The following is a 57671-nucleotide window of genomic DNA, read 5'->3' on the forward strand; positions in this document are numbered from 1 at the left end:
GATCGAGTACCGCGACGCCGCCGTGCTCATCCTGTTCGGCGTGCTCGACGAACTGCCGAGCGAGCATACCGCGCACGATCGCGCGGTCTCGCGCGACCTCGACGTCCTGCTGCTCGCCCGGGCCGAGACCCTGCGCTCGCACGCCGGCCAGGTCGCGTTCCCCGGCGGGCGCGTCGATCCGGGCGACCGCGACGTGGTCGACGCGGCGCTGCGCGAGGCTCGGGAAGAGACGGGGCTCGACACCGCGGGCGTCGACGTGCTCGGCACGCTGACGCCGTTGTCGGTTCCCTACTCGGGCCACATGGTGACCCCGGTGCTCGGCTGGTGGCGGTCGCCGTCGCCGGTCGGCGTCGTCGACGTCGCCGAGTCGTCGGCGGTCTTCCGAACCCCGGTCGCCGACCTCGTCGACCCGGCGAACCGCTACACCACGGTGCTGCGCCGCGACGGGCAGGAGTGGCGCGGGCCCGCCTTCCTGCCGACGGTCGCCGGGCGGCAGCACCTCGTCTGGGGATTCACCGCGCTCGTGCTCGACAAGATGCTCGACCGGCTCGGCTGGGCCGAGCCGTGGGACGAGGGGCACGAGCTCGACCTCGAGCCCTGATGCCGTGCGGCGACCATCGGTCGTGGGGTCGCCGCTCGCGGCGTAGGCCGTGCGGCCGGGCCCACTCGATCGCCGAGTGTGGCCGTTCGCACCGGATGTTGCCGCTGAACGGGCAACGACGGGTGGCAACGGTCACGCTCGGCGACGCGACGCGACGCGACGCGACGAGACGCGACGCGACGAGACGAGACGAGACGAGACGCGACGCGTCGGCGAGCGTGCGGCGGCTCAGGCGAACGAACGGATGACTCGCGCGAGGCGCGCGACCGCCTCGTCGACGACCGCGTCGGAGAGGTTGCCGTAGCCGACGACGAGCGCCTCCGGCATCGAGTGCGCGCTCGACGCACGGTAGCGGGTGAGGTCGGCGACCGCGAGCTCGGCGCGTGCCGCCGCCGCCGAGACGTCGCTCGCACGAACGCCCGCCGGCAGTGCGAGCACGGCGTGCATGCCCGCGGCGATGCCCGACACCGCGAGTTCGGGGAGCTCGCGCCCGAGGGCGGTGAGCAGGGCGGCGCGCCGCCGCCGGAACCGCCCGCGCGCGGCGCGCAGGTGCCGCTCGAGGTCGCCCCCTTCGATGAACTGGGCGAGCGCCGCCTGTTCGAGCGTCGACGGGCGGGGGCGCTCGGCCAGCCGCACCCGCTCGCGGAGCGCGGGCGGCATGAGCGCCCAGCCGAGCCCGAACACCTGCGCCATCGACTTCGAGAGCGATCCGACGAGCACGACCCGGTCGGGGGCGAGCCCCTGGAGCGCGGCGATCGGTCGGCGGTCGTAGCGGAACTCGGCGTCGTAGTCGTCCTCGATGAGCACGCCGTCGACGCTCCGCGCCCAGCGCACGATCGCGTCGCGCCGTGAGGGCGAGAGGGCGGCACCCATCGGGAACTGGTGCGCGGGCGTGATGAGCGCGGCACGGGCGCCCGTGCGCCGGGCCGCCCGCTCGAGCGCCTCGACGTCGATGCCGTCGCCGTCGACCGGCACGGGCACCGGGGTGAGGCCGGCGGCCGCGGCGACCTCGCGCAGCTTCGACCAGCTCGGGTCCTCGACGACGATCGCCGAGTGCCCGGCGGCCTTGAGGCTCGCGACGACCGCCGTCATGCCGTCGGTCGCGCTGTGCGTGATGACGACGTCGTCGGGCGCGGCGACCGCGTGGCGCGACCGTTCGAGGTACGCGGCGACGGCGGTGCGTGCCGAGGGATGGCCGAGCCGGTCGACGACCGTGAGCTCGGCGTCGGGCAGCACCTCGAGCGCGCGCCGCACGGCAGCCGCCCACCGCGTGCGCGGCACGTGCCTGAGGTCGGGCACGCCGGGCCCCAGGTCGAACCGCGGGCGCCGGTACTCGCCGCGCAACCCCGACGGTCGTCTCGTCGCCCCGGCTGCGGCCGGTGGTCGAGTCGTGACGAAGGCCGGTGTCGAGGCCTCGTCATCAGGTCTCGAGACGCGTGCTCCTTCGTCGCTCGCCACGACCCGAGCACGGATGGCCGCAGCGGGTTCGACCAGTGGGGATGTCGCGGCGCGCGCCGGGACGCGCGTGCCCGAGCCGACCGTCGCCTCGAGGAACCCCTCGGCGACGAGCTGCCCGTAGGCCTCGGTCACCACCCAGCGCGAGACGCCGAGCGTCTCGGCGAGGGCGCGGCTCGGCGGCAGCGCGGCGCCCGCGGGGGCCCGCCCGCTCGCGACCGCCTCGCGGATCGCGCGTTCGAGCCGGTCGCGCAGGGGAGCGGGGCCCGGGCCGAGGTCGAGCATGGTCTCCCACGCGAGGGCCGGTGTGCGGGCGGCAGTGGGGCGAGGCATCCGGTCTCTCGATTGGTCTGGTCGAACGAGTACTGATTGGAGTGTATGCCCGAGCCGATCGGTTCGTACGCTCGAAACCGTCAACCCCACCGATGGAGGAGAACCCCATGCGATACCGCACGATCGGCAACGGCCGCACGAGCTTCGACGTCTCGACGATCTGCCTCGGCACCATGCAGATGGGCACGAAGATCGACGAGGCCACCTCGTTCGCGATCCTCGACCGCTTCGTCGAGGCCGGCGGCACGTTCATCGACACGGCGAACAACTACAGCTTCTGGGACGGCGGGTACGGCCGCGACAGCGAAGACCTGATCGGCCGCTGGCTCGAGAGCCGCGGCGTGCGCGACCGGGTGCGCATCGCGACGAAGGTCGGCGCGGCGAAGAAGGACCCGGCGCTGCCGCTCTCGAACGTGCCGCCGACGAACTTCCAGGGGCTCGGCGCCGACATCGTCGACTGGGAGGTGCGCGAGAGCGCCAAGCACCTCGGCGTCGACCGCATCGACGCCGTCTACGGCCACGTCGACGACCTCGAGACGCCGCTCGCCGAGACCGTCGGCGCCTTCGGCGCACTGCAGGACGAGGGGCTCGTGGGCGTCTCGGGCATCTCGAACGTGGCGCTGTGGCGCATCGTCGAGGCGCGCGAGGAGGCGATCCGCCAGGGCGTCTCGCCGTACGGCCTCGTGCAGCAGCAGTACAGCTACATCTACCCCGTCCCGAAGCTCGGCCGGCAGAACTTCGTGACGCCCGAGCTGCTCTCGTATGCGGCATCCACCGGGGTCGACGGCCGCGCGCCGCTCGCCGTCACCGCCTACTCGCCGCTGCACCAGGGCGCGTACACGCGTCGCGACAAGCCGCTCTGGGGCGGCGTGAACCACCCGACGACGTACGCGCGCATCGAGTTGCTGCACGAGGTCGCGCGCGAGGTCGGTGCGACGCCGAACCAGGTCGCGCTCGCGTGGCTGCTCGGTCGCGAGGTGCCGGTCATCCCCGTCGCGGGGCCGTCGAGCGTCGCCCAGCTCGAGGAGGTGCTCGGCGCCGCCGAGCTCGACCTCGACCCCGAGGTGCGCGCGCGGCTCGACGCCGACCCCGAGGAGGCGCCGCTCGCGGCGTGAGCCGTGCGGCGGGGCTCACTCGATCGCCGAGTGCGGCCGTTCGCACCGAGTGTTGCCGCAGACCGGGCAACGACGGGTGGGAACGGCCACACTGGGCGGCCTCGGGTGCGCCGGGTCGGCGTCAGTCGCCCTGCTCGACCTCTTCGTCGGTGTCGGCGCCGTCGTCGGCGTCGGGCTCGTCGTCTTCATCGTCGAGGTCGGGCTCGGCCACGCTCAGCACCTCGATGAGGAGCGACTCGTCGAGCTCGGCGTAGATGACGAGGCCCGCGTACTGCGTCGGCGCCTCGTAGACGAGCACGAGCGTGGCGTCGCTCGACACGATGGCACCCTGCAGGTCGAGCTCCTCGTCGAGCGCGGCGTAGTCGGCCGCCTCGGGCGAGCGTTCAGCGCCCTCGAAGTCCGAGTCGACGAGTTCGTGCACGATCTCGTCGTCGAGGCGGTCGAGCTCCTCAGCCGTGAGCGGGGCGAGCGCGCGCTGGGCGATGGCGAGCATCTCAGGGGCCTCGAGCTGCTCGTCGTCGTCGAGTGCGAAGAGCACGGCGACCTGCCGGTCACCCGGCAGCGAGACGACGGCGCTGAGCTCGCCGTCCTCGTCGAGGTCGATGTCGGTGAGTTCGATCATGGTGCCAACCCTTTCAGAGATGCGGCTCGCGTGCGGCGCCTGCGGGATCAGAGTTCGGTCTCGGCCGGGTCGCCGACGAGCTCGAAGACGCCCTTCAGCACCTCGTCGGGGCGGAACGGGTACTTCTCGATCTCGGCCCGGTCGCTGATGCCCGTGAGCACGAGCACCGTGTGCAGGCCGGCCTCGATGCCCGCGACGATGTCGGTGTCCATGCGGTCGCCGATCATCGCCGTGTTCTCGGAGTGGGCGCCGATCTTGTTGAGCGCCGAGCGGAACATCATCGGGTTCGGCTTGCCGACGACGTAGGGCTCCTTGCCGGTCGCCTTCGTGATGAGCGCGGCGATCGCCCCGGTCGCGGGCAGCGGGCCGTCGGCGCTCGGGCCGGTCGCGTCGGGGTTGGTGACGATGAACCGGGCGCCGTCGTTGATGAGCCGGATCGCCTTCGTGATCGCCTCGAACGAGTAGTTGCGGGTCTCGCCGACGACGACGAAGTCGGGGGCCGTCTCGGTCATGATGTAGCCGGCTTCGTGCAGCGCCGTGAGGATGCCCGCCTCGCCGATGACGAACGCCGAGCCGCCGGGCAGCTGCTGCTTGAGGAAGTCGGCGGTCGCGAGCGCCGAGGTCCAGATGCGCTGCTCGGGCACGTTGAGGCCCGACGCCCGCAGCCGCGCCGACAGGTCGCGGGCCGTGAAGATCGAATTGTTCGTGAGCACGAGGTACGGGGTGCCGGCGTCCTCCCACTGCTGCAGCAGCTCGGCGGCGCCCGGCAGGGCGTGGTTCTCGTGCACGAGCACGCCGTCCATGTCGGTCAGCCAGCACTCGACTTCGTCGCGTCGTCCCATGCGCCCAAGCCTAGGCCGCGCGGGTCACGGGCCGATGACGAGCGTGTGACGGGCGGGATGCCTCGTGGCCGTCGCTACTCGCCCCCGGGCGAGGCGAGCGCCGCGACCACGTCTTCGACGAGCTGCACCTCGCTCGGCTCGTCATCGGCCGCCGGCGTGAAGCCCATGCGCACGACGACGAGGTCCTCCGAGGGCACCACGATGACCTTCTGCCCGTCGTGGCCCGACGCGTAGTACGTGTCGGCCGGCAGGCCGGGCCAGCGCAGGCTGCCGTCGGCGAGGGTGTTCACGCGCCACCCCATGCCGTAGCCGGGGTCGTCGGTCTCGTCGACCGGCGTCACCTCGAGCGAGCGTGCCATCCAGTCGGTGGGCAGCAGCTGCTCGCCGTTCCACTCGCCGTTCTGCAGGGCGAACTGGCCGATCGCGGCCCAGTCGCGCGGGGTCGCCCAGAGGTACGACGAGCAGACCGGCGTGCCGGCTGCGTCGGGTTCGAAGGTCGCCGACTCGAGGCCGAGCGCGCCGAGCAGGGTCTGTCGGGGCAGGTCGGCGCCGAGGCCGGTGCGCTCGGCGAGCACCGAGCAGAGCAGCGTCGTCGAGCCGCTCGAGTACTCCTGGAACGTGCCGGGCTCGTGCTCGAGGGGGAGGCTCGCGACATAGCCGCCCATGTCCTCCTCGTTGTAGAGCATCTGCGTGATCGGGGTGCCGAGGTCGTACGTCTCGTCCCACTCGAGGCCGCTCGTCATGCGCAGCAGCTGCTCGATCGTGATGTCGGCGCGCCCGTCGGTCCATTCGGGGCGCAGGCCGTCGTCGTCGAGTGCGACCTCGCCCTGCTGCACGAGCATGCCGGTCATGAGGTCGGTCGCGCTCTTCGACATCGACCAGCCGAGCTGCGGGGTCTCAGCGTCGAACCCGTCGGCGTAGCGCTCGGCGACGAGTTCGCCGCCCTTGGCGACGACGAGCGCGCGGGTGCCGAGCGCCTCGGCGTCTGCGGCGGGCAGGTCGTCGCCGAACGCCGCGGCGAGGGCGGCGTCGAGCTCCGGCGACGGCGACGGCGCCGAGGCATCCGCGAAGGGGTTGCCGTCGCTCGTCACGGCGGTCGCCTCGCCGAAGTCGGGGGCGTCGCCCGCGAGGGTGCAGCCGAAGCCGGGCGCGAACCACGCCTTCTGGGCGGCGAGCAGGCCGAGGAGCGAGCCCGTCGTGACGGCCTCGTCACGGTCGACGTCGACCGAGAGGTACGGCACGAGCGGGTTCGGCGGCAGGTCGCTCGCCGGGTCGTCGCGCCCGGCCACCTCGGTCACGGCACAGGCGTTGTGCGCGGCGTAGCCGGTGCCGGTGCGCAGCATCGGGCGCTGCCACCAGTAGACGGCGACGGCCCCCGCCACGAGTACGAGCACGATGACGAGGAGGACGACCAGTGTCCGGCGGAGAATGCGCACCGCCGGATGCTAACAGCCGGGCGGTCATTCCCATACGCGTTTGTGGGAAGCCCACGGACGGGAGGGGCCGTCGGTCGGGGCCGGGTCAGCCGGTGACCCAGATCTCAGCGGCCGCGCCGGCCGTCAGTTCGACGGGGGATGCCGCGGCCGCCGCACCGTCGTCGTCATCGGCGTCGATCGCCACGAGCTCGACGAGCACGCGCTCGCCGGAGGCATCGGCGTTTCCGACCTCGATGGCCACGCCGGGCGCGATGCCCGCGGCGGCGAGGGCGCGCAGCACCTCGGGGTCGCGGTCGCTGATGCGCAGCACGCGACCGGTGTGGCCGGCGGGCGCTCCGTCGAGCCGCAGGAAGGGCTCGGTCGCGATCGCACCGTCGGCGGCGGGGATCGCATCGCCGTGCGGGTCGCGCGATGGGCGGCCGAGCCGCAGGTCGATCTGCTCGAGCAGCCGGTCGCTCAGCGCGTGCTCGAGCACCTCGGCCTCGTCGTGCACCTCGTCCCACGCGTAGCCCATCTCGCGCACGAGCCAGGTCTCAATGAGCCGGTGCCGCCGCACCACCGAGAGGGCGCGCTCGCGGCCCGCGTCGGTGAGCCGCAGCGGCCCGTACGGCACGTGGGCGACGAGGCCCTGCGCCGCCATCTTCTTCACCATCTCGGTGACGCTCGACGGGGCGACGCCGAGCTTCGCCGCGAGCTGCGAGGGCGTGATGGGGTCGGGCTGCCACTCGGTGTGGGCGTACACCGTCTTGAGGTAGTCCTCGATCGCGGGGTTCTTGCTGGCGGGCATCGCGCCCAGCCTAGCCGCGAGGCCCGTCAGACCCGCGCGAGCCGTTCGATGTCCTCGAGGAACGCGCCGGCGGTCTCGGCCGACACCGTGGTGCGGGTGCCGGCGATCGCGTCGAGGTAGTCGGCGGTGCTCGGACCGGCGGGGCGCGGTGCGGCGCCGTGCGCCGAGGCATCCCGGTCGTCACCCGTCGCGCCGTTGCGCACCGCGGCCTCGAACGCCCGCTGCGACGCGCTGCGGGCGGCGAACTCGATGTCGGCGGGCGAGAACCCGGCGGAGCGTTCGACGAGCAGGGCGACGTCGACGGCGGCGGCCACCTGCTCGGGCACGTACCGCTGCCAGATCGCCTGCCTCGCCGCCTCGTCGGGCAGGCCGATCGGGATCACGTAGTCGAATCGTCCGTGCCGGAGGAACGCGCTGTCGAGCGCGCGGATGAAGTTCGTCGCGCACACGAGGAGCCGCCCGGGCTGCTCGCGGAACGCCGGGATGATCTTGAGCAGCTCGTTCGTGACGCCCTGCAGCGGCGACGGCGGCTCGCCCGATCGCTGTGCGGCGATCTCCTCGACCTCGTCGATGAACACGACCGCGTGCTCGAGCTCGGCGATCTTCGTGAACGTGTCGCGCAGCGCCCCGGCGAGGCCGCCGGGCTCGGCGGCGAGCCGCGACGGGAACACCTCGACGAACGACCACTCGAGCCGTGAGGCGATCGCCTTCGCGAACGTCGTCTTGCCAGTGCCTGGCGGGCCGAACAGCACGACCGCGCGCGGCGGCACCACGCCGTAGCGGTCGGCGAGGTCGGGCTCGGCGAGCGGCAGCACGAGGCGCTGCTCGAGGATCTCCTTCTCACGGCGCATGCCCGCCACCGACTCCCAGAGCGTGCGTGGCAGCAGTCGGCCGCCGAGCTCGGCGAGCGAGCTCAGCTCCTGCCGCTGCACGGGGATGCGGCGCTCGAAGTAGCGCAGCTGGTGCTTGAGCTCGAAGCCCTGGTTGGCGAAGGCGTCGACCCGGCTCTCGTTCTCGGGGATGAGCGCCGAGAGCTTCGTGAGGCCGTGCGGCGCCATGCGCTTCTCGAGGGCCGCGAGCATCGCCGAGCCGATGCCCTGGTGCCGCCAGTCGTCGGCGATCGCGAAGAACACGACCCAGCCCTGGTCGTGCGCGGCACGGCCGACGGCGGCGCCGATCACCTGGTCGGCGTGCACCGCGACGATCGCGTGGTCCATCTGGCACGAGGCGATCACCTCGCTGAGGTCGTAGACCGGCTCGTGCGACGACTGCCGCTGCGCCTCCCAGAGGTGCAGGATGCCGTCGAGATCGTCGTTGTGGAACTCGCGCAGACGCCAGCTTGACATGTGGTCCTCCATCGGTGAGTTCCAGCAGCGTAGGCGACGGCCCGGCGCGGGCGTCCCGTGTGACGTCGCGTGCGACGGAAAGATCCTCGAGTGTTGCGCCGGCGGAAAGTTCTGCGGCAGTTCTGCGGCTGCCACAGGCAATTCCGGCGACGCGCCGCAGGCGGGGCCGCCCCGGACGGCGAGTCGCGCGGAAGTGCCTGTAATCGGCGGGCTCGGGGTGGCTCGGGCGTCATGCCCCCGTGAAGACGAGCCAGAGCAGGACCCCGTTGAGCGCGATGAGGAACACCGACGCCGCGATGCCCGCGGCGGTCGTCGCCCAGTGGTTGCGCCACTGCCCGAGCACCGTGTCCTTCGCCGTCAGCGCGACGAGCGGCACGAGCGCGAACGGGATGCCGAACGACAGCACCACCTGGCTGAGCACGAGCGAGAGGGTCGGGTCGAAGCCGAGCCAGAGGATCACGAGTGCGGGGATGAGCGTCACGAGTCGCCGCGCGAGCAACGGCACGCGCACGTGCAGCAGGCCGTACATGATCTCGGCGCCCGCGTAGGCGCCGACCGAGGTCGAGGCGAGGCCCGAGGCGAGCAGGCCGACCGCGAAGAGCGTCGCGATCGCTGGGCCGAGCGCCGCGCCGAGTGCGGCGTACGCACCCTCGAGGCTGTCGGTGCCCTCGACGCCCGACAGGTTCACCGCCGCGAGCAGCAGGATGCAGAGGTTCACCGTGCCGGCGATCGCCATCGCGATCGAGACGTCCCAGCGGGTGGCGCGAACGAGGATGCCGGTGGGCAGTGCCGTCGCGGTGCCCGGAAGCAGCTCGGGGGAGGCATCCGTGCCCCGGCGGAGGCCGAAGCCGTGCCAGCCCGTGCGCGCGCCGGGCTCGCGGCCGCGCTCGCCGACCTGCTCGCCGACGTGCCGTGCGAAGCGGTCGCGCGAGAGCGCGGAGTGCGCGTAGATCGCGTGCGGCATGATCGTCGCGCCGAGGATCGATGCGGCGAGCAGCACCGAGTTCGCGTCGGCGAAGCGCGGGACGAGCCCGGAGAGAAGCCCCGCGGGGTCGGGCGGGGCGATGAACACGCCCACCGTGAACCCGATCGTGATGATCGCGAGCAGCCCCATGATGACGAACTCGAACGTGCGCGGGCCACGCCGCGACTGCAGCACGAGCAGCACGATCGAGACGGCGCCCGTGATGAGCCCGCCCCAGATCAGCGGCACGCCGAACAGCAGGTTGAGTGCGACGGCGCCGCCGATGACCTCGGCGAGGTCGGTCGCCATGGCGACGAGCTCGGCCTGCAGCCAGTACGCCCGGCGGCCCCAGCGGTTGCGGATGCGCCCGCCGAGCACCTCGGGGAGGCTGCGGCCCGTGACGATGCCGAGCTTCGCCGAGAGGTACTGGATGAGCCACGCCATCACGTTGCCGAGCACGACGACCCAGACGAGCAGGTAGCCGTACTGGGCGCCGGCGGTCATGTTGCTCGCGACGTTGCCGGGGTCGAGGTAGGCGACGCCCGCGACGAGAGCGGGCCCGATGAGCCAGGCGACGCGCGGCAGGGATGCCTCGGCCCGGCGCCGCCCGCCCCGATAGGGGCGCTCGGGGCGGACGGTGGTCGTGGGCTCGGTCTCGTCGTCGAGCGTTTTCGGCATGCCTAAAACATAGCAATATTTCGGCGTACCGAAAACCCCGCGGTCACGAGCCGTGCGCGCCGCGTGCGCGCGCCGCGCGCACCCGGCGCGGGTAGCGTTGGCGTGTGGACGACGACCGGCACGAGGCATCCGAACCCGAGGCGACGATGCCGCAGCACGGCGTCGGCCCGTGGCCCGGCGGTGAGGCCGAGTGGCCCGACGACCCGCGCTACGACCGCGAACTGCTCGCGGCGGGCGACACCCGCAACGTCATCGACCGTTACCGCTACTGGCGCATGGACGCGATCGTCGCCGACCTCGACGAGCACCGGCACCCGTTCCACGTCGCGATCGAGAACTGGCAGCACGACATGAACATCGGCTCGATCGTGCGCAGCGCCAACGCCTTCGCCGCCGACACCGTGCACATCATCGGCCGCCGACGCTGGAACAAGCGCGGCGCCATGGTCACCGACCGCTACCAGCACGTCGACTACCACCCGGATGTCGCGGCATTCGCCGACTGGGCGCGCGGCGAATCGCTGCCCGTCATCGCGGTCGACAACGTCGAGGGCGCCGTGCCGATCGAGGCGTTCGCGTGGCCCGAGCGGTGCGTGCTGCTCTTCGGTCAGGAGGGCCCGGGGCTCTCGCCGGAGGCGACGGCCGCCGCCGACGCGATCGTCGAGATCACCCAGTTCGGGTCGACCCGCTCGCTCAACGCGAGCGCCGCCGCCGCGATCGCGATGCACTCGTGGGTGCTGACGCACGCGTTCGGGCCGGCCGCGCCCTCGGAGTAGCGTGGCGGGCATGACCGATCGTTCCCGCGGCATACCCGTGACCACCGTCGACGAGCTCGAGGAGATCGTCGGCGCGCCGCTGCCGGCGGTCGTGCGCAAGGAGCGCACGCACCTGCACGCGATCGACCGCGCGTGGCTCGCGGCCGCCCCGCTCGCGTTCGTCGCGACGAGCGACGACGAGGGGCGGCTCGACGTCTCGCCGAAGGGCGACCCGGCGGGGTTCGCGCTCGTGCTCGACGACCGCACGATCGCGATCCCCGAGCGTCCCGGCAACCGCCGCGCAGACGGGTTCCACAACCTGCTGCGGAACCCGCGCGTCGGGCTGCTCTTCGCGATCCCCGGTCGCGGCGACACCCTGCGCATCAACGGGCGGGCGACGATCGTGCGCGACGCGCCGTTCCTCGACGACATGATCGTGCGCGGCAACCGACCGGTGCTCGCGACCGTGGTCGACATCGAGCAGGTCTTCTTCCACTGCTCCAAGGCGTTCCTGCGTTCGAAGGCCTGGCAGCCCGACGCGTGGCGGCCCGAGGCCGCGCCGCGGCGGGCGGTCATCGCGCAGGCGCTCGAACGACCCGACGAATCGCTCGAGACGCTCGACGAGTACTACGGCCCGAGTTACGCCGATCGCATCTACGGGTGACCTACGGTTGACCCGTGACGGTCATCGACAACGCGGTCTATGTCGACGGTCGGCGCGCCGTCTCGCCGGCGGTGCTCGCCGACACGTTCGACGAGCTCGAGCGGCATCCGGGCGGCTTCGCGTGGATCGGCCTCTACCGGCCCGATGCCGCCGAGCTCGGCGTCGTCGCCGAGGAGTTCGGCCTGCACGAGCTCGCGGTCGAAGACGCGCTCGCCGGCCACCAGCGCGCGAAGCTCGAGCGCTACGGCGACACCCGGTTCGTCGTGCTGCGGCCCGCGCGCTACCTCGACGCCGATGAGCGGGTCGAGTTCGGCGAGGTGCACGTCTTCGTCGGCGGGGACTTCGTCGTCGCGATCCGCCACGCCGAGAAGCCCGACCTGGGGCGGGTGCGCGCACGCCTCGAGGCCGCGCCCGAACTGCTCGCCCGCGGCCCGCTCGGCGTGCTCTACGCGATCGTCGACCAGATCGTCGACGAGTACGCCCCCGTCGTCGCGGGCCTCGAGAACGACATCGACGAGATCGAGGAGCAGCTCTTCAGCGGCGATGCGGCGGTTGCGAAGCGCATCTACGACCTGTCGGGCGAGGTCATGGAGTTCCAGCGCGCGGTGAAGCCGCTGCGGGAGATGATCGAGGCGATCCGCGAGGAGCTGAGCGACGACGCGGCGGCCGATCCCGAGGGCGACGAGCTCGAGCTTCGGCGCGCGTTCCGCGACGTGCTCGACCACGTCATCCGCATCACCGAGCGCGTCGACGAGTACCGCGAGACGCTGCGCAACGCGTTGAGCGTGCACGCCACGCTCGTCGCGCAGCGGCAGAACGAGGCGAGCATCGCGCAGAGCGAGCAGACGAAGAAGATCTCGAGCTGGGCGGCCATCTTCTTCGCACCCTCGCTCGTCGCCGGCATCTACGGCATGAACTTCGACCACATTCCCGAGCTGCACTGGGTCTTCGGCTACCCGTTCGCCCTGCTGCTCATGTTCGTGTCGGGCTACGTGCTGTACTTGATCTTCAAGTCCCGGCACTGGTTGTGAGACGTGGATGCCTCGGGGCCGACGCCCGCCCCGAGGCATCCGTGCTCGACCGAACTCAGCCGATGAGGCTCGGCTGCAGGTCGCGCAGCGTGCGGAAGTGCGTCATGCGGGTGACGCCGATCGCCGAGACGACGAGCGCGCCGACGAGCCAGATCGCGAGCACCCCGAAGTCGCCCGCCGCTCGCGACAGGTCGCCGCCGTACATGAACTGGCGCATCGCGTCGACGACGTAGCCCATGGGCAGTACGTGGTGCAGGGCCGCGAGGGGTGCGGGCAGCGTCTGCCACGGGAACGTGCCGCCCGCCGTCACGAGCTGCAGCACCATGAGCACGAGGCCGAGGAACTGGCCGACCGAGCCGAGCCAGACGTTGAGCGCGAGGATGATCGCCGCGTACGTCACCGATGCGAAGACCATCGTGCCGACGACGCCGAGCGGATGGTGCATCTGGAACCCGAGGGTGAACGCGAGCACGAGGTAGAGCGCCGCCATCTGCACCGCGCCGAGCAGGCCCGGCGTGAGCCAGCCGGCGAGCGTGATGCGGATCGGCGAGTGGAGCGCGGTGACGGCCCGGCGCGAGATCGGCTTCACGATGAGGAAGAGCGCGTAGATGCCGATCCAGCCGGCGAGCGCCGCGAAGAACGGGGCGAGCCCGGCGCCGTAGTTGCCCGCCTGGGCCATCGAGCTCGTCTCGAGCGTGATCGGGTCGGCGATCGTCGCGGCCTGCGCGTCGCGGGTCGACTGGCTCGAGTCGGGGATCTGGTCGACCCCGGCGTCGAGCCCGTCGCGCAGCTGCCCCGCGCCGTCGGCGAGCTCGCCGAGGCCCGACTGCAGCGTGCCGACGCCGTCGCGCAGCTGCGCCGATCCGGTGGCGGCCCGAGCCGCGCCGTCGGCGAGCTGCGATGCGCCGCTCGCCGCCCTGGCGGCGCCGTCGGCGGCGGTGCTCGCACCCGCCGCGAGGTCGGCGGAGCCCGCGGCGACCTGCGCGCTGCCGTCGGCGAGCCGGTCGATGTCGCCGACGACGGACTGCACCTTCTCGTTGCCCGTCGTGATGCGATCGCCGACCGCGTCGAGCTTCGCGAGCACGGTGTCGATCGTCGCCTGGTCGAGGCCCTGGGCCTCGAGCGCGGCCTCGATGTCGGCGCGGGCCTGCGGCACGGCCGCCGCGGCATCGGCGACCGCGGTGCCGACCCGATCGGCCGAGGCCGCGAGCTGCGCGTTGCCGTCGGCCACCTGGGCGGCGCCATCGGCGAGCGTCGCCGAACCGTCGGCGAGCCGGGCGGTGCCGTCGGCCAGTTGCTGCGTTCCCGTCTCGAGCTGGGCCGAACCGGTCGCGAGCTGCGCGTTGCCGTCGGCGAGCTGCGTCGCGCCGGTCGCGAGCTGCGCCGCCCCGTCGACCGCGCGCCCCGCGCCGTCGGTGAGCTGCGACGCGCCGTCGGCGGCGTCGACGAGCTTGCCGCGGATGGTCGAGATGGAGTCGAGCAGCGTCGAGGCCGCCTCGTCGCCGACCTTCTCGGCGATGGTCGTGCGGATCTTCTCGACCGCCTGCTTGCCGATCGTGCCGGCGAGGTAGCTGTTCGCGTCGTTCGTCGACAGCACGATCTCGGCCTGCCGGGGCGCGTCGGTCTGCACCGAGGCGAGCGCGTCGGAGAAGTCGGCGGGGAAGGTGATCGCGAAGTCGTAGCGCGACTCGTCGAGCCCGGTCGCGGCCTCCTCGGCCGAGACCCGCTGCCAGTCGAACGCACCGTCGGCGATGAGCTCGTCGGCGATCTCCTCGCCGACGTTGCGCGCCTCGGTGGCCTCGCCGGTGGCGCTCGTCGATGCGGCCACGCCCTCGTCCTCGACGACGAGGGCGACGGGCACCTCGGCGAACTTCGCGTACGGGTCCTGGTTCGCCCAGAGGTAGAGGCCCCCGTAGAGCACGGGCACGGCGATGAGGGCGAGGAGCGCGAGCACCGACATCTTGGTGGAGGTGAGCCGGCGGAACTCGGCGGCGATCATCTGGGGGATCTTCACGCGATGCCTCCCTCGGCGAGCGGCAGGGTGTCGGAGTCGTCGAACTCGTCGGGCGAGTCGGGCCCGTGCATGCGGGCGATCATCGCGGCGGCCCCGATCGCGGCGGCCGAGGCGTGGCCGGCGATGACGAGCACGGCGAAGCCGCGGTCGGCGAGCTGCTTCGCGAGGCCCCACCACTCGATCGGGTCGCCGCCGTGGCGGTCGGGCGACACGATGACGAGACCCTCGACGCCGTCGCGCAGCAGCGCGAGCTCGGTCAGGAGGCGCAGTCGCGCGTGCGGGTCGACGTTCGCGATCGGCGTGCGGGCGACGTCGTCGAGGCCGAGCTGGGTGAGCCAGCGGGCGACCGACACGGGGTTCGACGGGACCCCCGCGAACATGAGCTCTTCGGCGGCGACGCCCGCGACGGTGACGTTCGGCGCAGGGTCGCTCACCTCGGGTGCGTCGACGAGGGCGATGCGACGGCGGATCGCCGAGGCATCCGCCCGGCCGTCGATCGTGACGGCGCCGGCGTCGGGCCGCATGCGACCGGAGGCGATGAGGCCGAGCACGGTGGGTCGCTGCTCGGTCTCGGCGCGGGCGAGCGTCGCCCGGCCCGATTCGAAGCCGACCGACGTGGGGCCGAGCGCCTGGCCGGCGCGGCCCTTCGAGACGTCTCTGAGTTCGATTCTCATGCCGGCTCCTCCATGACGAGCTCGGGGGTGGTGTCGATGAGGGTGCCCGCCTCGCGCCACGAGAGTCCGGCGATGCCGAGCACGGCGAGCATCACGGCGCGTCGTCCCTCGGCGTCGGGCAGGCGGGTGCGACCGGCCTCGAGCAGCACGGCGAGCGCCGCCTCCTCGATCAGGCGGGCGAGCAGCGCGGGGCGCAGGTCGTCGCGCACGCTCCCGTCGGCGACGCCGCGGGCGACGAGGGCGGCGAGGCGTTCGCGCACGGGGGCGAGGGCTCGAGCGACCCGTTCGACGTACGGGGCGGTGAGCGCCATGCCGGCGAGCAGTCGCACGTGTTCGACCACGCCCCAGAGACGCGACCCGAGCAGGGCGATCGCGACGGGGGCCCGGTCGTGCTCGACCGTCGCGGCGACGGCGTTGAGTCGTGCGGTGCCGCGTTCGACGAGGGCGAGCACGAGTTCGTCGCGGCCGGCGAAGTGGCCGTAGACGGAGCGGCGGGTGAGGCCGGCGGCTGCGGCGATCGCCGCGAGGGATGCCTCGGGGTCGGCCGCGAGCGCGGCGGATGCGGCGGTGAGGAGGGCTTCGCGGTTCTCGGCCGCGTCCCTGCGGGGCGCGCGGCGCTCCGCGTCGGTGACGGACGGCATGCTTCGAGCCTACTGAACTTGCACACGAGTGTGCAAGTTAGTTCAGGGGCTTCACAGACGAGGCCCGACTCGCGGAACGCACTCGGCGGTGCGCGTCTCGCGAATCGGGCCTCGTCGGAGCGACCGGCTCGAACGGCCGGGCGTCAGTCGGTGCCGAGGTCGAACGCGGCCGCCTCGTTCGCGGCGTCGGTCGCGGCATCCGCGGCGTCGTCGGCCGGGGCGGCGATCTCGGCGGCGCTGCCCTCGGCCAGGTCGCCGACGAGGGCGGCCGTCGTGCCGCCGACGATGCCGAGGTGCGCGTACTGCTCGAGGCGCGAGCGCGAGTCGGCGATGTCGAGGTTGCGCATCGTGAGCTGGCCGATGCGGTCTTCGGGGCCGAAGGCCGCATCGCCCACACGCTCCATCGAGAGCTTCTCGGGCTGGTAGCTGAACGCCGGGCCCTCGGTGTTCAGGATCGTGTAGTCGTCGCCGCGGCGCAGGCGCACCGTGACCTCGCCCGTGACGGCCGAGGCGACCCAGCGCACGATCGACTCGCGCAGCATGAGCGACTGGGGGTCGAGCCAGCGGCCCTCGTACATGAGTCGGCCGAGACGGCGGCCCTCGTTGTGGTAGTTCGCGATCGTGTCCTCGTTGTGGATCGCGTTGAGCAGGCGCTCGTAGACGAGGTGCAGCAGCGCCATGCCCGGCGCCTCGTAGATGCCGCGCGACTTCGCCTCGATGATGCGGTTCTCGATCTGGTCGCTCATGCCGAGCCCGTGGCGGCCGCCGATGCGGTTCGCCTCGAGCACGAGCTCGACGGCGTCGTCGAAACGCACGCCGTTGATCGCGACCGGGCGGCCCTCCTCGAAGCGCACGGTGACGTCTTCGGCGGGGATCTCGACCGACTCGTCCCAGAACTTGACGCCCATGATCGGCTCGACGGTCGTGATGCCGGCGCTGAGCTCTTCGAGCACCTTCGCCTCGTGCGTCGCGCCCCAGATGTTCGCGTCGGTCGAGTAGGCCTTCTCGGCGCTCGCGCGGTACGGGAGGTCGCGCTCCTGCAGCCACTCGCTCATCTCCTGGCGGCCGCCGAGCTCGGTGACGAACGCCGAGTCGAGCCACGGCTTGTAGATGCGCAGGCGCGGGTTGGCCATGAGGCCGTAGCGGTAGAACCGCTCGATGTCGTTGCCCTTGTAGGTCGAGCCGTCGCCCCAGATGTCGACGCCGTCCTCCATCATGGCGCGCACGAGCAGCGTGCCGGTGACCGCGCGACCGAGCGGGGTCGTGTTGAAGTACGTCTTGCCGCCCGAGCGGATGTGGAACGCGCCGCAGGCGAGGGCGACGAGGCCCTCTTCGACGAGTGCGGCGCGGCAGTCGACGAGTCGCGAGAGCTCGGCGCCGTACTCGAGCGCGCGGCCGGGAACGGCCTCGACGTCGGGCTCGTCGGGCTGGCCGAGGTCGGCCGTGTACGTGCACGGCACGGCGCCCTTCTCGCGCATCCACGCGACGGCGACGGAGGTGTCGAGACCTCCGGAGAAGGCGATGCCGACGCGCTCGCCGACGGGCAGGGAGGTGAGGACCTTCGACATGCCCTCCAGCCTACTTGGGCGTCCGGGTGCGTGACATCGGGGCGGATGCCGCGGCCGGTGGCCTTCCGGCGGTCGAGTAGCGACGGCGGAGCCGTTGAACCTCTCGCTCCCCCTACCACTTCTGCGATGGGGTCTGGGCTCGTCGCGTTTTCGTGCCGGCGGGAGAGGACCCCCGAACAGGGGGTGCCTTCGGCCGAGAAGTTGCCACTACGGTCGGCATTGGCGACAAGACCGGTGCTCACGCGACTGTATCGAACCTTTCCGAATTGCCCGAAAGGAAAGTCACAGTGATTCGACACTTTGCAGCCCGTGTAGTCGCAGTTCTCGGCGTCACAGCCCTGCTCCTCACAGCGGCCGGCCAGGTCGCTGTGGCCGACATGCATGTGGAGCCTGACGAGGAGCTGCCAATCGTCGAGCAGACTGACCTGGTCCTGCTGCTCGACGGCTCCGGTTCGATCAGCGCAACCGACTGGGACCTGCAGCTGGACGGGTATGCGGCCGCACTGCAGGATCGGGTGAACGTGCCGCTCGACAATTCGGTGGCGGTATCGGTTGTTCAGTGGTCGTACGTTGGTTCCACCACCCCGAGCACACGCGTCGAGATCCCGCTGACGCCGATTGGCTCGGAGCAGGATGTCAATGATTTGATCGCACAGGTGCGGGCGATCTCACAAATCGGCTCCAACACCAACCCCGGTGACGCGATCCGTACCGGCACGAACCAACTCCTCGCGAATGGTCGGCCTGCGGCAGATTGGACGCTCTGTATGTCGACCGACGGCGCCCGCAACTCGGGTGAGTCGATGTCGTCCGCAACTACGTATGCGAAGAGCGTTGGCGTGGACCGCTACAGCGTTGTCGCTGTCGAGGACGGGAGCTTCACCACTCCGGCGGCCATCGCCGCGTACGGCCCCTATGTGTTCGGTGGGGGAACGGTGACAGTGGCGCGGACAACCACCGAGTTCACCTCGTTGATCTCGGGGTGTCTGACCGATCCACTCCGCGTTGAAGCGATCGAGGTTAACCAGGTCCTCCAAGATTGGGACAACTCGGTGCCGCTCGTGCAGGGGCGTCCGACACTGGTTCGAGCCTTTCTCGAAACCCAAGCGGATGAGGCCGTTCGGACCAACGGCCGGCTGCACGTATATTCCGACGGCGTCGAACTTTCGGGCAGCCCGCTGACGTCGCTCAACCCGAGCACTGGTGTGCTGGTCGACGAGAACGCGGTCGAGGACCGCAGCACTGTGAATGACAGTCTGAATTTCGCCCTTCCCATCAGTTGGACCTTCGAGGAGTCGCTGGAACTCGCGGTTGAATTGCCGGGCGGCGTCACGTGCGACGCGGACCTGACGGGTGTGAACGCGCAATGCTCCGAGACAGTGGGGTTCGTCGGGGGATTTGCAGCAGACCTCGAGTACCGCGCGATTAGCTTCGAGGAGAATGGTGAACTGGTCGAACCGACGATGGGCGACTTGTGGGAACAGCATGAGCGGTTCATTGCATCGTCGCCGAGCGCCGGGTGGAGCGCTGATTTCACCACACTTTCTGTCGATGAACGGCCGACGGACCTTGGTGCTCTGAATGAGAAGTTGCAGGCGGCGAAGGACCTCGCAGACGCGCCGAAGGAGCAGCGCTGGTACGGGGTCATCCGCGGCTCAAGCAGCGGCGCCGATTACGGTGGGCTCTCGACGCGCGGGGTGGCGTCAGGCTTCGATGAATTCCTCGAGGGCGAGTTCGACAGCGGCCATGCGCGCAACCGAGTCGTCCACGAACTCGGTCATTCGTATGGCCTGCACCATAGTGTCAACGCCGCGGAGAACGGCTGGACGAAGATCCTCTGGGTCTTCAACGAAATGAAGAAGGGCTGGTGCACGGAGGTTGCCGACGCCAGTGCCGATGACTACCCCCATTGGACCACGAAGACCAATGGTGACACCGTCGCGGCGCTTGGCCCGATCGGCGATCCGCGGAGTGAGGTCTGGGGTATCGACCCGCGCTACCTCGACTCGGACGATGATCTGTTCCTCTCCGCCCCCCAAACGAACACTTCTCTGATGTCGTATTGCAGGTCGGATGACCAGGGTGGGCAGGCGCGATGGATCGGGAAGCGCGACTACCTGCAGTTGCTCACCGACGACCGTGCACCGATCATCGGTGATCTCGACGCGGGTGCCGGGGAAACCATTCGTGGGGTGATCGCTGCTGATGGGCTGAGCGCCGAACTCGCGCCCGCGCTCAGCGTTGACTTCGCCCCCACCGCGGACGATCCGACGGGCACACACGCGGTGGTGCTCCGCGACGACTCCGGGGCAGAGTTGTGGCGGACCAGGTTCACGCCGATTAGCAACCATGGTGATTCGGGGATTGGTGGTGACGTCGCGGCTGCGCCGTCGACCTTCAATGTCGTGGTTCCGCAGGGCCTGATGAGTGCGACGCTCGTTGAGGTCGTTTCCGCGAACGCGACCTTGGCCAGCGGCACCGTCTCATCCAACTCGCCACAGGTAATGGTTTCGCCGCCAACCGGTGGAACGTCAGATCGCGTCACGTTCACTTGGACATCATCGGACGCCGACAGCGACGCACTCCGTCACACCGTCCTCTACAGCACGGATGACGGCGCAACGTGGAACCCGATCGGCATTGACCTTCCGGGAGCCTCGATGTCGGTCGCACGATGGTCGCTGCCGGGAAGCAGCACCGCTCGGATCCGCGTGATCGCCAGCGACGGCCTGCGAAGCGCCGTTGCAACATCCTCGACGTTCACCCTCCCGAACCTCGTGCCGATACTGAATATCGACAGTCCGACGAACGGGTTCGTCGCCACCGGCGCACAGAGCATTCCGCTCACCGCGACTGCGACCGATGCCGAAGACGGTCCGCTGGACGGCACCATCATGTGGAATTCGGATCTCGATGGGCAACTCGGAACTGGCTCTGACCTGGTGCAACGTGCTGACCTGCTCAGCGAAGGTACCCACCAGATCACCGCGACCGCGACCGACACCACCGGTGCTACCGCGACCGCGAGCGTAACGATCACGATCCAACGGGTCGCGGCGCCGGAGCCCCCCGGATCCGACTACGTGTTCGCTGGGTTCGAGCCGCCGGTCGCCCCCGGAGGGAGCGTCAATGCCGGGCGCACGATTCCGATCAAGTGGACGATTACCGGCGCTGACGTGAGCGGCTCGACGGTCCTTTCCGGCGCGTTCACTGCTTCCGGCGCGACGTATGACATGGTGCGCTCCGGGGGAACCTGGCACGTCAACGCGGCAACACCGAAATCTTGGGCCGGCACCACCAAGACATTCCGAGTCGTCCTCGACGACTTCTCAATATACGAGTTCAACGTGATCCTCCGATGACGTCCGCCGGAGGCCGCGCAGCCTTCTCGATCGTGATGCTGGCGCTTGCCATCGGGCTGCTCACGGCGTGCGGACCCACGCCAGCCGGCACGGGTGGTCTGGTCGGCCGGATGTATGGTCTCGACGATGTGGGAGTCGGGGGTAAGTACGCCGTCGGTGGTGGCGGGCTGGCGGTCCTCCCCATCGAGGTGATGGATGGGTCATTTTGGGAACTCACGGGCGAGGAACCGATCTCGGACTCCCAGCAATGGGTCTCCGTCGTGGGGACGCTGAGCGAGTCGGACGTTTCAGAACTCGGTGGCACGGTGTCCCCCATTGAAGAAGACGGCGACTTCCGGATCACCGCGCCACCGGGCGAGTATGCCGTCTGTTATTGGATGCAGCGGATCGGTGGCGGCGTGTCCGGCTGCTCTGAACTTGAACTGCCCCGCGAGGGTGAACTCGCCGCCACGTATGGCGAGGGCGGCTTCCGCATTGCAGTGAAGTAGGTATTGCGTGGCTCGTGTCGAAGCCTCGCGACGGGGTCTCGATACGCTTCGCTACTCGACCACCGGCTGAGGGTCTCGATACGGCGCTTCGCGCCTACTCGACCGGCTTCGAATGGTCGAAATGGGCCCCGCGATAAGGTGGAGTGTGACTCCCAAGAAAACAGCACCCGGGCCTGCCGCGGCGCTCGCCGATGAGCCCGAGGTCCGCCAAGCGCTGGCGGAGGCCGATCGCGCCGCCGTGGCCGGCGTCGTCTCGGAGCATCCCGCATCGCCCCTCGCCTGGGCCGAGCTCGCCGATCTCGCCGACTCCGAGGGTCGCCCGCTCGAGGCCTACGCCTTAGCCGCGGCATCCGCCGAGCTCGCCCGCGCGCAGCTCGCGACCGCCGGCTGGCAGCCCGGCACCGCCGTGCCGTGGGCCGACGAGCCGAACCGCGCGTACCTGCGCGCCCTCGACACGCAGCGCCGCGCCGCCGAGGCGCTCGGTCTCGCCGACCAGGCCGCCCGGCTCGCCGACGAGCTGCGCAGCGCCGACGCCGAGGCGCCCGCTCGCATCGCGAGCGAGTTCACGCCGACCCAGCTCATCACGATCGTTCCGGCCGAGCAGCCGGCAGAAGGGGAGCGCTGACATGCCCGCAGCCGTACTCATCGGTGCACAGTGGGGCGACGAGGGCAAGGGCAAGGCGACCGACCTGCTCGGCTCGCGCCTCGACTACGTCGTCAAGTTCAACGGCGGCAACAACGCGGGTCACACCGTGGTCGTCGGCGAAGAGAAGTACGCGCTGCACCTGCTGCCGTCCGGCATCCTGACGCCGGGCGTCACGCCGGTCATCGGCAATGGCGTCGTGGTCGACGTCGAGGTGCTGTTCGAAGAGCTCGAGGGCCTCGAGGCTCGCGGGGTGGATGTCTCGAAGCTGCGCATCTCGGCCAACGCGCACCTCATCACCCAGTACCACCGCGTGCTCGACAAGGTCACCGAGCGCTTCCTCGGCAAGCGGCAGATCGGCACCACGGGTCGCGGCATCGGCCCGAGCTACGCCGACAAGATCAACCGCGTCGGCATCCGCATGCAGGACCTCTTCGACGAGAACATCCTGCGTCAGAAGGTCGAGGGCGCGCTCGACCAGAAGAACCACCTGCTCCTGAAGGTGTACAACCGCCGCGCGATCGGCGTCGACGAGATCGTCGACGAGCTGCTCTCGTACGTCGAGCGGCTGCGCCCCATGGTCACCGACACCTCGCTGCTGCTGCACCGTGCGCTCGAGGCGGGCGAGACCGTGCTCTTCGAGGGCGGCCAGGCCACGATGCTCGACGTCGACCACGGCACCTACCCGTTCGTGACGTCGTCGAACGCGACGTCGGGCGGCGCGATCACAGGCTCGGGCATCGCCCCGAATCGCATCGACCGGGTCATCGCGGTCATCAAGGCGTACACGACGCGCGTCGGCGCGGGGCCGTTCCCGACCGAGCTGTTCGACGAGTGGGGCGACTTCCTCACCGAGCAGGGCCACGAGTTCGGCACGACCACCGGTCGCAAGCGCCGCACCGGCTGGTACGACGCGCCCATCGCCCGCTACGCCTCGCGCATCAACGGCGTCACCGACTTCGTGCTCACGAAGCTCGACGTGCTCACCGGCATCGAGAAGATCCCCGTCTGCGTCGCGTACGACGTCGACGGCGAGCGCTTCGACGAGGTGCCCGTGTCGCAGAGCGATTTCCACCACGCGAAGCCGATCTACGAGGAGTTCCCCGGCTGGACCGAGGACATCTCGGGCGCGCGCGAGTTCGACGACCTGCCGGCGAACGCGAAGGCGTATGTCCGCGAGCTCGAGGCGATGAGCGGATCGCGCATCTCGGCCATCGGCGTCGGCCCGGGGCGCGACGAGATCGTGCAGCTGCACGACCTGCTCGGCTGATCGCCCCGGGGTTCCCCGGGACTTCTCCCGCCGATAGGGTCGGATTCGGGTGCACGCGCTCTACCGTGCGCCCGAAGCGGTCCCGACGGCCGCGGGCAGGGGGAGTAGATGTCGATCGTCCGTCGTACGCTCGCGGGGGTCGCCGCGATACTCATGGCGGTTGGGCTCGCGGCACCGGCGGCCGCGCCGGCGTTCGCGGCACCCGACGATGCCGAGTTCATCGTCACGAAGTCGATCAACCCGAACAACTCGCCCTACGCGCCGGGTGACCAGTTCAGCTACACGATCGAGCTGACCTGCAACAGCAACCTCGTCGACACGTGCGTCAACGCCGAACTGAACGACACGCTGCCCGCCCCGCTCGTCTTCGACCCGTCGATCGAGCCGCCCGTCGAGGTCTTCGGCGGCGGCAGCTCGACGGTCGCCGTCGACGGCTCCGACTTCACCGTCGACTTCACGACCGACGGATCGGCGGGTACCGGCCAGCCCGCCGGGTCGAAGGCGACGGTCACGGTCTTCGTGCAGATCCCCGCCGACATCAGCGCCGACTACAACGACGCCGAGATCGTCAACACCGCGACGGCGACCGCCGACAACGCGCTCACCGTCGAGGACGGCGAGGCCATCACCATCGAGGTGCCCGAGGTGCTCGATTCGACCGTCACGAAATCGGTCGACGATCACCAGCCCGACGGCACCCCCGGCGTGCCCGCGCTGCCCGGCCAGCCGGTCGACTACACGATCGGCGGCGGCAACGCCTCGAACCGGTCGGTCGACGAGATCGTCGTGCAGGACCCGGCCGACGGCGTCGCGAGCCCGTTCGACGGCTACTTCGACTTCACCGGCATCGCCTCGATCACCCCGCCCGCCGGCGCCGACCAGGTCGAGATCGAATGGCTCGACGCCGACGGCAACTGGACGTCGGCGTACGGGCCGGGGCCGATCCCGGCCGATCCCTCCGGCATCCCGGTGGGGGTGCCGCAGGAAGACGTGAAGGGACTCCGCTTCACGTTCAGCTCGTCGACGGGCGACCAACTGCCGCCGTCGGGCGACGAGCCCGCCGAGATCGGCATCGGCGCCGTGACGAACGACGCCGTGCTCGACATCCCGATCGACCAGTCGGTCGACGTGCCGAACACGGCGTCGTCGAACGTCGTGGTGCACGACACCGCGAGCCCGCCGAAGACGGCGCCCGGCGATGTCGTCATCTCGAACACCGGCCCGTTCGTCGAGGTCACGAAGAACTTCGCCAATCCGAACCTGCTCGCCGGGCAGCAGACCACCGCGACGATCGAGGCGACCAACGGCTTCCGGCCGGTGACCGAGATGGTCATCCAGGAGCCCACGCCGGGGCAGCCCGATCTCGCCGACCAGGGGCTCACGTTCGCCGGCTTCACGAGCGGTGTCGTGTGGCCGCCGAACGCGACCGGTGCGACGGTGACGTACGTGTACGCCGACGGGCAGACCGAGACGCTCACGGCCGACACCGCGAACACGCTGCCCGACCCCGAGCTCGAAGGCGCGAGCGAGGTGGTCGGCTTCACCGTCACCTTCACGGGACCGATCATCCAGAACGGCACGGCGACCGTGCCGTTCGACGTCGTCGCGCAGCCCGTCGACGGCGAGGACGTCACGACCACCAACGAGACGACCTCGATCGTCACCGACCAGACGGGCAAGAGCGGCGACGACTCGGCGAGCGATGACGTCACCCGGCAGCCGGGGCGGGTCTCGACGACGATCGACAAGAACATCGCCCGCGACTCGCAGTGGGCCGTGCCGGGCTCGACGACCGACGTCAGCTTCATCGCGCACGTGAACGACCAGGGCGCGAACGCATCGACGGTCGGCTCCGACGTGCTCGTGGTGAGCGACCCGGCCGACCCGCAGGCGGGCGTCGTCGATCCGTTCTGGAACACGTTCGACCTCACCCAGATCGTGGCCGGGGTGCCGGCGAACGCGGACCTCCAGGTGAACTACTGGAACGGCAGCGAATGGCTGCCGCTGCCCGGCGGCCAGCTCGACGGCGAGGGGACGCTCGTGCTCGCGGTGCCGGGCGGAACCGCCCCGGTCACGCAGGACCAGATCCAGGGCATCCAGTTCGTCTACACGCCGAAAGAGGGCGAGCTGCTGCCGCCCGGCTTCGAGGTGGCGCCCTCGATCACGGTGGAGACGCGCGACCAGTTCCGCGACGGTTCCGGCTCGGTCGCGGATGCCGCGGCGGAGGCCGACCCGCTGACGGTGCCGAACCTGGCCGGCTCCGAGGTGCACAACGACAACGACGTCACGCCCGACGACAACACCGCGACCGACGGCGACGCGATCGACCTCAACCCGATCGACGGCGGCGAAGGCCCCGATCTCTTCGAGAAGCACTGGATCGTCGACCCGGCCGATCCGCTCTTCGCGTTCAGCGGCGACCGGCGCACCGCCCGCATCTCGTGGTCGACCGAGGGCCTGCCGTTCGACACCGTCGCGATCACCGACGACCCGACCGCCGGGCCCGGCTACGACGATGCGGCGATCGCGAGCTCGGCCTTCGATGCATGGAACCTGGTCGAGATCGCACCGATCGACGCGAGCCTCGACCCCTCGATGCAGTACGACCGGGTGTCGAAGGTCGAGCTGTTCGAGTTCGACGACGCCGCCGGCACCGGCGAGTGGGTCGACATCACGAGCAAGGCGTGCGCGACGGCGGCCGACTGCGACGGTGCGTTCCCCGGCTACACGCTCGACGACGGTGAGGTCGCCTCGACGAGGGCCGTGCGCCTCACCTACGCCGAGGGCTCGGCCCGCGGCGGCGCCGGGCAGCCCACCTCGGGCTCGGGCGTCGCAACTTCCTACGACCACGATCGCGACCTCGACCTCGTCTTCGAGCTGCGCGACTTCAAGCGCAGCGACGGCGGCCCGGTGACGGGCACCCTCCACGCCGAGGACTTCAACTCCGGTCAGCCCGGAGTGGTCGACAACACGGCCGAGATCGAAGGGGAGGGGCCGCAGCCGATCACCCAGACGGACTCCGACCTCATCACGATCCTCGACTCCACGGTGAACGTGTCGGTCACGAAGCAGTTCGACCAGGACAACCTGCCCATCCCGCCGGTCACGACGCCCGCCGACACCTACCCGCTCGTGAACGCGACGATCACCGCGCGGAACGAGACCGAAGCCGAGGTGCAGACCCTCACCATCACCGACCCGGCCCCCGGGGGCGCGACGAACGCGTACGAGTTCCTGAACCTCTTCGCGATCGACACGATCTCGGTGCCCGAGGCTGCGACCGAATCGACGGTGACCCTCACCCGGGAAGGGGGAGCCACCACCGACTACACGATCGCCGACGCCCTCGCCCTTGCGCCGGCCGACCTCGCCGACGTGATCGGCTTCTCGGTCGTGCACACCGACGCCGACGACGTCGCGATCGAGTCCAAGGCGACCGCGTCGGTCGTGCTCACCTTCCAGCTGCGCAAGACGGAGCGCAGCAATCCGGCGAACCCGGTGACGACGGCCGACATCGCGACGAACGTCGCGGGCGCCGAGGTGCAGCGGCCGGGCGACGACGCCGACATCGACACCGCTGCCGGCACGGCCACCGACACGCTGCCGTTCGCCGCCGCGAGCTACGGCGTGGTGGCGACGAAGGACATCGTGACGCCGTCGACCTCGGCCGACCCGAACGACCGGGCCGAGAACGAGCCGCGCGAGGGCTACACGATCACGCTCACGGGCCAGCCGACCGGCAACGTGCGCACGACCGTGCTCACGATCACCGACGACGACCCGACGTTCTGGAACCAGTTCGAGTTCGCGTCGTTCCCGCAGGCGACCCTTCCGAGTCCGGTCCGCCAGGTCCGGGTCTCCGCGCTCACCGGCGTCGACTACGCCTTCGACACGGGCACGAACGTGCTGAGCCAGGCCTGCGAGGGTTCGACCGAACTGACAGCCTGCTGGACCGTCGGCGAGTGGCAGACGGCCGACTCGGGCGGCAGCGTCCTGCCCGTGCTGCCCAGCGGGGTCGCCGAGGGCGAGGTGCTCGGCCTGCGCTTCGAGTTCCGCGTCGACGACGCGGCCTCGAACTGGGAGGACCCGATCAACCCGATCGTGCCGATCGCGTTCACGGCGAACCAGCTCGTCGATCTGCGGTACGGGCCCGGCGGCGAGACCGATGTGCCCGTCCCGACGACCCAACCGGGTATCGACGTGCCGGTCGCCCCGGGCGAGACCGCGCCAGGCACCACGACCGACACGGTCGATGTGCACGGCGAAGGATCGTGGACGACCGACGGCGGCACGCAGTGGTCGGCCGACGCCGACGCGACCGACGAGACCGTGCTGAAGCACCTCGCGAACGGCATCGGTGTCGTCAAGACGCCGGGCAACGGAAGCGACGGTTCCGCCTCGCAGCAGTTCCCGCCATCGGGCACGATCCCGTACAAGATGACGGTCACGAACACCGGGCAGTGGCCGATCACGGGGCTCGAGCTCACCGACCAGGTCGCGACCGACGCTGGCGGCTCGCTGCTCGTGCCGAGCCCGACCGTCACCCCGACGTTCGGGTTCACGCTGACCGCCGCCGACGGCACGGTTCTCGACGCATCCGGGTTCGCCGGCGACCTCGACACCACGACCGGACTCGTCACGATCACGGTGCCCGACGGGTTCGTCTTCAACCCGGGCGACCGGCTCCTGATCTCCGCTGCGCTGCAGTTCCGCCCTGGTCTCCCCCCGGGCACGCCCGTCGGGAACACCGTCACCGCGACGAGCGACCGCATCTTCGACACGTGCGACTCGACGAGCCTCGGCACGATCACGAATCCGCAGGCGACCGAGGTCGAGAGCTGCGCGTCGAACACCACCGTGAACCCGACCGCGGCCGCGCCGATCACGCTCCTCAAGTCGGTGAAGGGCACCGCCGCGGGCGTGCCGGGGGCCGCTTCCGGCGATGCGAACTACGACGACCTCGGGGTGCTCAACAACACCGGCCCGGCCGAGGGCTGCGCCGAGCCCAACTCCACGGTGGCCGGCTACTACCGCAACAACTGCGTGCCGATCACCCGCCCCGGCGGTGTCGCGACGTGGTTGCTCACCTTCCGCAACCTCGGCAACATCGCCGCCGAGTCGGTCGCGGGCATCGATGTGCTGCCGGCGCCGGGCGACACGGGCGTCACGGTCGGAACGGCCCGCGGGTCGCAGTGGTCGCCGATCTTCCTCGGCAACGTGCAGATCCCGCCGGCCGGTCCCACGGCAGGCGCGGTGCTGACCACGTACTACCTGACGACGGTGCCGAACCGCGCCTGCAATGCCAAGGACATCGAGTGGAGCGCTCGCGCCGGCGCCATGCCGACGAGCGACCCGTGCTACCCCGATGTCAGCACCCGCGACTGGATCGCGTTCGACAGCGCGACGCCGGCGGCCGAGCTGGCCCAGGCGAAGGCGATGAAGGCGGTCGTGACCTGGCCCGAAGGCGAAGGGCTCGCCCCGGGCGCCACCGGCCAGCTCGCCTTCGACACCCGGACGCCGTACTCCACCCCGGCCGCGGTCGACAGCGGCCTGCCGATCGCCTGGAACGCGGTCGCGGCGGGCTCGCGCGCCGACTTCAACGGGGCGGAGATCTACCAGGGTCCGGTCGAGCCGGTGCGTTCGGGCATCGCGGTGCCGACGGGCGAGATCGCGCTCGAGAAGGCGGTCGACGTGCCGGCGGACTGGCCGGACACCGCTCCGCTGCCCGACTCGTACGACTTCACGGTGCAGTGCACCTCGGGCGGCGAGACGGTGAACCTCGTCGGCGCCGACGGGCAGCCGGTGCCCCCGGCGACCGTGCCGGCCGACGGCACCGTCGTCGACTACGGCACGGGCACGAACCTGCCCCTCTACTCCGAGTGCAGCGTGCAGGAGGTGCCTTCGCAGGGTTCGACCGTGACGTACGACCCCGCCGATGCGGGCGACCCGACGCGGTCGGGCGCCGTCGAGGCGAAGCGGGACCTCAGCGGGCTCGAGAACGTGCACCACGGGGCCCCCGCCGACGGCGACCTCGCGCAGGTGACGGTCACGAACACCTACCAGCTGGGCGGGTTCTCGGTCGAGAAGGCGGTGGTCGACGGCGGTGCCGTCGACCAGGACGGCAACCCGATCGCGTACGACCCCGAGTTCGCATTCACCGCGAGCTGCACCTTCCTCGGCGAGGAGGTCGTGCCCGAGGCCGACCGCACGTTCACGCTGCACGAGGGGGAGGCGAAGGAGTTCGCCGCCCTCCCGGTCGGTGCCGACTGCACCGTCGTCGAGACCGACGCGGGCGGCTCGACCGGCACGACGATCGTCGTGACCGAGTACGGCGAGGAGACGCAGAGCGTCGACGGGTACCTGGTCGACTTCGCGATCCAGCCCGACGGCGACAACATGCACGCGACGCTCGTCGCAGTGACGAACACCTACACGGTGGGCTCGATCGCGATCACGAAGGACGTCACCGGCGCGGGCGCTGAGGCCTGGGCCGCCGACGTGTTCGAGGTGCGGCTCGTCTGCACCTGGGACGAGGCGACCGCGAACCCGGTCTACGACGACACCCGCACGATCGCCGACGGCGAGACCTGGACGGTCGGAAACCTGCCGACGGGCGCCGAGTGCACCGTGACCGAGCCCGACGCCGGCGGCGCGACCGAGGTGACGATCACTCCGTCCCAACCGGTCGTGATCGGTGTCGCCGGCGACGAGGGCGACCCCGTCGAGGTCACGGTCGCGAACGACTACCGCGTGGGCGGCTTCGACGTCGAGAAGACGGTGTCGGGCCCGGGTGCTGGCTTCAGCGAGGGCGTCGACTTCGCGTTCGGCTACGTGTGCACGTACGACGGAGAGACGGTCGGCGAGGGCACGCTCGCGGTCACGGGCGACGGAACGGCCGGGCCCCTCACGAGCGACACCGTCACCGGACTGCCCGTCGGCACCGAGTGCGTCGTCACCGAGACCGACGGCGGCGGCGCCGACGCGCTGCCCGAACCGGTGGCGGTGACGATCCCCGACGAGGCCGACGGGGTGGCGCAGGTCGCGACCGCTGAACTCGACAACCACTTCTCGGCGGGCACGGTCTCGGTGACGAAGGAGCTCGCCGGCGAGGCATCCGACGACCCCGACTTCGTCGACGCGACCTACACGGTGCATGTCACCTGCGCGCTCACCGACGGCGGCGACCCGCTCTTCGACGGCGACGTCGAGGTGACGGGAAGCGGCGAGACCGTCACGGTCACCGACGCGGCGACGGGCGACCCGCTGCTGCTGCCGGTCGGCACGCACTGCTGGGGCGAGGAGACCGACGACGGCGGAGCGACCGACTCGAGCGTCGACTTCGACTCGTTCGACGACGCGGTCATCGTCGTCGCCGAGGAGGGCGACGAGGTGCAGGAGCTCGCGATCACCGCGACGAACACCTTCGACCTCGCCGACCTCGTGATCGAGAAGGAGCTCGACGGCGACGCGGCCTCGTACGCCGAGGGCAAGACGTTCGAGATCCTCGTGACCTGCACGCTCGACCGGGGGCCCGCGAACGACCCGATCGTGACCTACGATCAGGAGCCGGTCGAGCTGCAGGGCGGTGAGCAGGCGACGCTCGGCGACATCCCGATCGGGTCGGACTGCTTCGCCGAAGAGCCCGACGGGCAGGGCGCCTGGGCCATCGAGATCAGCGCGACCGCCGACGACCCCGTTGTCGTCGACGGCGGTGAGACGCCCATCACGATCACGGTGACGAACGTCTTCCCCGACGCCGGATTCACGGTCACGAAGACCGTCGAGACCGCCGCCGTCGACCAGAACGGCGACCCGATCACGACCGACCTGCTGTTCCGCTTCTCCGCCGTCTGCACCTTCGACGGCGAGACCGTGCTCGACGAGGAGTTCCTGCTGCGCACGGGCGAGGAGAAGACCTTCAGCGGCCTGCCCGCCGGCTCCGAGTGCACCGTCGAGGAGACCGCGTCGCGCGGCGCCGACACGACGATCGTGGTGACCCAGAACGGCGTCGATGACGACCTCGGGGCGGTGACGAGCGCCGACTTCACGCTGCAGCCCGACGTCGACGACGAACTCGTGACGGTCGTCGCCGTGACGAACCGCTACCCGGTCGGCTCGGTCGAGGTCGTGAAGACGGTGACCGGCTCCGGGGCCGACGCATGGGGTGGTACCTTCGGCGACTTCGACGTGCGCATGATCTGCACCCACCCGCAAGCGGTGCCCGACGTCGTCTACGACGCCACGCACACCCTCACGAAGGACGCCCCGGGCGACGTCTGGCTCGTCGAGAACCTCGTGACGGGCGCCGAGTGCTCCGTCGCCGAGGTCGACGACGGCGGCGCGACCGAGTCGACGGTGACCCCCGACACCTTCATCGTCGGCGACGACGCGGACGAGCAGGGGCCGATCGAGGTCGACATCGTGAACGACTTCCGAACGGGCGCGCTGAACGTGCTCAAGCACGTCGCGGGCCCAGGCGCCCCGGCGTTCTCAGAGGGCGAGTACAGGTTCCAGGTGGTCTGCACCTACGAGGAGCAGACGGTCGTCGACCAGGAGCTCGTCGTCGAGAGCGACGGCGGCGAGGGCCCGTTCACGAGCGACACGATCGCCGGCATCCCCGTCGGCGCCGAGTGCGTGGTGACCGAGACCGACGCAGGAGCCGCCGACGAACCGGCCGCGCCCGTGACCGTCACGATCGCCGACCAGGCGGAGGAGGGCGTCGAGACCGTCGTCACCGCCGGGTTCGTGAACGAGTTCTCGCAGGGAACGGTCGAACTTGCGAAGGAGGTCGACGGCGAGGCCGCCGAGGCCGAGTGGGTGGCCGACACGGTCTTCACCGTGCAGGTGACCTGCCAGGTCGAGGTGGCCGGCCAGCTCGTGACGCTCTACGACGCGCCGGTCGAGCTCACCGCCGGTGAGACGGTCGAGATCGTCGACGCCGAGGGCGCCCCGGTGCAACTGCCGCTCGACACGCACTGCTTCGGTGTCGAGACCGATTCGGGCGGCGCGACCGCGTCGAGCGTCGACTTCGACTCGTACGACAACGCGGCGATCGTCGTCGAGCAGGGCACCGCCCAGCGCCTCACGATCACGGCGACCAACACCTTCGAGACCGGCACGCTCGCGCTCGAGAAGACGGTGTCGGGCACGACCGGGCAGGCCGACGGCAAGACGTTCGAGATCGCCGTCATGTGCGTGTTCGACCGCGGCGACGGCGACCCCGACTACGTCGCGCTCGACGAGGCGGTGTCGATCACGGCCGGCGAGACGAAGACCTTCGACGACCTGCCGGTCGGTGCCGACTGCTGGGCCGAGGAGACCGACGCGGGAGGGGCCGTCGAGGTGACGGTGAGCGCCACCGAGGCGAACCCCGTCGTCGTCGGCTCCGACGAGGCGGTGACGATCACGGTCGACAACCGGTTCGACGCACCGATCCCGTCGACCGGTGTCGACGGGATCGAGGCGCGGCTGACGCTCGCGCTGCTGCTCGTCGGGGGCGGGCTGGCGGCGATCGCCTTCGTCGTGATCCGTCGTCGCAGGCGCCGGGCGTGACGGGCCGGCCGACCCTTACTCGGGTGAACCGAGCGGCCCGGTGCCCGTGCCGTCGGGCACCGTGCGCACGTCGAGCAGTTCCTCCCGGCCGCTGCCGCCCGAGACCGCGACCGTCAGCACGGGCCCGACCCCGCGGGCGTAGAACTTCAGCTCCTCGACATCGGGCTCGAGCGGCGTCGTGTCGCGCGTGAGCAATGCGCCGTCGTAGGCGCCGTACGGCACCTCGACGAGCTCGTCGACGCCGAGCACCGCGCCAGCGTCCTCCGCCTCGCCCTCGAGGTACTCCTGCCGGTAGGCCATGCCGGGCCGCGGCCGGGCGGGGAGTGCGATGCCCGGCTGCGCCCCGTCGACGCCCGCCTCGAAGCTGCCCTCGGTCGAGACCATCTCGCCGTGCTCGAACTCGGCGGTCTGCTCGCCGAGGTACCAGATGTTCCCCGCCCTGTCCTGCGCGTACCAGTCGAAGGTGTCCTCGACGAGCTCGCCGCCCCGACTCACGGTGTCGCGCACGACCCGCGCCTCGACGCCGTTCGCGACGACCTTCGTCTCGGAGGTCACGGTCACCCGGACGGTGAGATCGCCGTCGGGGTCGCTCTCCCGGTACACCCACTGCGTGCCGGGCTTCATCGGCCAGTAGGGGTTGTCGATGTCGGTCGTGAACTCGTCAGGATCGAGGTCGACCGGTTCGTCGCCGACGGGCAGCGACCGGTGGTGATGCAGGGGCATCGACGGCGGCAGGGCGATCGGCGGAGCGACGCAGCCGGACATGAGCAGCGCGCTCGCCGCGACGACGGCGAGTGCAAGCGCCTTGCCGAGCGCGCCCATCGGTTGCCTCGATTCCCGCGTTCCCGAGTGTGGCTTCCTCCAGCATCCGCCGGTCGGTCGGGCCTCGCGACCGCGCAGCGCCATTCGTCCCGCGTCGGGCGCGGAAGGGGGCGGATGCCTCCCCGCGCCCTCCGGCGTTCGGGCGAGGCATCCGCCCCCTCGTGGTCACCGCGCCGTGCCGGGCGCGCCGTTCCGGCTGAGCCGGTTACTCGTTGCCGACGGCGCCGTCGGCGGCGTCGCGGGCACCCTCGATGTGCTCGTCGAACTTGCCGCCCGTGACCTTCTTCGCGAAGTCGGCCACGCCGTCGAGCACCGAGTCGCTGATGCCCTCGGCCTGCTCGCTCTTCAGCGCGTCGTCGATCTTGTCCTTGTTCTTCTCGTAGAACTCGCCGGCCTGCTTGGCCGCGTCGTCGATGGCCCCCATGGGTGCGCCTTTCGTTCGGTGATCGGACCCGGTCATCGTCGCACGCCCTCGGGTCCGCTGGGAAGACCCCGTCGCAGCCGCCTCGCCGGGCGGCACGCCGGTCGACTCGGCGTGGCAGACTCGATCGGGTGACCGCCGCCCCGCCCGCCGCGACCGTGCCCGCCCCGACCGAACTGCGAGGGCGCTTCGTGCGCCTCACTCCGCTGACCGAGACCGACCTGCCCGACCTCGTCGAGCCGCTCGCGCGGCCCGAGGTCTTCGCCGGCGGCTACGGCGGCGGACCGGCGGGTCTGCCCGACGGCCGCGACGCGTTCGTCGACTGGGTGCGCCGCTACTACCTCGGCGGCGGTGACGGCGGGGGCGACGCACGGCCGTTCGTGGTGCGCATCCAAGGCGGCATCGACGACGGCACGGTCGTCGGCGCCACGAAGCTCGCCGACTTCGACGTCGTGAACGAGTCGACGCACATCGGCTGGACGGCGTACCACCCGCGGGTGTGGGGCAGCGCGGTGAACCCCGAGGCGAAGCTGCTGCTGCTCGACCACGCGTTCTCGCACGGATTCGGGCGGGTGAAGATCCAGGCCGACTCGGCGAACGGGCGCTCGCGCGCGGCCATCGAGAAGCTCGGCGCCAAGCTCGACGGCGTCATGCGCCGCGACAAGCGCCGGGCCGACGGCACGTGGCGCTCGAGCGCCGTCTACTCGGTCGTCATCGACGAATGGCCCGAGGTGCGCGCCGGGCTCGAGGCCCGGCTCGCGACCTTCGGGTGACCGCCCGTCCGGGCGGGCACCTGGCGCGTCACCCCAGCAGCTCGAGCACGCCGTCGACGAGCGCCGCGGCGCCCCCGACGTAGGCGATCACGACGACCGCGAGCCGTGCCGCCCGGTGGCTGACCCTGGGCGCGAGCCATTCGCCGATGAGCAGCCCGACGAGGAGCGCGCCGATCACGAAGGGCCACGCCGCGGGGTCGAGCGACGGCCAGCTCCACCCGGTCGCGACGAACTTGCCGAGGAGCGCCGCCGAGCCGATCACGATGAAGTACGCCTGCGCGGTCGCGGCGAACCCCGCCTGCGGCCAGCGCGTCGCGACGGCGTACACGCTGAGCGCGGGGCCGCCCACGCCGGCCGAGGCGTTCATGAAGCCCGAGGCGGCGCCCGCGATGATCGCTGGCGCGGGGCCGGTGGCCGCATCGTCGGACGGCGCGGCCGCCGTGCGGGTCACGACGAGCGTGACGGTGAGCGCGACGACGACGAGCAGCCCGACGCCGACCTGCAGCACGGGGCCGGGCACGTTCGCGGCGACGATCGCGCCGGCGACCGTGCCGAGGATCGCGGGCGGCAGCAGCCATGCCAGGCGCCGCCCTTCGACCAGGCGCCACACCCGGGGAAGGATGAGCAGCGACGACAGCACCGCGCAGAGGTTCACGACGACGACGCCGTCGAACGGCCCGAGCAGCACGACGAGCGCGGGCGCGGCGATGAGCGCGAACCCCATGCCGGTGATGCGCTGCGACGCCGCGCCGACGAGCACGGAGAGGGCGACGGGCAGGAGCACCGGGCAAGTCTAGGCGGGCGTCAGCGGCGCTCGGGCACGTGCAGCCGGGTCAGGTACCCGTCGACCCCGCGGGGGATGCCTCGGCGATCGGCGCGGGAGACGAACACCGTCACGACGACCGCGAGGGGCACCGTCCATGCGGCGGGCTGTTCGAGGAACGGGCGCAGCGCGGGCACGGCGGCGCCGAGCGGCGCCCCGGCGAGGATGGCCGCAGCAGACAGCACGGCGCCCGTGAGCATGCCCGCGATGGCGCCGCGCGCGGTGAGCCCGCGCCACCAGATGCCGAGGATGAGCATCGGGCAGAGCGTCGACGCGGTGAACGCGAACACGAGCCCGACGCTGCCCGCGAGTCCCGTCGACTCGGTCACGAGAGCGACCGCGAGCGGCACCGCCGTCGAGACGATCGCGGCGATGCGGAAGCCGCGCACCCGGCCGCCGAGCAGGTCCTGGCTGATGACGCCCGCGAGCGAGACCACGAGTCCCGACGACGTCGAGAGGAACGCGCCGAACGCCCCCGCGATGACGAGCGCGGTGAGCAGGTCGCCGAGCGGCCCGGGCACGAGCCGGTCGGGCAGCAGCAGGATGAGCGCGTCGGCGCTGCCCGGTGCGGCGAGGTCGGGCGCGAACACCCGCCCGAGCAGCCCGAACGCCGTCGGGAAGAGGTAGAACACGCTGAGCAGCACGAGCACGATGACGGTCGTGCGACGGGCGGCGACGCCGTCGGGGTTCGTGTAGAACCGCACGAGCACGTGCGGCAGGCCGAGGGTGCCGAACAGCAGCGCGACCATGAGCGACACGGTGCGGTAGACGTCGAGGTCGGCTGGCCCGGCCGCGGTCGGGAACGCCACAGCCGGTGCGAGCGCCGCATCGAGCGCGGGCGCGGCGGCGGTTCCGCCGCCGACCGCGAGCAGCAGCACGACGACCGGCAGCGCGAGCGCCGTGAGCTTGAGCCAGAACTGGAACGCCTGCACGAAGGTGATGGCGCGCATGCCGCCCGCCGCGACCACGACGGCGACGATCACCGCGACGGCGACCGAGCCCGCCCAGGCGGGCAGGCCGGTCGTGATGCGCACGGTCAGGGCGGCGCCCTGCAGCTGCGGCACGATGTAGAACCAGCCGACGACGATCACGAGCAGGCTCGTCACCCGGCGCGCCCAGCGCGACTCGAGCCGCGCCTCGGTGAAGTCGGGGATCGTGTAGGCGCCGCTGCGCCGAAGCGGCGCCGCGACGAAGAGCAGCAGCATGAGGTACCCCGCGGTGTAGCCGATCGGGAACCACAGCGCCGACGCCCCCGTGAGCAGGATGAGCCCCGCGATGCCGAGGAACGAGGCCGCCGACAGGTACTCGCCGCCGATGGCCGACGCGTTCCACCACGGCCGCACCGTGCGGCTCGCGACGTAGAAGTCGCTCGTCGTGCGCGACACCCGGAGCCCGTAGAAGCCGATGAGCGCCGAGACGAGCGCGACCGCGGCGATCGAGACGTAGCCGATCGCGGGGTTCACGAGTCGTCCTCCGCGAGCGCCCGGTACCGTGCCTCGTTGCGTGCGGCCGCTCGCACGTAGAGCACCCCGACGGTGATCACGAGCGGGTAGAGGCCGAATCCGAGCAGCAGCCATGAGACGGGCACGCCGACGACGAACGTGCGGTCGAGGTCGGGCACGAGGGCGATCGCGACGACGAACAGCCCGGTCGCGATGACGAAGCCCGCTGCGACGACGAGCGCGAGGCGCAGCTGCGAGCGGATGAGCGACCGCACGTACACGCCCTGCACGTCGCTCGTGCCCGGGCGCGCGCCGCGGCCGGCCGGCTGCGCCGCGGGACCCCCGGTGTGCGGCGCGGTGACGCGCACCCGCGCGCGCCCCGCAGGTCGGGGAGGGAGCGGTGCGGCCGTCTCCGAGCCCTCGTCGCTCACGGCCGCGCTCGCAGGGTCGCCTGCTCGAGCCGGTCGCGCAGGCCGGGCAGCAGCCGGCGGCTCACCGGCAGTTCGGCCTGGCCGACCACGACGCTCGGATGGTCGGCGCCGAGCCGCACCCGGCTCACGTGCGCGAGTGCGACGAGGTACGAGCGGTGCACCCGCACGAAGCCCGCGTCGGCCCACTGCCGTTCGAGATCGGCCATCGGCACCCGCACGAGGTAGCTCGCCTCCTCGGTGTGCAGCCGGGCGTAGTCGCCCTGCGCCTGCACGTAGCGCACGTCGTCGCGGCGGATCATGCGCGTCGTGCCGCCGAGCGTCACGGCGATCATCTCGGGCGGGGCGGATGCCTCGGGCGCGGGCCGGCCCGCGGTGCGGGCGCCGGCGGCGGTGATGGCCTCGACCACGCGCCCGACCGACCGGTGCAGCCGCTCGGTGCGCACGGGCTTCAGCAGGTAGTCGACGGCCTCGAGGTCGAACGCCTCGAGCGCGCCCTCCTCGTCGGCCGTGACGAAGACGAGCACCGGGCGCTGCTCGAACCGGGCGAGCGCCCGGGCCAGGTCGAACCCCGTGAGCCCGGGCATGTGGATGTCGAGGAACGCGGCGTCGACCGGCTCGCGCGCGAGCAGCCGGATCGCCTCGGACCCCGAGGAGGCCTGGTGGATCGTGCCGATCCGCGGGTCCTGGCGCAGCAGGAAGGCGAGCTCGTCGATCGCGGGCTGCTCGTCGTCGGCGATGAGCACGGAGATCATGGTGCGATCCTCCCATCACGGCGCGGGCCGGCCTTCGGCACCCGCATGCGCACGAGGGTTCCGGCGCCGAGGTTCGTCTCGACGACGAGCCCGTGCTCGTCGCCGTAGACCTGCCGCAACCGGGCGTCGACGTTGCGCAGACCCACGTGCTCGCCGTCGGCCGGTCCGCCCGCGAGCACCGCCGCGAGCTGCGCGGGGTCGATGCCGACGCCGTCGTCCTCGACGGTGATCTCGGCGTAGGCGCCCGAGTCGGAGGCCTCGATCGTGATGCGCCCGCCGCCCTCCTTCGATTCGAGCCCGTGCCGCACGGCGTTCTCGACGAGCGGCTGGATCGAGAGGAACGGCACCACCGTCGAGAGCACCTCGGGTGCGATCTGCAGCGTGACCTTGAGCCGATCGCCGAACCGCGCGCGTTCGAGCTTGAGGTAGCCGTCGATCGAGCGCAGCTCCTCGGCGACGGTCGTGAAGTCGCCGTGGCGGCGGAACGAGTACCGGGTGAAGTCGGCGAACTCGAGCACGAGGTCGCGCGCCTTCTGCGGGTCGGTGTTGATGAACGAGGCGATGGCGTTGAGCGAGTTGTAGATGAAGTGCGGGCTGATCTGGGCTCGGAGCGCCTTCACCTCGGCCTCCGCGAGGGCCGCGCGCGAGGCATCCAGCTCGCCCAGCTCGACCTGTGCGGCGACCCAGTCGGCGACCTCGCCGGTGGCGCGCACGAGCCCCGCCCGCACGGGCGAGGCGAATGCGACGATCGCGCCGACCGTGCCGGCGCCGCCGACCACGGGCGCCGCGACCGCGTCGGTCTCCCAGGCGCCCACCGGGATGCGCCGCTGCACTGCCGGGCGGCCGCTCGCGAGCGCCTCGGCGACGAGCCGCTCGGCGGCGGGGCGCACGGCGTCGTCGCCGTCGATCGCGATCGCGCCGGTGCGGTCGGCGAGGGCGAGGCTGTCGCAGCCGAGGAGGGCGCGCAGGTGCCTCCCCGCGCGCTGGGCGTCGGGCCCCTCGAGCCCGCCGCGCAGGTGCTCGGCCGCCCGCGAGGCGAGGTGCAGGGTCTGGTATGTGGCCTGCTCGGCGTCGGTGCCGAGCTCCTTCGAGGCGAGCACGATGCGCCGCAGGAAGATCACGAGCCCGACCGCGAGCGCGCCCGCGGCGACGCCGACGGCGGCGGCGAGCAGCATCGACTCGGGCATGCGGCCAGCGTAATCGCCTCGTCGTGCGCTCGTCGTCGCGGCCGGCGCCGTTCGTCGCACCGTCGGCGCCGTTCGTCGACGACGAACGGCGGGCGCCCCACGCGGCACCGACGCCGCGCGAGACTCGGCCACGGCAACACCTGAGAACACCACCCCGATGAAGGAGACGCCATGGGCAACGACGCCCTGAGCGCGGAGCAGGAGACGGCCCCTCCCGTCGACTACCCCGCAGTCCAACGATCCCCCGAGTTCCAAGAGCTGCGCTCCACGCACCGGAAGTTCGTCTTCCCGGTGCTCGGCGCCTGCCTCGTCTGGTACTTCGGCTACGTGCTGCTCGCGAGCTACGCGCACGACTTCATGTCGACGCCCGTGTTCGGGCACGTGAACGTCGCGATGCTGCTCGGCCTCGCGCAGGTCGTCACGACCTTCGCGGTCACGACCTGGTACGTCAGCTACGCCAACCGCAAGCTCGACCCGCGCGCCGAGAAGCTGCGCGACGAGATCGAGCACGCGGACTTCGCCCCGGCCACCGAGGAGACGGCACGATGAGCTTCACCGCACTGACCGCATCCGCCGCGGCATCCGCCTCGACCGGCGTCGCCGCCGAGGCCGCACCCGCCGCCTCGCCGGGCGAGCCCTGGCTCAACATCGCGATCTTCGGCGCCTTCGTCGCGATCACGATGATCATCGTGTTCCGCGCGAGCCGGAACAACAAGACCGCCGCCGACTACTACGCCGCCGGCCGCTCGTTCACGGGCGGGCAGAACGGCTCGGCGATCGCGGGCGACTACCTGTCGGCGGCGTCGTTCCTCGGCATCGTCGGCGCGATCGCGATGACCGGGTACGACGGGTTCCTCTACTCGATCGGCTTCCTCGTGGCGTGGCTCGTCGCGCTGCTGCTCGTCGCCGAGCTGCTGCGCAACACCGGCAAGTTCACGATGGCCGACGTGCTCTCGTTCCGGCTCAGGCAGAAGCCCGTGCGCATCGCCGCGGCGACGACGACCCTCGTGGTCTGCTTCTTCTACCTGCTCGCGCAGATGGCCGGCGCCGGCGGGCTCGTCTCGCTGCTGCTCGGCGTCGGCGACCAGCTGGGCCAGGCCGTCGTCATCACCGTCGTGGGCGCGCTCATGATCCTCTACGTGCTCATCGGCGGCATGAAGGGCACCACCTGGGTGCAGATCATCAAGGCGGTGCTGCTCATCGCGGGCGCCGGCGTCATGACCGTGTGGGTGCTCGCGCTCAACGGCTTCGACTTCTCGGCGCTGCTCGAGAACGCGGTCGAGGTGGCCGAGAACCCGGCGATCCTCGACCCGGGCCTCAAGTACGGCGTCTCGGATGTCTCGAAGATCGACTTCCTCTCGCTCGGTCTCGCCCTCGTGCTCGGCACCGCGGCCCTGCCGCACGTGCTCATGCGCTTCTACACGGTGCCCACCGCGAAGGAGGCCCGCAAGTCGGTCGTCTGGGCGATCTGGCTCATCGGCATCTTCTACGTGTTCACGCTCGTGCTCGGCTACGGCGCCGCCGCCCTCGTCGGCCCGGCCGTCATCGCCGGTGCCCCCGGCGGCCCGAACTCGGCGGCCCCGCTGCTCGCGTTCGAGCTCGGCGGGCCGCTGCTGCTCGGCCTCATCTCGGCGATCGCGTTCGCGACGATCCTCGCGGTCGTCGCGGGCCTCACGATCACGGCGGCCGCCTCGTTCGCGCACGACATCTACGCGTCGGTCGTGAAGAAGGGCAAGCCCGAGCCGGGTGCCGAGGTGAAGGTAGCGCGCCGCACGGTCGTCATCATCGGCATCGTCGCGATCATCGGCGGCATCGGGGCGAACGGGCAGAACGTCGCGTTCCTCGTGGCGCTCGCGTTCGCGGTCGCGGCGTCGGCGAACCTGCCGACGATCGTCTACTCGCTCTACTGGAAGCGCTTCACCACGAAGGGCGCCCTGTGGAGCATGTACGGCGGCCTCGCGTCGGCGATCATCCTCATCATCTTCTCGCCGGTCGTCTCGGGCTCCGAGACCTCGATGCTGAAGACCGAGGCGATCGACTTCGCGATCTTCCCGCTGTCGAACCCCGGCATCGTCTCGATCCCGCTCGCGTTCTTCCTCGGCTGGCTCGGCGCCGTGCTCGACAAGGGCACCGAGGACCCGCTCAAGCAGAGCGAGATGGAGGTGCGCTCGCTCACGGGCGTCGGCGCCGAGAAGGCGACGCAGCACTAGAGACCCCGGCGGCGGGTGGGGGCCCGCCGCCGGAACAGCTCGGCGCGACCCCGCCCGCCTGCCCGGTCGCGTCGATGGAACAGGGGCGGATGCCTCGGCCGAGTGCCGAGACATCCGCCCCGCTCGTTCCGATCAGGGGCGCGGGCGGCGCTGGCGGGCGATGGCCCACCCCATGAGGCCGAGGCCCACGGCCGCGACGAGCGCGCCGAGGATCACCCAGAGCGTCGCCCCGGTCATGACGGAACCCGGCAGCAGGCCGATCCCCTGGAACAGCCAGACACCGCCGGTGAGGGTGAGCAGCGCGCCGACGATGATGAGTACCCAGTTCATGGAGATGCCTCTCGTTCTGGTGAGGTGCGGTGGTGTCGATACGGTGCTTCGCGCCTGCCCGACCGACCGCGCTACATGTTGATCATGTGGCCGGCGAGGCCGTGGAACGCCTCCTGCAGCGCCTCCGACAGGGTCGGGTGGGTGTGCACGTTGCGGGCGAGCTCGAGCGCGCCGAGGTCCCACTTCTGGGCGAGCGTGAGCTCGGGCAGCAGCTCCGAGACGTCGGGGCCGATCAGGTGTCCGCCGAGCAGTTCGAGGTGCTGCCTGTCGGCGACGAGCTTCACGAAGCCGACCGGGTCGCCGAGGCCGTTCGCCTTGCCGTTCGCCGAGAACGGGAACTTCGCGACGACCACGTCGTAGCCCTCGTCGCGGGCTTGCTGCTCGGTGAGCCCGAAGCTCGCGACCTGCGGCGAGCAGAAGGTCGCTCTCGGCATCATCCGGTAGTCGCCGAGCTCCATCGTCTCGGCGTCGCCGATCGTCTCGGCGGCGACGACGCCCTGCGCCTCCGCGACGTGGGCGAGCATGAGCTTCGCCGTGACGTCGCCGATCGCGTAGATGTGCGGCACGTTCGTGCGCATGCGCTCGTCGATGGCGATCGCGCCGCGCTCGGTGAGCTGCACGCCGGCGTTCTCGAGCCCGATCCCGTCGACGTTCGGTGCGAAGCCGACCGAGATGAGGGCCTTGTCGGCCTCGATCGATCCCGGCTGTCCGTCGGAGCCGGTGTACGCGACGGTGACCGACGACCCGTTGTCGACGACGCTCTCGACCTTGGTCGACGCGAGGATCGGGATGCCGAGGTTGCGGTACTGCCGCGTGATCTCCTTCGAGACCTCGGCGTCCTCGTTCGGGAGGGCGCGGTCGAGGAACTCGATGACGGTGACCTGCACGCCGTAGTTGCGCAGCACGTAGGCGAACTCCATGCCGATCGCGCCCGCGCCGACGATCGCGATCGAGCGGGGGAGTTCGCGCGTGAGGATCTGCGTCTCGTAGGTGACGACGTTCTGCGAGAGCTGAACGCCGGGCAGGAGCCGCACCTGCGAGCCGGTCGCGATGATCGCGTCGCGGAACGAGACCGTCTCGACCGAGCCGTCGGCCTTCGTCACGTCGATCGTGTTCGCGTCGCGGAAGACGCCGCGGCCGTCGATCTCGGTGATGCCGTTCTTCTTCATCAGGAAGTGCACGCCCTTGACGTGCTTCTCCGACACCTGGCGGCTGCGGTCGAACGCGGCGCCGAAGTCGAACTGCACGTCGCCCGAGATGCCGAAGGTCGCGGCCTGCTCGTGGAAGATGTGCGCGAGCTCGGCGTTGCGCAGCAGCGCCTTCGAGGGGATGCAGCCCACGTTGAGGCACACGCCGCCCCAATACCGCTCTTCGATGACGGCCACGCTCAGGCCGAGCTGTGCGGCACGGATCGCGGCCACGTAGCCGCCGGGGCCCGCGCCGAGGAGGACGACGTCGTATTCGCTCATGGGCGCCAGCCTATGCCCGCGCGCGCTCGGTGACGAGGGGTGCCGGATGCCTCGGGGCTGCCGTTCTTCGGCGGATTCCGGACAGCGCGTTCCGCAGCGGTTCCGGCGGCCTTCCGGCCGCCGTAGCCTCGTCGGGTGAGCACCACCGAGTCCGTCGAAGCCGCCGCCGAGGCATCCGCGCCGTCGAAGCCGAACCGGCTGTCGACATGGCTGCAGTTCCTCGCGATGGGGCTCGTGTGGGGTGCCAGCTTCCTGTTCATGAAGGTCGCGCTCGGCGGGGTCTCGTTCGGGCAGGTCGCGTGGTCGCGCGTGGTGCTCGGCGCGCTCGCACTCGGCGTCATCGTGGCCGTGACGAGGCCGCGGGTGCCCGGCGTCGACGGCACGCCCGGTCCGGTGCTGCCGCGCGAACCGATCGTGTGGGTGCACTTCCTCGTCGTGTCGTTCACGACGTGCGTGATCCCGTACCTCTGCTTCGCGTGGGCCGAGCAGTACGTGTCGTCGAGCCTCGCGTCGATCTACAACGCGACCACGCCGATCATGACGGCGCTCATGGCGACGCTCGTCTTCCGCGTCGAGCGGCTCGGGCTCAGCCGGTGGGTCGGCGTGGGCGTCGGCATCCTCGGCGTCGTCGTCGTGATCGGGCCGTGGCAGTACCACGCGCTCACCGGCAGCCTCGCGGGGCAGCTCGCCTGCCTCGTCGCGACCGCCTGCTACGGCTTCACGTTCGGCTACCAGCGCAAGTTCCTGAGCCATCGGCCGATCGCGCCGGCGACGTTCGCCTTCCTGTCGATCGGGGTCTCGGCGGTCGTGATGCTCGCGCTCACCCCATGGCTCGCGATCGGCCCGATCGAGCTCGACTGGGCGGTCGGCCTCTCGCTCGTCGCCCTCGGCGTGCTCGGCACGGGCCTCGCCTACATCTGGAACATCAACGTGCTGCGCGCCTGGGGGCCGACCGGCACCTCGACGGTGACGTACGTGACCCCGGTCGTCGGGGTGGCACTCGGGGTGCTGCTCCTCGGCGAGCGGTTCAGCTGGCACGAGCCGCTCGGGGCGCTGCTCGTGCTCGTCGGCATCCTGCTCGCGCAGGGGCGGCTGCGTCTGGGACGGCGCCGGTCGGTCGAGTAGCGCAGAGCGCGTATCGAGACCTCAGGCAGGGGCGTGGTCTCGATACGGCGCTGCGCGCTGCGCGCTGCGCGGGCGAAGGGGCGGCGGCGGTGCGCGGTACTCGACCGGGAGGGAACTCTCCTGGGCGGTTGTCGACAAGTCCACTTGTGCACACCTTGGTTGTCGACAAGTCCACTTGTGCACACCTTGGTTGTCGACAAGTCCACTTGTGCACACGTCTTGCAGGGGAACACCGCCCCGTGCGATCGCGGTCGCAGGGTGTGGTCTCGATATGGCGCTGCGCGCTTCCTCGACCGACGGGGTGCGTCGTGTGGTCTCGATATGGATGGCGCTGCACGCCTCCTCGGCCGACCGGGGGTTGACAGATCCCGGTGAGGATGATTGGTTAGTTACTGTAGTAACTAACCAACATGCGAATCGATGTTCGCAGACGCACCAGATGGGCCGGAATGGACGACTCGCGTCCGATCTTCATCCAGATCGCCGAACAGCTCGAGAACGACATCATCGACGGGGCGCTGCCCGAAGGGTCGCAGATCCCGTCGATCAACGAGTTCGCGAGCTTCCTGCGGGTGAATCCGGCCACTGCACTGAAGGGGGTGGGTCGTCTTGTCGACGACGGATTCGTGGAGAAGCGACGGGGGATCGGCATGTTCGTGACCGCCGGTGCCCGCGAGCGCCTCGTCGTGCGACGGCGGGCCGAGTTCAGCGCCCAGTACCTGAAACCCCTCCTCGTCGAGGCCGAGAAGCTCGGCATCGACGTCGACGACCTGGCGGGCATGCTCGCCGCACTCCGATCCGAGAGGACCGCATCATGACCGCCACCGTGGCCCGCGCCACCGGCCTCACCAAGCGCTACGGCGACTTCACCGCCATCGACGGCGTCGACTTCGAGCTGCATGAGCATCGCATCTACGGCTTGCTCGGTCGCAACGGCGCCGGCAAGACGACGATCATGCAGTTGCTCACCGGGCAGCTCTTCCCGAACGGGGGCGAGATCGAGGTGTTCGGCCGAACGCCCGCCGAGCACGCCGACGTGCTGCGCCGACTCTGCTTCATCGCCGAGGCGCAGCGCTACCCCGAGGACTTCGCGCCGAAGCACGTCTTCAGGGCCGCCCCGTGGTTCTTCGAGAACTGGGACCAGGACTTCGCCGAGCGGCTCATCGCCGACTTCCGGCTGCCGGTGAAGCGCCGCATCAAGAAGCTGAGCCGCGGCCAGCTGAGCGCCGTGGGTGTCATCGTCGGCCTCGCCTCGCGCGCACCGCTCACCTTCTTCGACGAGCCGTACCTCGGCCTCGACGCGGTGGCCCGGCACATCTTCTACGACCGGCTGCTCGAGGACTACGCCGAGCACCCGCGCACGATCGTGCTCTCGACGCACCTGATCGACGAGGTCGCGAACCTCCTCGAGCACATCATCCTCATCGACCAGGGCCGCATCCTGCTCGACCGCGACGCCGAGGAGGTGCGCGGATCGGCGACCACGATCGCCGGCGCGAGCGCCGTCGTCGAGCAGTTCGTCGCCGACCGCCTCGTGATCGGGCGTGAGCGCCTCGGCGGGCTCGCATCGGTCACCATCGACGAACGGCTCGACCAGGCCGAACGCGTGCGTGCCGCCGAACTCGGGCTCGAGCTCGCGCCGGTCTCGCTCCAGCAGCTCATCGTCCACCTCACCGGCACCGATCTCGCCGGTACGACCGAACAGGAGGCCGCAGCATGACCGCCGTCGCCACCGCCGCCGCCGAGCGAGGAGCCCTCGTGGCCGACCGGGTGCGGCCAGGCGAGATCTGGCGCATCGTGCGCCTGCTCGCCGTCAATCCCACCGTCTTCTTCGGCGTTCCGTGGATGATCCTCGGCGGCGCCTGGGTCGTCACGATGCTGATCGCCCTCATCGCCCACGCGGCAGGGGCACCCGTCGACGAGATGCAGGAGGGGATGCGCTACAGCTGGGCGGTGCTCTCACCGCAGTGGTACCTCGTCGTCGTCGGCGTGCAGGCCGTCGCCTACACCCTCTCGTTCGCGCTCGGCTTCGGGTCGACTCGACGCGACTACTGGCTTGGCATGAGCATCATGTTCCTGTTCGTCTCGACCGAGATGGCGGTCGCGATCGCGACCCTCGTGCAGATCGAGCAGGCGACCGACGGCTGGTGGATCGGCGCGGGCATGTTCGATGCCCTCTGGTACGGCCAGTCGGGCTGGCTGTTCGACTTCTACACGACCTTCTCGCTGCAGCTGTTCGTGCTGTTCATCGGCGCCGCCGTCACCACGGTGTACATGCGGTGGCGGATGAAGGGCATGATGACCCTGCTCTTCAGCGTGCTCGCGCTCGTGCTCGCGGCCGTCGCGGCGATCACGCTGACCGGGTCGGGCCCCGCGGTCGCCTCATGGTTCGCCGCCATCGGCCTCGGCGGACTCTTCGGGATCGTGCTCGTGCTGGCCGTCGTGGTCGGCATCGCCGGGTACTTCGTGGTGCGCCGGGCGACGCCGCGCTGACATCACGGCTCGTCGAGCGAGGTGATCGCATCCTCAGGCCCGCGCCCGGCGGCGGCCGTCTCGGCGATCATGCGTTCGACTCCGGCCGCGCCGGGCGACGCCGCGATCTCGGCCGCGATGGCCTCCGCCCGCTCCCGGTACGACGGGGTCTGCAGCACGGTCTCCACCGCATCCGCGATCGACGACTCCCCGGGCAGGCCGGTGCGCAGGTTGATGCCGACACCGGACCACGCGATTCTCGCAGCGACGTCCTTCTTGTCCTCGGTGTCGCCGGCGACGACGAGGGGCACGCCGCGTGCGAGCGCCGCATGGACGCCGCCATACCCGCCGTTGGTCACGAACACCGACGTTCTCGGCATCAGTGCGTCGTGCGGGATGAACTCGGCGGCACGGGCGTTCCGGGGCAGCGTACCGAGCGACTCGACCGGGAGCCCGCCCGTCGTCGCGACCACGAGCAGATCGCGGTCCGCGAGCGCCCGCAGGGTCGGGCCGAGCAGTTCTTCGGGATTCGTGTTCGCCAGCGTGCCCTGACTCACGTGGACGACGGTTCGACCGTCCAGGTCGCCCCACCAGGGCGGCAGCTCGCCTGCCCGGGCAGGAAGACCGAGCATCGGGCCGGTGAAGACCACGTTCGGCGGAAGGTCGTGGCGAGGGTATTCGAACCCGGGAACGGTGAACTGCGCGTATCGATCCGCGAAGCGCGCCGAGTCCATGAAGAACACGCCGGTGTCGAGCCCGATGACGTCGTGGCGGATGCGTTCCGCGACCCGTTGCGGGTGGCGCAGGAGCACCTTCTGGATCAGCGTGTACAGCAGTCGGTTGCGCGCCCGGCCCAACCAGTCGTCGCGCGGTTGCAGGCCGAGGAAGACCGGCGGAGCATCGGGGCTGGTGAAGCCGAGCACCGAGATGCCGCACATGATGACGGGTGGATGCGGCTTCGGGTCTCTGGCGAGGAGGGTCGCTCCGACGACCATGTTCTCCGCGATCACGGCGTCCACGGGCTCGGCGGCGATGGCGGAGCGGATGGCCCGGTACTGCCCTGGACCGGGCGCGAGGAACTCGACCTCCACGTCGCGCGCGAGCTGTCGCACGCCCCTGTTGCGACGGCCCTCGGCTTCGATGGTGCGCAGGTGTCCTTCGTGGTCGGCGCACGCGTCGCGCGGCCAGGGCACGAATTCCGCCCCTGCGCGCCGAATGCGCTCCGCGAACCGCTCGCCGGAGAGGAACCGCACGCGATGTCCGGCATCGGCGAGGTGTTGCGCGAGCGGAAGCATCGGTCCGGTGTGGCCGTCGAGGGCATGCGCCGCGAGCAGTATCGAGAACATGAGGCCTCCCGGAGGAGCGTCGATGTTCGGGTCGTTTGAATAGCGTACAATTGATTTGTGGCTCGTGCAAGAGAATCTGTTGCTCCGAAGCGGTCGTACCGGTCTCGGGTTCGAGAGGATGGGCTCGCCCGCACTCGCGAGGCCATCCTGGACGCCGTCATGGCGCTCAACGAGAAGAGCTTCGACGCGGTCACGCTTGCGGCCGCGGCCGAGCAGGCCGGCGTCTCCACCCAGACCGTCGTGAACCACTTCGGCTCGAAGAGCGGCTTGTTCGCCGCCGTCGCTCGGGAGCGGTTCCTGCCCTGGGTGGCAGGACTCCGCGGAGTCCCGCCGCACGGCGACATCGACGCCGCCGTGGCCGCGGTGTTCGCCGAATACGAGGTGGCCGGGGCCGCGGTGATGCGCGGAATCGCCATCGCCGATCGGAATCCGCTCATCGCCGAAGGTCTCGAAGGCGGTGGCCGATACCACCGGGAGTGGGTCTGTCGCGCCTTCGCGGCTCAACTCGCCGCGGCCGCGGAGTCGGATCGCGAGGACACCGCCGAGCTCCTCGCGACGGCGCTCGACGTGCGCACCTGGAGCCTGCTGCGAGACGGCGGCCGAATCTCGGAAGATGTCGCTCAGGCGCGAATGCGCCGCCTGGTCCTCGGCGTGCTGCGGACCGTCGCAGATCATCCGGAGGGATGACGGGTCGGGCGCGAGATGCGACTCGCGCCCGACGCGCCCCCGCGGCCGTGCCGGGCAGGCTCGAGGGTATGAGTTCCTTCGTGCTCGAGGCATCCGGCCTCGTCAAGACCTACGGCCAGACCCGCGCCCTCGGGGGCGTCGACCTGCGCGTTCGCACGGGCGAGTCGCTCGCCATCATGGGCGCCTCGGGATCGGGCAAGACGACCCTGCTGCACTGCCTCGCGGGCATCGTGCCGGCCGACACCGGCTCGGTGTCGTTCCTCTCGGGCGCGGGACGCGTCGAGGTCACCGCGCTCGGCGAGCGCGAACGCTCGCGGCTGCGTCGCGAGGCGTTCGGCTTCGTGTTCCAGCAGGGCCTGCTGATCCCCGAGCTCACGGCGGTCGAGAACGTCGCGCTGGCCCTCATGCTGAACGGGATGCCTCGGGCCCGCGCCGAGGAGTACGGCCGGGGCTGGCTCGCCGCCCTCGGACTCGGCGGTCTCGAAGAGCGCCGCATCGGGCAGCTGTCGGGCGGACAGGCCCAGCGCGTGGCGATCGCGCGGGCGCAGGTGACCGGCGCGACCGTCGTCTTCGCCGACGAGCCGACCGGAGCGCTCGACTCGGCGACCTCCGCCGAGGTGATGCAGGCGCTCCTCGACTCGACGACCGGCCAGGGGCGCACCCTCGTGGTCGTCACCCACGATGCGGATGTCGCGGGGCGATGCTCGCGCATCGTCGACATGCGCGACGGGCGGATCGTCGGCGAGCGGGTGCCCGCCGGCGCCGCGGGCTCGGTTCCGCAGGCGGCGGCTGCGACCGGGGCGGATGCCTCGACCGGCGCCGCATCGGAGGTGCGGGCGTGATCGCGCGAGTCGCCTGGCTGTTCGCCCGCCCCGGCTCGGCGGGCGTCGCGACGCTCGCGCTGCCCGTCACGGCGTTCGCGATCGTGACGGGCCTGCTGCTCACCGTGCTCGGCGGCGCGCAGACGTTCTGGACGTGGACCGACGACATCGCCTTCACCTACCAGCTGCTCGCGGTCGTCGCGCTCGTGCTGCTCGTCGTGCCGCTCGCCTCGCTCGGCGGGGCGGCCGCACGGTTGTCGGCGCGCCGGCGCGACGACCGCCTCTCGACGCTGCGCCTGCTCGGCGCGACCCCCGCGACCGTGTCGGCCCTCGCCGTCGTCGAGTCGGCGGTGCTCGCGCTCGCCGGCGCGGTCGGCGGAGTGGTGCTCTACTTCCTGATCGTGCCGCTGCTCGCCCTCGTGCCGTTCCGCGGCGAGCCGCTCGGCATCGACGGCGTGCTGCTCGGGTGGCCCGTGCTCGCCGGCGTGACGGCCGGCATCGTCGCCCTCGCCGCGGTGAGCGCCGTGCTCGGCCTCCGCAGGGTGGTCATCTCGCCGCTCGGCGTGCGCACCAGGCAGGACGCGCCGAAGCTCTCGTGGCTGCGCTTCGCGATCGGCGCGGTCGTCGTGCTCGTCTCGTTCGCGCTCATGGGTGCGCTGCAGGTCGCGGGCTCGGCCATCGTGCTCATCGCCATCCTCGCCGCGGGCTTCGGCGGAACGCTCGCGGTGCTGAACCTCGTGGGGCCGTGGGTCATCCGGCTCGTGGCGAAGGGCCAGGCCAGGCGCGCCAAGCGCCCCGCGCAACTGCTCGCGGCACGCACCGTGCTCGAGTCGCCGAAGGCGGCCTGGCGCCAGGTGTCGGGCGTCGCGATGACGAGCTTCATGGCGGTCTTCGCCGGGGTCGGCCTCGCGATCGTCGACCTCGCGGGCGCCGGCGTCGACCGCGAGTCGCTCGAGCTGTTCGCCGACATCCGCACCGGCATCCTCATCACCGTGGTCGGGTCGTTCCTCATGGTCGCCTGCTCGGTGGGCGTCAACCAGGCGGCCGGCATCCTCGACCGGCGCGACCTGTATCGCTCGCTCGACATGCTCGGCATGCCGGAGGCGACGATGGACGCCGCCCGGCGGCGAGCCGTCATGTCGCCGCTGCGCATCACCGCGATCGGGTCGGCGCTGATCGCCGCCTTCGTCATGCTGCCGCTCACGGGCGCCGCACTGATCGTGCAGCCGCTCGCGCTCGTCGTGATCGCCGCCGTGCTCGCGGCGGGCATCGGCGTGGTCTGGCTCGGCCTCGCCGCGACGCGGCCGATGCTCGCGCGCACCTCGGCCGCGGCATCCTGACCTGGTCCTGATCGCTCGGGCCGGTGGCCCGGGCGGTCAGGAGTTCAGGGCCGTGAACAGGTCGAAGACCATGAACGCCGGCCACAACAGCCCTTGGAAGAACGCCCAGACGAACTCCCAGAACTCGTCGGCCTGGCCGAAGAAGTAGAACCACGCCCCGAAGATGCCGAGGCCGTAGATCGCGCCCCCGCCGACCACCGCACCGCTGCCGCTCCGATCACCCATCACGACCACCTCCACGCCCGACGCTACGCCTGCGGCACCCGGCTGCGCCATGTCCGGTTCCAACGACATCGTGCGTCCCGCGACTTCGCGCGACCCGACCGACGCGAAGTACGCTCGAAGCATGACTGACGATGCCGCATTCGACGACCGGGACGCCGCGATGAGCGAGCTGCTCGGCATCCGCTCGAGCATCGACAACATCGACGCGGCGCTCATCCACCTGCTGGCCGAGCGCTTCAAGTTCACGCAGCAGGTCGGCCGGCTGAAGGCGACCCACGGCCTGCCGCCGAGCGACCCCGCCCGCGAGCAGCGCCAGATCGCCCGCCTGCGGGCGCTCGCGATCGACGCGCACCTCGATCCGGCCTTCGCCGAGAAATGGTTCAATTTCGTCGTCGCCGAAGTGATCCAGCACCACGAGGAGCTCGCGAACGGCGGCGGCGAGCGCGACCTGTGATCGCGGGCGACCGGTGAACTGGTACCCGACCGCACTGCCGCCGCAGGCCGGCAGGCGGTACCTCGTCACGGGCGCGAACGCGGGCCTCGGCTTCTTCACCGCCGCACGCCTGGCCGGCGCCGGTGCGCACGTCCTCCTCGCCGGGCGCAGCCCCGAGCGCCTCGAGGCGGCCATGGCCGCGATCCGGACGGCGCGACCCGAGGCATCCGTCGAACCGCTCGTCGTCGACGTCGCCTCGCTCGCCTCGGTGCGCGTCGCCGCGCGACGGCTCGCGCACCGCCCGCCGCTCGACGGCGTCGTCGCGAACGCGGGCATGGTGCACACCCCGGGCGAACGACTGACCTCGCCCGACGGCAACGAGCTCGTGCTCGCGACGAACGTGCTCGGGCATTTCGCACTGCTCGCCGACCTCGTGCCGCACCTGGCCGACGGCGCCCGCATCGTCTCGCTGGGCTCGCTGTCGAGCCGGCTGTCGACCTTCCGCGTCGACGACCTGCAGCTCGAACGCGGCTACGACTTCTGGCGCGCCTACGCGCAGTCGAAGATCGCGACGCAGGTGTTCGCCTTCGAGCTCGACCGGCGGTTGCGCGCGGCCGGGCTGCCGATCTCGAGCCTCGTCGCGCACCCCGGCTACTCCATCAGCGGGCGCACGCCACGCGTGCCCGGGGTCAACGAGCCGACCGCGGGCGCACGCTTCGCCGACGCCCTGCAGGCGGCGTGGGCGCAGGGCAAGCATCGCGGCGCGGAGATCACACTGCACGCGCTCACCGCACCCGAGGCGCAGGGCGGGCAGTTCTGGGGGCCGCGCTACGCGGTGAAGGGCCCGCCGACCCTGCAGACGCCGACGCGCACCTCGACCGACGCCGCGATCGCGGCACGGTTCTGGACGTTCGCCGAAGGGGCGACGGGCACGACGTTCGCCCTCGGCGCATGAACGGCGACGGCGGCGCCCGCCCGCGGTTCTTCGCGAGGCCGCGGGTGCGCCTCGTCGTCTCGCGGGTGCTCGTCGCCGTCGGGCTCGTGCTCGGCGTCATCGGGGTCGTCTCGGGGCGGTACGGCTGGCTCTTCGCGGGCATCGTCGTCGTCGGCCTGGGCGCCGCGTCGGGCCCTTCGCGCCTGCGGCGCTGAGCCGGGGCATCCGCCGCCCACGACCTCCCGTCGCCGACCCGCCCCACCGGGTTCACCGGCCGGTAACCGCGGCGCCCCGTGCCGTTGGCGCCCGCTGCCTACCGTGAGGCATCGGAACACGCACCGCCTGCGCCCGAGATCCGGGCCGGGGTTCACGAAAGGTCTCCGATGCAACTCACCACCAAGAGCTGGACGGCCGTCGCAGCAGCGGCCCTCCTCACCGTCGGCCTCGCGGCCTGCACCTCGGCGAACGCCTCCGAGGGGTCGGGCGACGCGGCGTCGGGCTCGGGCGACGCGACGTTCGCGGTCGACGAGAACACGCTCGTCTTCGGCGTCGTGCCCGACTCGGTCGACACCGAGACGAACTACCAGCCGCTCATGGACTACATCGCCGCCGAGACCGGCAAGACCGTCGAGTACCACGAGTCGACCGACTACGCGGCACTCATCGAGGCCGCCGTCGCCGGCAAGATCGACGTCGCGAGCTTCTCGGGCTTCACCTACGTCACCGCGACCAACAACGGCGCCGCGATCACCCCGATCTCGTCGATCGTCACCGCGGAGGGCCAGGAGCCCGGCTACTACTCGCAGGCGATCGTGCCCAAGGGCTCGGACATCACCGACCTCGCCGGGTTCGCGGGCAAGAAGGTCTGCTTCGTCGACCCGTCGTCGACGTCGGGCTACCTCTTCCCGAGCTACAACCTGCTCGAGGAGGGCATCGACCCCGAGACCGACGTCACCCCGGTGTTCGCGGGCAAGCACGACGTCTCGGTCACGAAGACCGGCGAGGGCGTCGAGTGCGAGGCGGGCTTCGCCGAGGACAGCGAGGTCGCCAAGAGCGACAAGGTCGAGGTCATCGCCGAGACCATGGTGCCGGGCGCCCCGATCGTCGTCTCGGACACGCTCCCGGAGGAGCTGAAGTCGCAGCTCACCGACATCCTCGGCGAGGTCACGATCGACGACATCATCGCCTCGGGCGTCGAGTCGGCCGACAGCGACGCCTTCCGCAGCGTGTTCTACGCGACGGTGCCCGTCGACGACGAGTACTACGACACGATCCGCGACATCTGCGAGAAGACCGAAGCGGAGCAGTGCCAGGGCTGACGCCCGTCACCGATGCGCACGGACACGGAACGGACGAGGACATGAGCGAGACCGCCGTCACCGAGGGCAGCGCCCTCATCGAGGTCGATGGCCTCACCAAGCGGTTCGGCACCACGGTCGCACTGCGGGATGCCTCGCTGGAGGTCGCCCGCGGCGAGATCGTCGTGCTGCTCGGACTGTCGGGCTCGGGCAAGTCGACGCTGCTCAGGCACCTCGACGGCCTCGAGATCCCGACGTCCGGATCCGTGCGCGTGCTCGGCCGGGAGGTGCCGCGCCTGTCCGGCCGGCGCCTCCGGGCCCTGCGCAGCCGCATCGGCTTCGTCTTCCAGCAGTTCGAGCTCGTGCCCTCGCTGACCGTGCTCGAGAACGTGCTCACGGGCGCGCTCGCCGAGCTCCGCGGGCCGCGTCTCGGCCTCTGGAGCTACCCGAGGCGGCTGAAGCTCGCCGCCCTCGCCCACCTCGACCGGGTGGGCCTGCTCGACCGCGCCTACCAGCGCGCCGACACCCTGTCGGGCGGGCAGCAGCAGCGCGTCGCGATCGCGAGGGCGCTCATGCAGGATCCGGAGATCCTGCTCGCCGACGAGCCGGTCGCCTCGCTCGACCCCGAGTCGAGCGAGCAGGTCATGGCCCTCATCCGCGAGATCGCGATGGACGCCGGGCTCACCGTCGTCTGCAGCCTGCACCAGGTCGACCTCGCGCTCTCGTGGGGCGACCGCATCGTCGGGCTCCGCCACGGCGAGGTCGTGCTCGACACCCCGGCATCGGGGCTCGCCAAGGCCGAGGTCATGGAGATCTACGGCCGGGTCGCGACCGCGACCGCCGAGCTCGAGGCGATCGAACGCGAGCTCGCGGATGTCGCGGCCGAGCCGGAGCCGGCCCGCTGATGACCGCGCTCCTCGCCTCCGGGCAACGTCCGGCCGAGGCATCCCCGCCGGGTTCGATCGCCGAGCGCGCACCGCGCCGCATCGTGTCGCCCGAGCGCGTCGCGGCCGCCCTGACGCTCGTCGCGCTCGTCGGCATGGCCGTCGTCGCCGTCGCCCAGTCGGGCATCTCGATCACCGGCATGGTGGAGAGCTGGGACAACGCCGAGCGGTTCTTCGCCCGCGTCGGCCCGATCACCTTCCCCGAGCCGGCCGAGCTCGCATACCTCACCGCGCTCACCGTCGGGCTCGTGCTCTGCGGCACCCTGCTCGCCGCCGTGATCTCGGTGCCCGTCGCCTACCTCTCGGCGGCGAACACGACGCCCGGGCCCGGCTGGCGGGCGTTCGGGCGCTTCGTCGGCGTCTTCACCCGTGCCGTGCCCGACGTCGTGCTCGCGATGGTGTTCGTGCTGATGTTCTCGCTCGGCACGCTTCCCGGCATCCTCGCGATCGGCATCCACTCGATCGGCATGATCTCGAAGCTCTTCGCCGACGCCATCGAGCAGATCGACGAGGGGCCGAGGCTCGCCATCCGTGCGGCGGGCGGCTCGAGGTGGCAGGAGTTCACGAGCGGCATCCTGCCGCAGGTGCTGCCGTCGTGGGTCGCCACCGTGCTGCACCGCAACGACATCAACCTGCGCGGCTCGGTCGTGCTCGGCTACGTCGGCGTCGCCGGCCTCGGCCTCGAGATGTCGTTCGCGTTCAAGTCGCTGAACTACTCGCTCGGCATCGGCATCGCGATCGTCATGTTCGCGCTGTGCGTCGCGATGGAGGTCGTCTCGAGCGCGGTGCGCAAGGCGATGCTCACGGGCGGCCGCGCCTCGGGCGGGCCGCTTCGGGCGACCACCCCGGATGCCGCGCTCCGACGCCCCTGGACCGCGTCGCGGGTGCGCAGCACCGCGTGGGGGTGGATCGCCGCGGCCGTCGTCGTCGGCAGCATCCTCATCTGCGACATCCAGTGGGGCGACCTCGTCACGGTGTGGGCGAAGATGCCCGCGGTCGCCGTGCAGTTCTGGCCGCCCAGCTTCGGCAACTACGACGCCGCCACCATGTTCGGTGCGATGGGCCAGACGATCGGCATCGCGCTCGCCGCGACCCTGCTCGCCCTCGTCGTCTCGGTCGTCGTCGGCTCGCTCGCCGCCCGCAACGTCGCCCCGAACGGCACCGTCCGCACGTCGATGCGGTTCCTGCTCGTCGTGATCCGGGGCGTGCCCGAGGTGATCCTCGCGATCGTGCTGATCGTGATCACCGGACTCGGGGCGCAGGCCGGCACGCTCGCGCTCGCCTTCGGCGGCATCGGCCTCGCCGGCAAGCTCATCGCCGACTCGTTCGAGGAGGTGAAGGCGGGGCCCGAGCGGGCGCTCGCGGCCACCGGCGCCTCCCGCACGCAGGTGTACGCCTCGGCCACCCTGCCCCAGGGCACGCCGGCGCTCCTCGGCCACGGGTTCTACCTGCTCGACACGAACGTGCGCGCGGCGACGATCCTCGGCATCGTCGGCGGCGGCGGCATCGGCTACTACCTGCTCAATGCGGGCCAGGGCTCGAACTACCAGGCGGTCACCGCCATCGTGCTCATGCTGCTCGTGACCGTGCTCGTCGTCGAGGGCGTCGCGATGTGGATGCGGCGGGTGTTCCGATGACGCGCGGGACGGTGACCGGCGGGGCGGCGCAGGGCGTTCAGCGCGACGGCGCCGGGCGCGGCCGCGCGTTCGACGTCGCCGTCGTCGGGTCGGGGGTCGTCGGCCTCGGGGCCGCACTCGCCGCGCACCGGCGCGGGCGGCGCGTGGTCGTGATCGAGCGGGGCAGCGAGCCGACGGGCGCGTCGATCCGCAACTTCGGCCATCTCTGCTTCACGCCGCAGCACGGCCGCGCGCGCGAGTTCGCGCTCGCCTCGCGCGAGCTCTGGCTCGGGCTCGCGCGCGACGCGGGTGTCTGGGTGCGCGATTCGGGCACCCTCGTCGCCGCCCGGAGCGACGACGAGACGGCCGTGCTGGCCGAGCTCGCGGCACTCCGCGGTGACGAGGTCGAGCTGCTCGACGCCGCAGAGGCGGGGCGCCGCATGCCGGTCGCGCCCGGCGTGCTCGCCGGCGGGGCGTTCCTGCCGCACGACCTGCAGGCGAACCCGCGGCAGGCTCTGCGAGCGATCGCGGCGCACCTCGAGGCGGCGGGGGTCGAGTTCCGTCGACGCACCAACGTCGCCCGCGTGCGGGGCGCGGACTCCTTGGGCGGTGCCGCCCGAGTCGAGACCGGCCGGGGGCCGATCGACGCGGGCGAGGTCGTCGTGGCGGTCAACCACGACGTCGACCTGCTCTACCCCGAGCTCGCCGAGGCGCGCGGCATCGTGCGGTGCGGGCTCGACATGCTTCGGGTGTCCGCCGGCCTTCGTGCACCCCTCGCGGCACCGCTGCTCACGGGCTGGTCGCTCGTGCGGTACGGCGCCTTCGCGGCGACGGATGCCGCGACCCGCCTCCGTGCGCGCCTGCATGCCGAGCGACCCGATCTCGCCGCTCTCGACCTCAACCAGATGTACACGCAACTGCCCGACGGG

At 71.2% G+C, this 57671-nt stretch carries 49 protein-coding genes (2 of these 49 only partly in view); 27 read left to right on the forward strand and 22 right to left on the reverse strand.

Annotation, left to right across the window (positions count from 1 at the left end; genetic code table 11):
- Window positions 1-601, forward strand: partial view of an NUDIX hydrolase gene (locus PX701_RS00540; protein ID WP_374201079.1) — the 3' portion only. 95 nt of this gene lie to the left of the window's left edge; 601 of the gene's 696 nt are visible here — the last part of the coding sequence; its start codon lies beyond the left edge, outside the window; it ends in the stop codon at window positions 599-601.
- A gap of 228 nt (window positions 602-829) precedes the next feature.
- Here the strand turns inward: PX701_RS00540 and pdxR are convergent, their stop codons facing one another.
- Window positions 830-2389, reverse strand: a complete 1560-nt coding sequence (gene pdxR / locus PX701_RS00545; protein ID WP_231429611.1) for a MocR-like pyridoxine biosynthesis transcription factor PdxR — start codon at window positions 2387-2389, stop codon at window positions 830-832.
- Window positions 2390-2496: 107 nt separating this feature from the next.
- Between pdxR and PX701_RS00550 the strand changes: the two genes are divergently transcribed.
- Entirely contained in the window at window positions 2497-3504 is a 1008-nt protein-coding gene (locus PX701_RS00550; protein ID WP_231429612.1) for an aldo/keto reductase, read from the forward strand.
- A gap of 121 nt (window positions 3505-3625) precedes the next feature.
- On the opposite strand, the gene PX701_RS00555 is transcribed toward PX701_RS00550, so the two are convergent.
- From PX701_RS00555 to PX701_RS00580, 6 genes are all read right to left on the reverse strand, one after another.
- On the reverse strand, window positions 3626-4126 hold the full coding sequence (locus PX701_RS00555) for a hypothetical protein (protein ID WP_275505183.1): 501 nt from the start codon (window positions 4124-4126) through the stop codon (window positions 3626-3628).
- 47 nt (window positions 4127-4173) lie between these two features.
- Entirely contained in the window at window positions 4174-4968 is a 795-nt protein-coding gene (locus PX701_RS00560) for an HAD-IIA family hydrolase (RefSeq protein ID WP_231429614.1), read from the reverse strand.
- A gap of 74 nt (window positions 4969-5042) precedes the next feature.
- Window positions 5043-6404, reverse strand: a complete 1362-nt coding sequence (locus tag PX701_RS00565; RefSeq protein ID WP_275505184.1) for a serine hydrolase domain-containing protein — start codon at window positions 6402-6404, stop codon at window positions 5043-5045.
- Window positions 6405-6489: 85 nt separating this feature from the next.
- Complete coding sequence (locus PX701_RS00570; protein ID WP_275505185.1) at window positions 6490-7191, reverse strand: metal-dependent transcriptional regulator; 702 nt, start codon at window positions 7189-7191, stop codon at window positions 6490-6492.
- Between the two features lie 26 nt (window positions 7192-7217).
- Window positions 7218-8537: an ATP-binding protein gene (locus PX701_RS00575; protein ID WP_275505186.1), complete on the reverse strand. Its 1320-nt coding sequence runs from the start codon at window positions 8535-8537 to the stop codon at window positions 7218-7220.
- A 229-nt stretch (window positions 8538-8766) separates the two neighbouring features.
- Window positions 8767-10179 (reverse strand): Nramp family divalent metal transporter, encoded by a 1413-nt coding sequence (locus tag PX701_RS00580; RefSeq protein WP_275505187.1) that lies wholly within the window; start codon window positions 10177-10179, stop codon window positions 8767-8769.
- Window positions 10180-10325: 146 nt separating this feature from the next.
- Here PX701_RS00580 and PX701_RS00585 point away from each other — a divergent pair, with 146 nt between their 5' ends.
- From PX701_RS00585 to PX701_RS00595, 3 genes are read left to right on the forward strand one after another with little or no spacing between them, the layout of a single operon-like run.
- Window positions 10326-10955: a TrmH family RNA methyltransferase gene (locus tag PX701_RS00585; RefSeq protein WP_231432240.1), complete on the forward strand. Its 630-nt coding sequence runs from the start codon at window positions 10326-10328 to the stop codon at window positions 10953-10955.
- Window positions 10956-10965: 10 nt separating this feature from the next.
- A complete protein-coding gene (locus tag PX701_RS00590; protein ID WP_275505188.1) occupies window positions 10966-11598 on the forward strand; it encodes an MSMEG_1061 family FMN-dependent PPOX-type flavoprotein in 633 nt (210 codons plus the stop codon).
- A gap of 14 nt (window positions 11599-11612) precedes the next feature.
- Window positions 11613-12629, forward strand: coding sequence for a magnesium and cobalt transport protein CorA (locus PX701_RS00595; RefSeq protein ID WP_231429620.1), 1017 nt, complete (start codon window positions 11613-11615; stop codon window positions 12627-12629).
- A gap of 55 nt (window positions 12630-12684) precedes the next feature.
- Here the strand turns inward: PX701_RS00595 and PX701_RS00600 are convergent, their stop codons facing one another.
- From PX701_RS00600 to argG, 4 genes are all read right to left on the reverse strand, one after another.
- Window positions 12685-14643: a YhgE/Pip domain-containing protein gene (locus tag PX701_RS00600; RefSeq protein ID WP_275505189.1), complete on the reverse strand. Its 1959-nt coding sequence runs from the start codon at window positions 14641-14643 to the stop codon at window positions 12685-12687.
- A complete protein-coding gene (locus PX701_RS00605; RefSeq protein WP_231429622.1) occupies window positions 14640-15317 on the reverse strand; it encodes a hypothetical protein in 678 nt (225 codons plus the stop codon). Before PX701_RS00605 ends, PX701_RS00600 begins: the two co-directional genes overlap by 4 nt.
- A complete protein-coding gene (locus PX701_RS00610) occupies window positions 15314-15958 on the reverse strand; it encodes a TetR/AcrR family transcriptional regulator (RefSeq protein ID WP_275505190.1) in 645 nt (214 codons plus the stop codon). The genes PX701_RS00605 and PX701_RS00610 overlap by 4 nt, the downstream gene beginning before the upstream one ends.
- A 143-nt stretch (window positions 15959-16101) precedes the next feature.
- The gene (argG, locus tag PX701_RS00615) at window positions 16102-17526 is read right to left on the reverse strand and encodes an argininosuccinate synthase (protein WP_231429624.1); all 1425 of its coding nucleotides are present in this window, start codon (window positions 17524-17526) and stop codon (window positions 16102-16104) included.
- 287 nt (window positions 17527-17813) lie between these two features.
- On the opposite strand from argG, the gene PX701_RS00620 reads away from it, so the two are divergent.
- From PX701_RS00620 to PX701_RS00640, 5 genes are all read left to right on the forward strand, one after another.
- Entirely contained in the window at window positions 17814-20888 is a 3075-nt protein-coding gene (locus tag PX701_RS00620) for a DUF1194 domain-containing protein (protein WP_275505191.1), read from the forward strand.
- A complete protein-coding gene (locus tag PX701_RS00625; RefSeq protein WP_231429627.1) occupies window positions 20885-21376 on the forward strand; it encodes a hypothetical protein in 492 nt (163 codons plus the stop codon). The genes PX701_RS00620 and PX701_RS00625 overlap by 4 nt, the downstream gene beginning before the upstream one ends.
- Before the next feature lie 145 nt (window positions 21377-21521).
- Window positions 21522-22001: a DUF3151 family protein gene (locus tag PX701_RS00630; RefSeq protein ID WP_275505192.1), complete on the forward strand. Its 480-nt coding sequence runs from the start codon at window positions 21522-21524 to the stop codon at window positions 21999-22001.
- A gap of 1 nt (window position 22002) precedes the next feature.
- Window positions 22003-23289: an adenylosuccinate synthase gene (locus PX701_RS00635; protein ID WP_275505193.1), complete on the forward strand. Its 1287-nt coding sequence runs from the start codon at window positions 22003-22005 to the stop codon at window positions 23287-23289.
- A gap of 108 nt (window positions 23290-23397) precedes the next feature.
- Window positions 23398-32841 carry a DUF5979 domain-containing protein gene (locus tag PX701_RS00640; protein WP_275505194.1) on the forward strand — a complete coding sequence of 3148 codons (9444 nt, stop codon included), beginning with the start codon at window positions 23398-23400 and terminating at the stop codon, window positions 32839-32841.
- Between the two features lie 15 nt (window positions 32842-32856).
- Here PX701_RS00640 and PX701_RS00645 read toward each other — a convergent pair whose 3' ends face one another.
- Both PX701_RS00645 and PX701_RS00650 read right to left on the reverse strand, forming a co-directional pair.
- Window positions 32857-33663 (reverse strand): hypothetical protein, encoded by an 807-nt coding sequence (locus PX701_RS00645; protein ID WP_231429631.1) that lies wholly within the window; start codon window positions 33661-33663, stop codon window positions 32857-32859.
- Between the two features lie 205 nt (window positions 33664-33868).
- Window positions 33869-34087, reverse strand: coding sequence for an antitoxin (locus PX701_RS00650; RefSeq protein ID WP_231429632.1), 219 nt, complete (start codon window positions 34085-34087; stop codon window positions 33869-33871).
- Between the two features lie 128 nt (window positions 34088-34215).
- On the opposite strand from PX701_RS00650, the gene PX701_RS00655 reads away from it, so the two are divergent.
- Entirely contained in the window at window positions 34216-34857 is a 642-nt protein-coding gene (locus PX701_RS00655; protein WP_275505195.1) for a GNAT family N-acetyltransferase, read from the forward strand.
- Window positions 34858-34885: 28 nt separating this feature from the next.
- On the opposite strand, the gene PX701_RS00660 is transcribed toward PX701_RS00655, so the two are convergent.
- From PX701_RS00660 to PX701_RS00680, 5 genes are read right to left on the reverse strand one after another with little or no spacing between them, the layout of a single operon-like run.
- On the reverse strand, window positions 34886-35641 hold the full coding sequence (locus PX701_RS00660; RefSeq protein WP_231429634.1) for a sulfite exporter TauE/SafE family protein: 756 nt from the start codon (window positions 35639-35641) through the stop codon (window positions 34886-34888).
- Between the two features lie 20 nt (window positions 35642-35661).
- Window positions 35662-37143 carry a sodium/solute symporter gene (locus tag PX701_RS00665; RefSeq protein ID WP_231429635.1) on the reverse strand — a complete coding sequence of 494 codons (1482 nt, stop codon included), beginning with the start codon at window positions 37141-37143 and terminating at the stop codon, window positions 35662-35664.
- Entirely contained in the window at window positions 37140-37490 is a 351-nt protein-coding gene (locus PX701_RS00670; protein ID WP_231429636.1) for a DUF485 domain-containing protein, read from the reverse strand. Before PX701_RS00670 ends, PX701_RS00665 begins: the two co-directional genes overlap by 4 nt.
- A gap of 59 nt (window positions 37491-37549) precedes the next feature.
- A complete protein-coding gene (locus PX701_RS00675) occupies window positions 37550-38305 on the reverse strand; it encodes a LytR/AlgR family response regulator transcription factor (RefSeq protein ID WP_231429637.1) in 756 nt (251 codons plus the stop codon).
- Window positions 38302-39492 (reverse strand): sensor histidine kinase, encoded by a 1191-nt coding sequence (locus tag PX701_RS00680; RefSeq protein WP_231429638.1) that lies wholly within the window; start codon window positions 39490-39492, stop codon window positions 38302-38304. The genes PX701_RS00675 and PX701_RS00680 overlap by 4 nt, the downstream gene beginning before the upstream one ends.
- 171 nt (window positions 39493-39663) lie before the next feature.
- On the opposite strand from PX701_RS00680, the gene PX701_RS00685 reads away from it, so the two are divergent.
- Window positions 39664-40041, forward strand: a complete 378-nt coding sequence (locus PX701_RS00685; protein ID WP_231429639.1) for a DUF485 domain-containing protein — start codon at window positions 39664-39666, stop codon at window positions 40039-40041.
- Window positions 40038-41702 carry a solute symporter family protein gene (locus PX701_RS00690; protein WP_275505196.1) on the forward strand — a complete coding sequence of 555 codons (1665 nt, stop codon included), beginning with the start codon at window positions 40038-40040 and terminating at the stop codon, window positions 41700-41702. The genes PX701_RS00685 and PX701_RS00690 overlap by 4 nt, the downstream gene beginning before the upstream one ends.
- 132 nt (window positions 41703-41834) lie before the next feature.
- On the opposite strand, the gene PX701_RS00695 is transcribed toward PX701_RS00690, so the two are convergent.
- On the reverse strand, window positions 41835-42032 hold the full coding sequence (locus tag PX701_RS00695) for a hypothetical protein (protein WP_275505197.1): 198 nt from the start codon (window positions 42030-42032) through the stop codon (window positions 41835-41837).
- A gap of 71 nt (window positions 42033-42103) precedes the next feature.
- The gene (gene lpdA, locus PX701_RS00700) at window positions 42104-43501 is read right to left on the reverse strand and encodes a dihydrolipoyl dehydrogenase (RefSeq protein WP_275505198.1); all 1398 of its coding nucleotides are present in this window, start codon (window positions 43499-43501) and stop codon (window positions 42104-42106) included.
- 198 nt (window positions 43502-43699) lie between these two features.
- On the opposite strand from lpdA, the gene PX701_RS00705 reads away from it, so the two are divergent.
- From PX701_RS00705 to PX701_RS00720, 4 genes are all read left to right on the forward strand, one after another.
- Window positions 43700-44626 (forward strand): DMT family transporter, encoded by a 927-nt coding sequence (locus PX701_RS00705; protein WP_275505564.1) that lies wholly within the window; start codon window positions 43700-43702, stop codon window positions 44624-44626.
- Between the two features lie 449 nt (window positions 44627-45075).
- On the forward strand, window positions 45076-45444 hold the full coding sequence (locus PX701_RS00710) for a GntR family transcriptional regulator (RefSeq protein WP_231429643.1): 369 nt from the start codon (window positions 45076-45078) through the stop codon (window positions 45442-45444).
- Window positions 45441-46346 (forward strand): ABC transporter ATP-binding protein, encoded by a 906-nt coding sequence (locus PX701_RS00715; protein WP_231429644.1) that lies wholly within the window; start codon window positions 45441-45443, stop codon window positions 46344-46346. Before PX701_RS00710 ends, PX701_RS00715 begins: the two co-directional genes overlap by 4 nt.
- Window positions 46343-47119, forward strand: a complete 777-nt coding sequence (locus PX701_RS00720; RefSeq protein ID WP_231429645.1) for a hypothetical protein — start codon at window positions 46343-46345, stop codon at window positions 47117-47119. Before PX701_RS00715 ends, PX701_RS00720 begins: the two co-directional genes overlap by 4 nt.
- 2 nt (window positions 47120-47121) lie before the next feature.
- On the opposite strand, the gene PX701_RS00725 is transcribed toward PX701_RS00720, so the two are convergent.
- On the reverse strand, window positions 47122-48444 hold the full coding sequence (locus PX701_RS00725) for a nucleotide disphospho-sugar-binding domain-containing protein (RefSeq protein WP_374201080.1): 1323 nt from the start codon (window positions 48442-48444) through the stop codon (window positions 47122-47124).
- Between the two features lie 159 nt (window positions 48445-48603).
- On the opposite strand from PX701_RS00725, the gene PX701_RS18545 reads away from it, so the two are divergent.
- From PX701_RS18545 to PX701_RS00735, 3 genes are all read left to right on the forward strand, one after another.
- The gene (locus tag PX701_RS18545; protein ID WP_374201081.1) at window positions 48604-49131 is read left to right on the forward strand and encodes a TetR/AcrR family transcriptional regulator; all 528 of its coding nucleotides are present in this window, start codon (window positions 48604-48606) and stop codon (window positions 49129-49131) included.
- Between the two features lie 68 nt (window positions 49132-49199).
- On the forward strand, window positions 49200-49973 hold the full coding sequence (locus PX701_RS00730; RefSeq protein ID WP_231429647.1) for an ABC transporter ATP-binding protein: 774 nt from the start codon (window positions 49200-49202) through the stop codon (window positions 49971-49973).
- Window positions 49970-51292, forward strand: a complete 1323-nt coding sequence (locus PX701_RS00735; protein WP_275505199.1) for an FtsX-like permease family protein — start codon at window positions 49970-49972, stop codon at window positions 51290-51292. The genes PX701_RS00730 and PX701_RS00735 overlap by 4 nt, the downstream gene beginning before the upstream one ends.
- 36 nt (window positions 51293-51328) lie before the next feature.
- On the opposite strand, the gene PX701_RS00740 is transcribed toward PX701_RS00735, so the two are convergent.
- On the reverse strand, window positions 51329-51517 hold the full coding sequence (locus tag PX701_RS00740; RefSeq protein ID WP_231429649.1) for a hypothetical protein: 189 nt from the start codon (window positions 51515-51517) through the stop codon (window positions 51329-51331).
- 121 nt (window positions 51518-51638) lie between these two features.
- On the opposite strand from PX701_RS00740, the gene PX701_RS00745 reads away from it, so the two are divergent.
- From PX701_RS00745 to PX701_RS00775, 7 genes are all read left to right on the forward strand, one after another.
- Window positions 51639-51971 (forward strand): chorismate mutase, encoded by a 333-nt coding sequence (locus PX701_RS00745; protein ID WP_231429650.1) that lies wholly within the window; start codon window positions 51639-51641, stop codon window positions 51969-51971.
- A 13-nt stretch (window positions 51972-51984) separates the two neighbouring features.
- Complete coding sequence (locus PX701_RS00750; RefSeq protein ID WP_231429651.1) at window positions 51985-52905, forward strand: SDR family NAD(P)-dependent oxidoreductase; 921 nt, start codon at window positions 51985-51987, stop codon at window positions 52903-52905.
- Window positions 52902-53099, forward strand: a complete 198-nt coding sequence (locus PX701_RS00755; protein ID WP_231429652.1) for a hypothetical protein — start codon at window positions 52902-52904, stop codon at window positions 53097-53099. Before PX701_RS00750 ends, PX701_RS00755 begins: the two co-directional genes overlap by 4 nt.
- Window positions 53100-53267: 168 nt before the next feature.
- Entirely contained in the window at window positions 53268-54203 is a 936-nt protein-coding gene (locus PX701_RS00760) for a phosphate/phosphite/phosphonate ABC transporter substrate-binding protein (protein WP_231429653.1), read from the forward strand.
- Between the two features lie 41 nt (window positions 54204-54244).
- Complete coding sequence (gene phnC, locus PX701_RS00765) at window positions 54245-55087, forward strand: phosphonate ABC transporter ATP-binding protein (protein WP_231429654.1); 843 nt, start codon at window positions 54245-54247, stop codon at window positions 55085-55087.
- Complete coding sequence (gene phnE / locus PX701_RS00770; RefSeq protein WP_231429655.1) at window positions 55087-56763, forward strand: phosphonate ABC transporter, permease protein PhnE; 1677 nt, start codon at window positions 55087-55089, stop codon at window positions 56761-56763. Before phnC ends, phnE begins: the two co-directional genes overlap by 1 nt.
- A protein-coding gene (locus PX701_RS00775) for a TIGR03364 family FAD-dependent oxidoreductase (protein WP_231429656.1) crosses the window boundary here: on the forward strand, window positions 56760-57671 show its 5' portion. 387 nt of this gene lie beyond the right edge of the window; only the first 912 of its 1299 coding nucleotides appear in the window; its start codon is at window positions 56760-56762; the stop codon falls past the right edge of the window. Before phnE ends, PX701_RS00775 begins: the two co-directional genes overlap by 4 nt.

Source organism: Agromyces chromiiresistens (assembly GCF_029167465.1).
Taxonomy (GTDB): Bacteria; Actinomycetota; Actinomycetes; order Actinomycetales; family Microbacteriaceae; genus Agromyces; species Agromyces chromiiresistens.

Bases quoted from the DNA above. Each gene is read 5' to 3' on its own strand.
- lpdA (WP_275505198.1), bottom strand. From the start codon at position 43,501: ATGAGCGAATACGACGTCGTCCTCCTCGGCGCGGGCCCCGGCGGCTAC.
- PX701_RS00605 (WP_231429622.1), bottom strand. From the start codon at position 15,317: ATGAGAATCGAACTCAGAGACGTCTCGAAGGGCCGCGCCGGCCAGGCG.
- PX701_RS00760 (WP_231429653.1), top strand. From the start codon at position 53,268: ATGCAACTCACCACCAAGAGCTGGACGGCCGTCGCAGCAGCGGCCCTC.
- PX701_RS00730 (WP_231429647.1), top strand. From the start codon at position 49,200: ATGAGTTCCTTCGTGCTCGAGGCATCCGGCCTCGTCAAGACCTACGGC.
- argG (WP_231429624.1), bottom strand. From the start codon at position 17,526: ATGTCGAAGGTCCTCACCTCCCTGCCCGTCGGCGAGCGCGTCGGCATC.
- PX701_RS00560 (WP_231429614.1), bottom strand. From the start codon at position 4,968: ATGGGACGACGCGACGAAGTCGAGTGCTGGCTGACCGACATGGACGGC.
- PX701_RS00695 (WP_275505197.1), bottom strand. From the start codon at position 42,032: ATGAACTGGGTACTCATCATCGTCGGCGCGCTGCTCACCCTCACCGGC.
- PX701_RS00690 (WP_275505196.1), top strand. From the start codon at position 40,038: ATGAGCTTCACCGCACTGACCGCATCCGCCGCGGCATCCGCCTCGACC.
- phnE (WP_231429655.1), top strand. From the start codon at position 55,087: ATGACCGCGCTCCTCGCCTCCGGGCAACGTCCGGCCGAGGCATCCCCG.
- PX701_RS00755 (WP_231429652.1), top strand. From the start codon at position 52,902: ATGAACGGCGACGGCGGCGCCCGCCCGCGGTTCTTCGCGAGGCCGCGG.
- PX701_RS00635 (WP_275505193.1), top strand. From the start codon at position 22,003: ATGCCCGCAGCCGTACTCATCGGTGCACAGTGGGGCGACGAGGGCAAG.
- PX701_RS00645 (WP_231429631.1), bottom strand. From the start codon at position 33,663: ATGGGCGCGCTCGGCAAGGCGCTTGCACTCGCCGTCGTCGCGGCGAGC.
- PX701_RS00640 (WP_275505194.1), top strand. From the start codon at position 23,398: ATGTCGATCGTCCGTCGTACGCTCGCGGGGGTCGCCGCGATACTCATG.
- PX701_RS00725 (WP_374201080.1), bottom strand. From the start codon at position 48,444: ATGTTCTCGATACTGCTCGCGGCGCATGCCCTCGACGGCCACACCGGA.
- phnC (WP_231429654.1), top strand. From the start codon at position 54,245: ATGAGCGAGACCGCCGTCACCGAGGGCAGCGCCCTCATCGAGGTCGAT.
- PX701_RS00720 (WP_231429645.1), top strand. From the start codon at position 46,343: ATGACCGCCGTCGCCACCGCCGCCGCCGAGCGAGGAGCCCTCGTGGCC.
- PX701_RS00680 (WP_231429638.1), bottom strand. From the start codon at position 39,492: ATGCCCGAGTCGATGCTGCTCGCCGCCGCCGTCGGCGTCGCCGCGGGC.
- PX701_RS00625 (WP_231429627.1), top strand. From the start codon at position 20,885: ATGACGTCCGCCGGAGGCCGCGCAGCCTTCTCGATCGTGATGCTGGCG.
- PX701_RS00650 (WP_231429632.1), bottom strand. From the start codon at position 34,087: ATGGGGGCCATCGACGACGCGGCCAAGCAGGCCGGCGAGTTCTACGAG.
- PX701_RS00685 (WP_231429639.1), top strand. From the start codon at position 39,664: ATGGGCAACGACGCCCTGAGCGCGGAGCAGGAGACGGCCCCTCCCGTC.
- PX701_RS00570 (WP_275505185.1), bottom strand. From the start codon at position 7,191: ATGCCCGCCAGCAAGAACCCCGCGATCGAGGACTACCTCAAGACGGTG.
- PX701_RS00715 (WP_231429644.1), top strand. From the start codon at position 45,441: ATGACCGCCACCGTGGCCCGCGCCACCGGCCTCACCAAGCGCTACGGC.
- pdxR (WP_231429611.1), bottom strand. From the start codon at position 2,389: ATGCCTCGCCCCACTGCCGCCCGCACACCGGCCCTCGCGTGGGAGACC.
- PX701_RS18545 (WP_374201081.1), top strand. From the start codon at position 48,604: ATGGCGCTCAACGAGAAGAGCTTCGACGCGGTCACGCTTGCGGCCGCG.
- PX701_RS00590 (WP_275505188.1), top strand. From the start codon at position 10,966: ATGACCGATCGTTCCCGCGGCATACCCGTGACCACCGTCGACGAGCTC.
- PX701_RS00580 (WP_275505187.1), bottom strand. From the start codon at position 10,179: ATGCCGAAAACGCTCGACGACGAGACCGAGCCCACGACCACCGTCCGC.
- PX701_RS00740 (WP_231429649.1), bottom strand. From the start codon at position 51,517: ATGGGTGATCGGAGCGGCAGCGGTGCGGTGGTCGGCGGGGGCGCGATC.
- PX701_RS00710 (WP_231429643.1), top strand. From the start codon at position 45,076: ATGGACGACTCGCGTCCGATCTTCATCCAGATCGCCGAACAGCTCGAG.
- PX701_RS00575 (WP_275505186.1), bottom strand. From the start codon at position 8,537: ATGTCAAGCTGGCGTCTGCGCGAGTTCCACAACGACGATCTCGACGGC.
- PX701_RS00555 (WP_275505183.1), bottom strand. From the start codon at position 4,126: ATGATCGAACTCACCGACATCGACCTCGACGAGGACGGCGAGCTCAGC.
- PX701_RS00585 (WP_231432240.1), top strand. From the start codon at position 10,326: ATGCCGCAGCACGGCGTCGGCCCGTGGCCCGGCGGTGAGGCCGAGTGG.
- PX701_RS00745 (WP_231429650.1), top strand. From the start codon at position 51,639: ATGACTGACGATGCCGCATTCGACGACCGGGACGCCGCGATGAGCGAG.
- PX701_RS00675 (WP_231429637.1), bottom strand. From the start codon at position 38,305: ATGATCTCCGTGCTCATCGCCGACGACGAGCAGCCCGCGATCGACGAG.
- PX701_RS00550 (WP_231429612.1), top strand. From the start codon at position 2,497: ATGCGATACCGCACGATCGGCAACGGCCGCACGAGCTTCGACGTCTCG.
- PX701_RS00610 (WP_275505190.1), bottom strand. From the start codon at position 15,958: ATGCCGTCCGTCACCGACGCGGAGCGCCGCGCGCCCCGCAGGGACGCG.